Origin of the sequence: Paraburkholderia solitsugae (assembly GCF_013177695.1) — a bacterium.
Classification (GTDB): domain Bacteria; phylum Pseudomonadota; class Gammaproteobacteria; order Burkholderiales; family Burkholderiaceae; genus Paraburkholderia; species Paraburkholderia solitsugae.
This window is the reverse complement of record NZ_WOEY01000044.1, coordinates 1-56,531: the sequence shown is the minus strand read 5'-3', so window position 1 is coordinate 56,531 and position 56,531 is coordinate 1. Positions and strand designations below refer to the sequence as shown.

Below are 56,531 nucleotides of genomic sequence, written 5' to 3'. Positions count from 1 at the left end.
TTCTATTCAGGTCAGGTGCCGCGCGGCTGGACGAGCCGGCCGGCACCGGCTCAAAGCGCGTCCATCATCCGGTGCCAGGTCATCGCGAGCATCAGCATCGGCGTGCGCAGCAATCGCCCGCCCGGGAAGTCGCGGTGGCGGATCTTGCCGAACAGGTCGAAGCGGGCGGCCTGCGCATCGATGGCTTCCGCGATCAGCCGGCCCGCGAGCCCCGTGACGTTCACGCCGTGCCCGGAAAACCCTTGCGCGAAATACACGGTCGGCTCGAGGCGGCCGAAATGCGGGGCGCGATTCATCGTCGCGTCGACGAACCCGCCCCACGCGTAGTCGATCTTTGCATCGGCGAGCTGCGGAAACGTCTTCAGCATATCCCGTCGCATCGCGGCGGCGAGCTCGCGCGGCGTGCGAGTCGAGCAGCTTGCCTTGCCACCCCATAGCATCCGGCGGTCTTTCGTCAACCGGAAATAGTCGAGCGCCGCATTGCAGTCGCTGATCGCCACGTCCGTTGGCATCGTCTCGCTCGCCCTCAGGTCGCCGAGCGGTTCAGTCGCGATCAGGTAAGTCGCCACCGGCATGATCTTGCGCGCAAGCGCGGGCGCGAGCCGGCCGAGATAGGCGTTGCACGCGAGCACCACGTAGCGCGCGTCCACCCGCCCACGCGCGCACGTCACCTGATGGCCTTGCGCGGTCTTCCCGACTGCGTGCGCGCTCGTGTCCTCGTGGATCGACACCCCCGCGTCGCGCGCCGCGCGTGCCAGACCGAGTGTGTAGTTGAGCGGATGCAGGTGACCGCTGCCGGCATAGTGGAGCCCGCCCAGGTAGCGATCCGAAGCAACGATGCCGCGCATCTCGTCACGCTCGACATACCGGTACCCGCGATAGCCAAAGCGCAACTCGGCGGTTTCCCGCCAGGCACGCAGCGCTTCGACGTGGCGCGGCTTGTTTGCCGCGGTCAGGTAGCCGAACGTCAGGTCGCAATCGATCTGGTGCTTCGCGACCCGCTCCTTGACGATCTCGACCGACTCGAGCCCCATCGCCCAGACGCGCTGCACGTCCTCTTCCGGCATGTGGGACGAGAACGTATCGATGTCACACGAATAGCCCGCGATCAGTTGGCCGCCGTTACGGCCGCTCGCGCCCCAGCCGATCTTCGACGCCTCGAGCAGCACGACCGAATAGCCGCGTTCCGCGAGATTGAGCGCGGTGGAAAGGCCAGTGAGTCCGCCGCCGATCACGCAGACGTCAGCGGAGACCGTCGCATCGAGCGGCGGATAGCACGTCCGGTCGTTCGCGGTGGCCGCGTAAAACGAGGGGACGTGTGCTTGATTTTCGAACTTGAGCATGACAAAGCCTTGCGACCGGCGGCGACCCTGTTTCCTCAGGCCGGCGCCGGCATCGCATCAAAAGGAGTAGATGAATTGCGCGGCTAACAGGTCGTTCGACTTCGCATATGAGCCGTCATTGCGCAGGAACACCTGATGGCTCGCCCAATCGTGCCGGTATTCGACCTTCACCGTGATCTGCTGGGTCGGATAGAACAGCAGGTCGAGCGCCGCGTCCTGGCGCGTCGCGCCCTTGCACTCGAAGCCGTGGTTGCTGGATGCCGACAGGCAATTCACGTCGATGCCGAAGCCGTTATACGGATCCATCCCATTGCCGTTCAGGCCGATCCCGCCCCCTCCGCCACCGTTCTTGCTGTCGACCAGCAGGTCGTAGCGGGCGGTCACGCCCATCCGCCCGATCACCGGCAGCCTGAACTTCCGATGCGCGAGCAGCGACAGTCCGTACCACTGCGCCTGGCCGCCGTTCCACGCGCCATTCTGCTGCTGGCCGTAGTCGATTTCGGCGTTGTACTGAATGTCGGCCAGCGCGTACGTCGCATCGGCTTCGGTGAAGAGGAAGGTGCCGTAGCCGTTCGGCGCCTGGCCGCCCCAGCCATAGCTGACCGAGCCTGTTGCCGGGTCGATCGCACTCGGCAGCGTCTGCCGGCCGATGGCGAACGAGCCGCCGACGTCGAGCTGGCTGCCGCGGAAATAGTCGACCCGCGCGGTGAACGTCGGCATGCGGTTGCTGGTCGTGATCGGGTCGCCGAGCGCGTTCGTGCCGGTCTGCGTCACCGAGCCGGCGGTGCGGAACTGCTCGTTGCCGAGCAGGAATTTCCATGCCCACTGGTCGCCGGTGTAGTTGACGCCGGCGCCGATCGAGCTGCCCGGATCCGAGAAGTCATACAGCAGGTTGTGCGTAAGCGTCAGCATCTGGTTCGACTGCTGCATCTCATAGCCGCTCAGCCCCGACATCAGGCCGGCGACGACCGACGTGGTCGTCGTCAGCGGCACTGTCGCGATCGCGGTATTCAGAATGTTGAGCCCGCTGTCGCCGTGTTCGTTCATCAGATACATGCCGGCGCCGCGGTTCGGCATCAAAGTCACCTCGGCGGAGGGCGCCATCGGCCCAACGCCGAACGTCTTCTTGATGTCGAGGTACAGATCGCCAAACGTGCTGTTGTAATACTGGTACGCGTTCTCGTGGTTCGCGAACTGGAACGACGACGTGCTCGCCGCACGGTTATACAGATAGGTGGGATCGATGTAGCCGGTCACCGACAGCCCCGCGATCGGGCCGGTCTGCGCCGCGTCGGTCAACGCATCGACTTTCAGTTGCTGGCTCGCGGCCTGCTGCTTCAACTCGGTGACGTCGTCGTTGGTCAGCACCGCCGGTGCCTGGCCGTAGTCCGCCGACGACGGATCGACCTGGGCCGTGCTCGCCGGCGCCGGCTTGGCGACGGGCTTCGCGGCAAGCTGCGACTGCAGCCCCTTGACCTCCTGCTGCAGCGTGGCGAGCTGCTGTTGCAGCGCCTTGATCTGATCGCCGGTCGGACTCGCTGCGGCCAGCCCCGGCAGCACCCCGGCTACCAGCGCGCTGATTAACCTCTTCTTCATGAAACGTCTCCTTGTTGTTCTTCGCTTCGGACTCCTCAACCGCCGGACTTCAACCGCAGCCACAGACGGTTCTGCAACCGCGTGATATCGGCACTGATCGGCATCGCGAGCGCCATTCTGGCGAGCACGCTGTCAGGCAGATAGACGTCCGGGTCCTGCGAGATCTCCGGCTTTACGAACGGGCGCGCGGCCTGGTTCGCGGTCGGATAGGCGATCTCGTTGGTGATCGCCGCGTTGGTCTTCGGATCCTCGATGTAGTTGATCCACTTCAACGCCGCCTCGGGGTCCGGCGCATCCTTCGGGATCGCCATCGCGTCGAACCACAGCAGGCCGCCTTCCTTCGGATTCACGTAGCGGATCTCGTATCCGTGTTTCGCCTCTACCGAGCGCCGCCGCGCGAGGCTGACGTCGCCAGACCAGCCGAGCACGACGCACACGTCGCCGTTCGCAAGATCGTCCGCATAGCCCACCGAATTGAACTGCGTGATGTACGGACGAATCGTCTTCAGCACGTCGTAGGCCGCCTGATAGTCCGCCGGGTTCCTGCTTTCCGGATCCTTGCCCATGTATTGCAGCACCGCTGCGAATGCCGCGTCCGGCGCGTCGAGCAGCGACACGCCGCAGCCCTTCAGCTTCGACACGTTCGCCGGATCGAACAGCAGCGCCCAGCTGTCGGTCGGCGCGTTGTCGCCAAGCCGTTTCCTGACGGCCTCGACGTTGTAGCCAACCCCCGTCGTGCCCCACGCCCACGGCACGCCGTACTGGTTGCCCGGATCGGCCTTCGCCATCATCTTCATCAGCGCCGGGTCGAGGTTGGCAAGGTTCGGGATCTTCGACTTGTCGAGCTTCTGATAGACGCCCGCCTGGATCTGCCGCGCGAGATAGTTCGACGTCGGCACGACGATGTCGTAGCCGGAACTGCCGGTGAGCAGCTTGGTCTGCAGCGTGTCGTCGCTGTCATAGCTGTCGTAGCGCACCTTGATGCCGGTCTGCTTCTCGAAGATGGGCACCGTGTCCTTCGCGATGTACTCGGACCAGTTGTAAACGTTCAGATTGGTGTCGCCAGCCTGGACTGACTGGCTCGCCGCGAACGCGAGGCCGGCTGATGCGGCGAGCACGATTCTGATGACCGGGCAGCGACGAAAACGGGCACGCATAGGAAATCTCCAGGTAGTGTGAGTCGGCCGCTCCGCTCGATGCAGATGCCGCCGGTAAGCAAAGTCGTTAAAGCGTCGCGAGGCGATCGTCGACGTACGGAGAGAAGGTTGGGCAACGGGTCTTGGTTTCAGCTTGTCGAGCACTGTAAAGATCGCGGCACGCGTCGTCTGTCCCGGGAATAAAGGACAAGCGTCATCCTCGATGACGGTGATTTGGGTGCATTCCCGTGTAGGCAGGGGGAATTTGTCGTGATACGAGTAGCGCCACCCAGAAATCATCGAGAACAGAAGTTATGAACGCCGCGCCTCCCTCCCCGGATCTCCAGCTCAGTCAGGTCACGTTCGTGACCGAGACGTTGGGCGACATCGCGCATGCCGTCGGCGCTCCGCAGTTCATTCAGGTGGTGTATGAAAGTCTTGTGCGCTTCGTCGACTTCGACGCGGTGCATCTGGACTACGAACGGGTGTCTCCGTCCGGACAACGCAGCATCGGCTGGATCGGAAGCTTCGGTCGCGATCGTGAGCTCGTCGAGCAGGTGATGCGGCACTACTACGGGAGCTATGCGAGCGAGGACGCGACCTACGAGGGAATCGCAGACAAGCGCGATGTGCATTTGATCCAGATCTCCGCGCAGAAGGTGGCGAGCGAGCTCCGGCATCTGTTCTTCGACATCGGCAACATCCACGACGAATGCGTGGTCGCAGGCGTGACGAACGGTACGCGATACTCGATATCCATGGCGCGCTCACGGCGCCTGCCGTCGTTCTCGCTGAAGGAACTGAGCCTGCTGAAGCAGTTCGCTCACGTCGTGCTGCCGCTGTCGGCGGTACACAAGCGGTTGATCGGCGCGATCTCGCCGAACGACGGCCGTCAGGATACGTCGGACAACAACTTGCTCGCGCAGTGGCTGCCGCACTTGCACAGCAAGCTGACGGCGCGCGAAACGCACGTGTGCTCGTCGTTCATTCAGGGAATGACGACGCCGGCGATCGCGCAATCGATGGGGCTGAAGCCCTCGACCGTCGAGACCTATGCGAAGCGGGCGTTCGCGAAGCTCGGCGTCGATTCGCGGCGCCAGTTGATGGCGCTCGTTTTGAAGAATGCACCGCTGCGGCATGACAGCGATGGCGTGTAGGGGAGCCGGATGAGGTATGGCATGACCCTGCAGCCGGGCGAAATCATGCTAAGCGGATCGTTGACGCGACCTGTCTATGCGAACCGTGGCGATACATTTCATGCCGACTATGGGACGCTGGGGACAGCCAGTTGCCGATTCGTATAGGTGGCTCGCGGAGCGCACCGTTCCTGCTCATCGTTTCCTACCGCGGCAAAGCGCGCTACTCCGCCCCGAATATCGCCGAGGCCTCCTTCAAGCAATCGATAAAGTGCAGTGCCGCAGGCGTAAGACGTGCGCCGCGCCGCGCGATGATCGCGACGGTTAGATGAGGCAACGGTTCCTGCAATGTCAGCGCCTTGATGCCATGCCGCTTGAATTCGATGTCGACAAGCGGCTTGGCGAACACGCTCAGAACATTGGTGTGAGCGACGAGTCCGAGTGCCACCGAGAAAGAAGGACATCGGACGATGCGTTTGGGTCTCGCCAGGCCATTCGGCTGAAAAATCGAACGCATCAGATCATCGCCACCCGCGCCATACAATGGCATGCACCACTGTTCATCGTGGATCTCTCGCAGCGAGCGGGCACGGACCCGCGGATGCCGATTCCTGGCACCGACCACGAAGACCGAACGGAAGAGTGGAATGCTTGTGAACTCACCATTGGTTTCGTCGGGCTCTTCCAGCAGATGGGTGACGATGAAATCGAGTGTACCGTCACGCAGCCTGGCGAAGCCGAACGTATTGCTTCCCTCGCTGAAATTGACCGTGGCTTCGGGCAGGTTGCGCGTAAATGCATCAAAAGCAGCCGGCAGAATCGTGAACGCGACGGTGGGACTAACGGAGATCGATACTGATCCGGTCGTCCCGTGCTTGATCTGCTCGATCTCGTCGCGCGTGCGGCGCATCTCCTCCACCAACAGCCGGGCGCGGACTTCGAACGCCTTGCCATACTCCGTGAGCTCAATGCCCTTCACGCTTCGCGTGATCAGTGGAACACCGAAATCGAGTTCAAGTTCGCGTACGACTCGGGTGACTGCCGGCTGCGTCAAGCCCAGTGCACGCGCCGCACCACGAATCGTCGTATGTTGGGTCACCGCTAGAAACGCGTTGAGTTGGTTAAGTTTCATGGCCGCGAGAGATGACAACAAAACGTTATCGAGGTGAAATATTTTTTGTCTTTTGTTTATCAATCCCAGTATATACGCTTACCTCCAGAGCCATTCGCAGCGGCATGGATCCGCGCAGTCAATTCAGGTTCTCTCGAAACCCCCTCCGCCCGGTTCTCGACCGAAGCTGTTTAGCGGGCGCAATCAACTTTTTCAAACGTAGGGAAGTGACCAGCATGATCAGCGTGAATCAGGACAGGCTCTGGCGTTCGTTGATGGACATGGCGAGGATCGGAGCGACGGCTAAAGGCGGCAACTGCCGTCTGGCGCTGACAGACGAGGATGGTCAGGCTCGACACCTCTTTATGCAATGGTGTGAAGAGGCCGGATGCGAGCTTCGCATCGACCCAATCGGCAACATTTTTGCGCGCAGGAACGGCACCCAGAAAGACGCCCCGGCCGTAATGTGTGGAAGTCATCTTGACACGCAACCCGCGGGCGGTCGTTTTGACGGGGTGTACGGGGTATTGGCGGGCCTCGAAGTGATCCGGACTTTGAACGAACTTGACGTCAGTACCCGGTATCCCATCGAGGTCGTTGCCTGGACCAACGAAGAGGGCTCGCGCTTCACACCGGGCATGATGGGCTCCGCTGTGTACAGCGGGAAACTCGACATTGACGTCGCGCGCGCACGCCCCTGCATGCAATCCGGCGTACTCCTGGGTGACGAGTTGCAGCGTACCGGATTCGCCGGCACCGCGACTTATGCCCAGGTGCCGAAAGCCTATTTCGAGGCGCATATTGAGCAAGGACCGATACTGGAAAATGCCAATCTTCCGATTGGCGTGGTAACCGGTGCCCAAGGCATCTACGAGCTGGAAGTCACCATTGTGGGGTTCGAATCCCATGCCGGCACGACGCCTATGAATTTGCGCAAGGATGCATTGGAAGCCGCCGCAAATATGATTGCGTCTATCCTTAACCTCGGCCACAGAATTGATCCCGATGCGCGCGTGACGGTGGGACATATCGATTGTTATCCCAATTCGCCAAGCACGATACCCGGCAAAGTCGTCTTCAGCATTGATGTACGGCACCCGCAGCAACCGATGCTCCAAACGCTCGTCGCCGAAATCGAGACTATCTGCGCCCAACGGGCCGTGACCCACGGCACGAGTGTCGACGTGCAAACGGTTGCGGCCTATGAACCCGTCGCCTTCGACGTTCAATGTGTCCAACGCGTACGGCACGCGACGTCATCGCTGGGTTATCCCTCCATGGATATTTGCAGCGGAGCAGGCCACGATGCGGTCAACCTGTCGTATGTCGCGCCCACCGCAATGATTTTTGTGCCCTGCAAAGCCGGACTGAGTCACAACGAGTTGGAAGATGCTGATCCCGTACATCTGGCGCAAGGCGCATCGGTCCTGGCAAATGTGCTTCTAGACGAGGCCATGTAAGCTGAACCCATCCCTCGACGCTCACGCAGGCCGCCGAAGCATTGGCGTCATACAGCGCCGCGCCAACGGCTGCGGCGCGTCCCCGCTGAGCGTCAGGCCGGCGCTCCCGGCAAGCCGGCATAGTAGCTCCCCGCCGCCATACCGCCATCAACGGACAACTCGCTGCCATTGCAATAGGACGCCTCGTCGCTAGCGAGGAACAGCGTCGCCCGGGCAATCTCGTCCGGTTCGCCGACCCGTTGCATCGGCACGTGTTTATAGGCCTTGTTGACCTCCTCGACCGGTGCCCCACCCGGATTCGACATCAGCGTGTTGACCCCACCTGGATGAATCGAGTTCACACGCACACCATGATGACCGAGCTCGAGCGCGGCGACCTTGGTCAGCCCACGCACGCCCCATTTGCTCGACACATAGGCCGCAAGCGCGTTGACACCGCGCAACCCGTCAACCGACGAAATGTTGACGATCGAGCCGGTCCGCTGGGTCTTCATGACAGGCGCGACCGTGCGAATGCCCAGGAAGGTGCCGACGAGGTTGATCGAAACGGCGCGCTCGAAGTCACGTTTGGACAACGCGGCGATCTCGCCGAACACGAGCACGGCTGCGTTGTTGACGAGCACATCGATGCGTTCAAATTTTCTAAGCGTCGCCGCGACGAGGGACTCCCAATTCGCTTCGTCGCTGACATCGAGGCGCATGAAACAGGCTGCGTCCCCCAGTTCGCGTGCGAGTGCCTCGCCCTCCGCCTCCAGCACATCAGCGATGACCACCCGCGCCCCTTCCTGCGCGAAGAGGCGGCACGTCTGTTCGCCCATGCCGCGGGCGCCTCCGGTGACAATAGCGACCTTGTTTGCAAGACGACCCATGATGAAGCTTCTCCTTTTCTGACTGGCTGAGCACGTCGCCGCAAAGGGAGCGCGCAAGCCAGGTTGATGTGGTTATAGAACCGGGGTTTCGGAATCAGTGCACGCATACGCCGGCGAGGCGTCAACCCCAGTAGGCCTGCCCACCGTCGAGGGGAAGTGTCGCGCCGGTCAGGTAGCCGGCGTCGGCTCCAACAAGGAACACGATCGCCCGGCCAATGTCCTGCTCACAATCGCCCACCCGGCCAAGCGGAATGGTCTTGAAGAACGCGGCTGCTTCCTCTGGCCGCTCCGTCATCCAGCCTTTCATGCCTGGCGACATCGCATGCGGCGCGACCGCGTTGACCCGGATGCCGTCCACGCCCCATTCGCAGGCCGCCGCGCGCGTGAGCGCCCGGATGGCTTCCTTCGCCGCCGCATACGGGCCGTAGCCCGACGCGTCCCAGCGCACCGCAGCGGACGAAGCGAAATTCACCACCGCGCCGCCACCTTTCAAGTGCGTATGGCAAGCGCGCATCATGCGCAGCGTCGCCAGCGGCCCCGAATCGAGGCCCGTCACGAAGGCTTCGTCACTGACCTCCAGCAAGCGGCCCAACGGCACGATCTGCGCATTGTTGATGAGGATGTTGAGGCCGCCATAGCGGTTCACCACCTGTTCGACGCAGTGGTCGATCTGTTCCTTGACCATCATGTCGCAGACGAACGCGTCCGCTACACCGCCGCGGCGCCGGATCTCTGCACAGGTGTCTTCCAGCTTGCCCAAGGTCCGCCCCACCACTGCCACCCTCGCACCCTCTGCTGCAAGCGCGTAGGCGATCCCTTGCCCCACGCCCTGGCCCGCTCCCGTGATCAAGGCGATCTTGTCCTGCAGGCTGCCCATGTCTATCCCCGTTGAATGTCGTTCAGAAAAGCCCACATGCCTCATCGCGGGCCTGTGCATTGAATGGAAATCTCGACACCACACCTGAATACCCGTGAAGGCGTGGCGTCCGTTCCCTGAGCGGGTCTACGCCTGATTCTCCGGGTCGTCGACGAGTGCCGGTGCACTTCGACCCGCGAACAGAATTCTTGCCATTCCATCGGCGAGATCCATCGCTAGCGTCGACGTTACGACGCAGCGCGTCACAGCGATCTTCCAAACGCCATCGAGCTTGCGATACTCGTCTTCGTAGTACGCGCCCAGTTGCGTGACCACGCGATCGCGCATGTTGATGAGGTAGTAGAACAATCCCCAAGTGCCGCATGCCGCCGTATCGTCGACGAGCGCAATCTGCGGATTCGCTCCGTGATGCATTTCGACGATATGGTCGTGGCAGCCGAGTCGTTCGAACACGTCGACCAGTTGATCGCGGTCGCTGAACACGCCGATACGCCCGTAGTCGATCAACACCTTGCCCGGCGCGAAGCAGTCGCGCACACCTTGCGGGTCCTTCCGATCACAGCAAAAGAAGTAGCGCGCCTTGAGGCTGCGGATCGCCTCCATGTCTTCGAGCCTGCGCAGCCGCGCCCCCAGCTGGTCCATTGCCGTCATGTAGTCTCCGTGTTCCCAGGGTGATCGAAAGCGATGCCCTTGCGCCAAGTTTCAAGCTCCACTGCAAGGCTCAATCATCCATTCAGACTAACTGGGACGGGGGCTGGGATCAGGGCTAACCCCATGCCGCCCTCTTACTGCTCTGCAACATAGGCGCAGCGGCTGGCGGTCCCAGCCGCGCCACCAGACACCCAAGGTTTCCCCCTAATTCAAACAGACTAAGACCCGGCAAATCGGCGGTGCTAGCCTGAGCCCATACAAAATCATCGCTCTGCCGCGCCCCGGAATGGCCGCGCAAGACGAACCCTGGCTGAACTGGACGGAGACACCATGAAACGCATTTCCCGAAAACTCAGTGTCGTTGGCGGATGTACGGTCGCCTTGTTGGCGCTCGGCGGCTTCGTGCGCACGCATGCAGGCGATGCCAGTTCAGACAATGGCGCGCGCGCGGCAGCCTACGCCAACCTGGACCCGACCGGTTGCGCGCAAAACTGCCCGATCGTCAGCCGGAATCAATTGGGTATCGCCGCGCTCAATACGCTCGCGGCGCATTGATTCGATCGATCGCGGCCTACGCCATGTCGCGCGACAACGATGGGGGGGCGCATCGGCCTGATCGGTCCGATGCGTCGTTCATGGCATCCTAAAAGCCGTTTCGAAGCGCGTGATGAACTGCTCGCACTCTGTCTCCGGCAAATGATTGATTCCCGCCGCCCGCTTTCTGCCGCCGCCGGTGTCGAAGCCGCGGCAGAAATCATCGGCGCCCAGCGCTTTGCCCGCCGGCACCCGCACGCTCACGACGAAGCCGCCATCGGACTTCGGCGATAGGACCGCGAGCGCGCTGTCCGGCCGCGCTTGCATCAGTTCGTTGGCAAGCACCCCGGTCGCGCGCCGCGCCCACGCTTCGTGAGGAAGCCTGACCAGTGTGGCGCCGCTCACCTCCCGTTCGGGACGCAGTGCACGCGCCTTTCCCATATCTTCACGATAACCTTCGCACAGCGCCGCGAAAACGCGGGTCTCCCGCATGAAATCGCTCGGGTCGGCGAACGGCAATATCGCCTCGGCCAATACGGCAGGGTCGAAGTGCAGGTCGTCGACGGTTTCGCCATAGGCGTTGTAGTTCAGGTGACGTCCCAGTTGCGCGAGCGAGACAACGGTTTCGGGTGCGAGTCCATACGCGTGGGCGAGCGCCTGGCCGAGCTGCGGCAGCTCATCGCCGAAGGCCGCGACGATGGCCCAACGGACATGTCGTCCGCCCAGGTAGCCGTTGACGATCGAGCTGGTGCACACATCGGCCGCGGTGTTGATATGAGCATCGAAGCCCGGATGAGCCGGCAGATCGCCCGCAAAATGATGGTCGAAATACCGGACCTGCGCGCCGGTCCGCAACAGACGGCTGACGTCCTCACCGTTCTGTTCGTGCGAGACGTCGAGGACAGTGACCTGATCGCCGCGACCGGCTTCGATACGCCGCAATAACTGAATGTCGCGCTTGACGCCGGTGACCAGAATGGCCTGCGGCGCCTCGGCGAGCCGTAACTGTTGCAGCGCGCAGAGTCCGTCCGCGTCGCCGTTGAAGGCGAAGAAGTGAGTCGCTGTGGCGGCGGCGCGCGAGTCTTCCGAGCCCGCAGCGCCGCTGCGCTGATGCTGATCCGTGACGATAGGCTGGGTCACAGTGTGTCTCCAAATGGGTCGAGTCAAGGCATGAAGTCGCCGCCGTTGGCGTCGAGTGTCGCGCCAGTGATGACCTTCGCGTAGTCGGACACCAGAAATAATGCCGCTTTTGCGCAGTCGTCGTCGGTCGGAATGTGTCCGAGCGCGATATTCGCCGCGATCGGCGCGATAATCTGCTCCTGCGGCACATTGTAGGCAGCCGCCGCCTGCCGGACGTGCTCCTGCACCGGCGCGCCCCACATCCAGCCCATGTGGATGCTGTTGGCCCGGATCCCGTGCGGCCCAAGTTCTCGCGCGAGATACTTGACTGCCACCGCCAGCGCGCCTTTGGACGCCGCATAGCCCGATTCACCCGGAAACGGCTTGCGCGCCGCCTGCGTGTTGATCATGACGATCGCGCCGCTGCCGCGCTTTTTCATGTGCGGCACCACTTCGAGCGTCAGGTTCATGGTGCCGAACACGTTGGTGTCGAACACCGAGCGCCAGCCGTCCAGATCGGCCTCTTCGATCGGCTCGGGGAATTTGCCGTGCACAAATGCGCTGTTCACCAACGCGTCAATCCGGCCGAAGCGCTCGATCGTCTGTTCGACCAGGTTCTTGCATTGCTGCCTGTCGGTAATATCCGCCGTCACCTTCAGCACCTGACAATCGACGCCCAATTCGCGGATCCGCTGTTCCGCCTCATCCAGTTTCGCCGCAGTGCGGGCGGCGACAACAACCGCGTGCGCACCCTCGCGCGCGGCCTCGACGGCAAGCTTGATACCGAGGCCCGGACCGATGCCTGATACCACGACGACCTTGTTTCTCATGAGCATGTCAAAGACTCCCTTGATAGTTATATGAGTAGCAAAATTCCAGGCAGCGGTTTTGGATGCGCCAGCCGTCGCCGGTGCGCACCAGTTCATCCGCGTACCAGATGCCGAAGAACATCACCTTCTCACCGCCATCGGGCTGCCGCATCACCATCGGGTTGTGGCACATCGTGCGGGCAGTCGCCGTCGCGCCTTGCAACGCGATGCTGATATTGCCCATCATGTGCTGGCTGCGCGGAAACTGCGGCAATGCCTTGGCCAGAAACTGCCGGGCCTCTTCGAGCGTGCAAAGCGGGCCGCCGGTCGCGCGGTAGTCGATCACGGCGTCGGCGGTGAAAACGCGATCCAGCGCGGCAAAATCGCGCGCATCGATCGCGGTGCCGTAATCGATCAGTAAATCGGAGATGTCGGCCCGGTCGAGCAGGTACTGCAAATCGCGCGGCATGACTTTCCTGTGTGTGTCGACGATGAGTGGGCGTTATGAATGCGTGCGCACCGCGCTGACTGCACGGGCAATCGCGCGTTAAGGCACCGCGGTTACGCCCGGCAAAATATGACGCTCACGGTACGGTGCAAAGTCGCGTTCAAGCTGCTCCACGCTCAGTCCGAACTCCGCAAGCGTGTAGTCGTGTACGGCGCGCTTGTCGCGGCTGTTGTGCGACAGCCATGCCTTCATCGCTTCGCGGACGTCGTCCGGAAACGGCATGCCGGCAAAGCGATACACCCGCTCGATCACGCCGAACGGATCGGTCACGGTGTCCTCGAAACGGATGTCGAGAAAACACCCGGCCGGCAGCGCGGCGCGCACCGCCATCGCGTGGTGAACCGCGCGCCTCATTTGCGCGGACCACTGCCCGCCGACCACTTTGGCGTCCGGTGCGTCGGCAAACATTTTCCACAGGGTGTGCGCCATGCTGGCCATCGACGGAATCGTCATGGTCGGATCGCGGTGGGTCAGCACCACTTTTGCGCGCGGGAAGACCTTGAACAGGCGTTCGAGGGTATGCAGATGCTGTGGTGTCTTGAGTATCCATCGCTGCGCATCCGGCACGCCGCGTTGCCGCTTTTGCCATTGCAGGAACTGCAGCATCTTTTTCAGGTATTCATAGACGGAGGTCTGATCCTGCTGCGCGAGCCAGGCCGTATACGTTGGGACGTTCGCATACGAGTCCATTGCGCACATGAACGAGTGCTCCATCAGCATGAACTCTTCGTCCGGCTGCATCGCATCGAGCGGATGAATTGCGAGAATCTGCGGGATGGTCTCGATCATCTGCTCGACCTCCGCACAGGCCGAGGCGATGCGCGACGCGGGATGCTCGACCGCTTCACCCGGCAACGGTGCCGGGTAGCGCGTTTCCCACCAGGCCGCTGAGTAGAAGCGCGGGTCGGCGGCCAGCATGCGTTGCAGCAGCGTAGTGCCGGTCCGCGGCAAGCCGACAATGACGAGCGGATCATCGATCGGCTGCGTGAGGATCTCGGGATAACGCCGGCAATAGTCTTCGATGACCAGCCGGTTGACCAGTTGCGCCAGCACCTTGCCGTACAACATCGCCTCGCCTTGCGGCGACAGGTTAGCCTCGCGGGTCAGCGAATGGATCAAGACGTTAAGCGCCTCACGATAGTTGCCGGCGCCGAAATCGGTCAGGCCTCCCGAGCGTTCGATCGCCAGCGCCAACAGGCTGTCTGCGTCGAGGCGGGTTGCCGTGGTTGCGTCGGTCGTCATGCGGCCTCCTCAAGCGTTTCGAGTTTGACGACCCGTGCGACCGGATGAACCGGCTGCGCGGCGCCGACCCAGCGCCAGCACATCGTGCCATTGCGGTGCCCCGCCGTGTCGAGCCAATTGGGCTTGCCCGGATTGCGTGCGCTCAGGATCAGCGTCACGCCGCCATTGGCTTCGTAGCGCGCCGAATGTTTGTTAATGCAGATGGTGTGGTGCCGGTAGTCGAGCGATTCCATCCAGTAGTTGTTGATCTGCAGGTTCCAGAAGTCGCATTCGGGTAGGGACGCCGCCTCGATCACCAGCGCCTCGTCGTCGCCGAGGGTCCAGTACGAGTGGTAGTAGAAGATGTTCGGATCGCCGCCCACGGCCTGGCAGACCGCCTGGTCGGCGGGCGGCAACTGGTTGGCGTGGCGCTGATAACCCTCGGCCCAATCCGCGAAGAGACGTGCGGTGTTCTCGACGAAACCGGCCGCGCGTAGCAGGCCGGTGTGCAGCATCGCGGGATCGAGCGCAGCCGGCTTGTCCGTCGAACCGATGCGCTCGATCTTCAGTTGGGCGGGCTTCTCCGACTTGCGATCGAGAAACGTCTGCCGCGCGATCAGCGCGTTGGTGCCCGGCTCCATACGTACCCAGTTGCCTTCGTGCGGCCGTTGGCTCAGCACGATTTCAAAACTGCCGTCCGCCTCGACCGCCAGATGGTTGGCATCGATAAAGCCGGTCTGGGTCATCTTGCCGTCAGTCTCGTAGCCGCCCTTCTGCGTGCCGAAGCTTAAATACGCCACCGTGCCGCGCTGGCCGGAAACCCGATAGTCGTGTGCGCCGTTCAGGCGTGCATATTGGTAGAGATTGTCCGGGTTATCCGCGCCGATCTTCGCGGTTTCATGCGATGGCGAGAAGAAGCCGGGGAAATCCGCGTCCGCGAATTCCACATGCATTTCAAGCGCAATCCGCAAGAGCCGGCTCAGATAACGAAATCCTTCAGTGCGGGTCAGCGCGTCGTTGGGCGCCTCCGCCCGGAGAATCTGCTGGCCGCTGCGTTTTAGTGTCTCGCAGAAATCAGCCCATGCCTGGCCGGAAAGAAGCTGTTCTTCACTGGAATGTGCTGCCATGCCGGGTCTCCGTCGTGTCCTTGAAAGCACACGATACAAGTGGACGAATCCCGCGCTCTTCGTCCGACCGGACTAACCTGGGTTTACCCGCCAATAGTCCACCTGGACGAAGAGCGCGACGGCACGCCCCTGACAGGATGATCGCGCGCGACAACGCGCGACAACCCGCTTTCCAAGGAGTCTTATATGTCCATTCAGCAAAACCTGGTGACATCGATCAAGGTCGAGATCGATGCGCCTGCGTCGCTTGTGTGGGATGTGCTCACCGATCTCGCGCAGTATCCGCAATGGAATCCGTACACGGTCAAAGTCGAATCGACGCTCAAAATGGGCGAACCGGTCAACCTGTTCCTGCCGAACCCTGCCGCGCCCGGCGAACTGCTCCACGTGATCGAGCACCTGGTGGCGTTCGACCGCCCGACGCTGCTGTCGTGGGAAATGATCCCTTCAGCCGGCAACCCGGATGCGGCGCGCCGCGATCAGGTAATCGAAGCCACGGGCGAGGCAAGCTGTACTTACTATTCGACTGACCTGTTTCTGGGGCCGACGGCGCCGGTCGTGATGGCCACGCACGGCGATTGGGTACGCCTGGGTTTCGACGCGGTCGCGCGCAGCTTGAAAGTACGAGCCGAGTCGCTCTACCAGGCCGCGCGCGCGGCGCAGCCAGGCTAGTCCCGTTCGCACGGACAAATCGCGCCCCATGCGTTTTTTAGTCTGGTCGGACGAAGAATCCATCTGCACCGGACCAGTACTGTCTCCTTCAAGCGCGGCCCCTCATCTTCGTCACGGGGCCCAGCAAACGACAAGGAGACTCACGATGTTGACCCACTTGGAGCGTCTGGAAGCAGAGAGCATCCACATCATGCGCGAGGTGGTGGCCGAATGCGAAAACCCGGTGATGCTGTACTCGATCGGCAAGGACAGCTCGGTCATGCTGCATCTCGCGATGAAGGCGTTCTATCCCGCCAAGCCGCCTTTTGCGCTGTTGCACGTCGATACGACGTGGAAATTCCGCGAGATGATTGCGTTTCGCGACCAGACCGTCGAGCGGCTCGATCTTGAACTGCTGGTCCATATCAACCCTGAGGGTGTCGAGCAGAACATCAATCCGTTCACACACGGCTCGGCGGTGCATACGGACATCTGGAAGACGCAGGGTCTGAAACAGGCGCTCGACCATTATGGATTCGATGCCGCCTTCGGCGGAGCACGCCGCGACGAAGAGAAATCGCGCGCCAAGGAACGCATTTTCTCGATCCGTTCGGAACAGCACCGCTGGGACCCGAAGATGCAGCGCCCCGAACTCTGGCACCTGTACAACGCGCGCAAACGCAAGGGTGAAAACATCCGCGTGTTCCCGATTTCGAACTGGACCGAGCTCGACATCTGGCAGTACATCTACCTGAACGAGATTCCGATCGTGCCGTTGTACTTCGCGAAGGAGCGTCCGGTGGTCAAGCGTGACGGCACGCTCATCATGGTCGACGACGAGCGCATGCCACTTCACAGGAACGAAGTACCGGAGATGAAGAAAGTGCGTTTCCGCACGCTCGGCTGCTACCCGCTCACCGGCGCGATTGAGAGCGAGGCCGATACGTTGACCGGCATCATCCAGGAAATGTTGCTGGCGAAGACGTCGGAGCGACAGGGACGGTTGATCGACAGCGATTCAGCCGGTTCGATGGAAAAGAAGAAACAAGAGGGGTACTTCTGATGGCACATGTTTCCACCATGATTGCCGACGACATAGAGCAGTATCTGTCGACGCATCAAACCAAAGGGTTGCTGCGCTTCATCACCTGCGGCAGTGTCGACGACGGCAAGAGCACATTAATCGGCCGGCTGTTGTACGAGTCGAAGATGCTGTTCGAAGACCAGCTCAGCCAGCTCGAAGCGGATTCGAAAAAAGTCGGCACGCAAGGCGGCGATCTCGACTTCGCGCTGCTGGTCGACGGACTCAGCGCCGAGCGCGAACAGGGCATCACCATCGACGTCGCTTACCGTTTTTTCTCGACCGAGAAGCGCAAATTCATCGTCGCCGATACGCCGGGACATGAACAGTACACGCGCAATATGGTGACCGGCGCCTCCACGGCCGACGTCGCGATCATCCTGATCGATGCGCGCAAAGGCGTATTGACGCAGACGCGCCGCCATAGCTACCTGGTATCGTTGATCGGCACCGGGCGCATCGTGGTGGCGATCAACAAGCTGGATATGGTCGACTACGCGCGAGACGTGTTCGATCGAATCGAGGCCGAGTATCGCGAGTTTGCCAGCCAGATCGGGCTGGAAAATATCGTCTGCATCCCGATGTCCGCGCTGCGCGGCGACAACGTCACCGAGCCCAGCGCCAACACGCCCTGGTATCAGGGACCGGCGCTGATGGAATATCTGGAAGCCGTGCCGATCGAAGACGATGCGCAACGCAACAAAGCGTTCCGCTTGCCGGTGCAATGGGTCAACCGGCCGCACCTGAATTTTCGCGGCTATGCGGGCAACATCGTCTCAGGCAACATCCGTCGCGGTGAACGCGTTCGCGTGCTGCCGTCGGGCAAGGAAAGCCGTATCGCGTCGATCATCACCGCCACGGGCGAGTGTGACGCGGCAACGTGCGGACAATCGGTCACGCTGACGCTGGAAGACGAAATCGATGTCAGCCGCGGTGACGTGATCGCGTGCACCGACGCGCCGCCCGCCGTCGCCGACCAGTTCGAAGCAACCCTCGTCTGGATGAGCGACGAGCCGATGCTGCCAGGCCGTCCTTATCTGCTGAAGATCGGCACCCGTCTGGTGGGCGCCACCAGTGCGCAGCCCAAATACAAGATCAACGTCAACACGCTCGAACACCTGGCGGCCCGCACGCTCGATCTCAACGAAATCGGCGTGTGCAATCTCAGCCTCGACCGGCCGATCGCGTTTGACACCTACGCCGAGAATCGCGATACCGGCGGCTTTATCGTGATCGACCGGCTGACCAACAATACGGTCGGCGCCGGCATGCTGCATTTCGCGTTGCGGCGCTCGCAGAACGTGCATTGGCAGGCGATCGACGTCGATCGCGCGGCGCATGCTGCGCTCAAGGGCCAAACGCCGCGCATCGCGTGGTTCACGGGTTTATCGGGCGCAGGCAAATCGACCATCGCCAACCTGGTGGAGAAGAAACTGCACGCGCTCGGCAAACACACCTATCTGCTCGATGGCGACAACGTGCGTCATGGGTTGAACAAGGATCTCGGCTTCTCCGAGGCCGACCGGGTCGAGAATATCCGGCGTGTCGCCGAGGTCGCGCGTCTGATGACGGACGCAGGCCTGATCACCCTGGTGTCGTTCATTTCGCCCTTCCGTGCCGAGCGCAACATGGCGCGCGCGCTGCCCGGCGCGGGCGTGTTCGTCGAGATATTCGTGGACACGCCGATCGATGTCGCCGAACAACGCGATCCCAAGGGACTGTATAAGAAAGCGCGGCGCGGCGAACTGAAGAACTTCACCGGCATCGACTCGCCGTATGAGCCGCCTGAACAGCCGGAAATCCGCATCGACACCACGACCGACTCGCCCGAGCAGGCAGCGGAGCGCATCGTGGCGTATTTGCTGGGCGACGGCAATCCGCACTAACGTCCTCACGCCGTCAGGCCGCCGTGTTACCGGTGCGCCGCCCCATCGACTAGATCAAACGGACGATGTGGGCGGCGCGCACGTTTGTATGATCGTCTCAAACACAAGAAGAAATCTTGAGTCCATGTTCATCGGAGACACCGAACATGTCGATGGAGATGTCGACGGATTGCGACAGTATCGCTTCCGAATACTTTGACGCTGCTGCGCTTGGCCCTCGGCAATTGAGTGCGCTGCTCGGCCTCGTCTATCAAGGGCCTTTGGAAGCGACACCGTGGTCGCGCCTGCTGGAATGCATCCGGCAGCAGCTCGACGCGAGTTTTGTCACGCTGGTGCTGCGCAATCCGGCGAGCGACCGGCCTGGCCTGATCGTCAATGCGTCCTCCTATGGCACGCTATTGCCGGGCGAGCCGTCCTACAGCGAGCACTACTATGCGATGTGCCCCTTTACCACCCTGCCCGCCGGTCAGGTGCTCACCGCCGACGAACTGTTTGGCGAAGCAGCCTGGTGCGAGCATGAGTTCTATCTGCAATACCTGAAGCCGCTCGATCTGCGTTATATCCTCGCGGCCAACATCCGCACTGACGACGGCGTGGAATGTGCGTTCTTTGTCAGCCGCGCCCATCGCGGTTGCGACTATGGCCAGGCCGACAAGGCATTGATCGCCATTCTCCTGCCACATCTGAAACGTGCCGTCGATCTGCACTCGACGCTCGACGTTCTCGAGTCCGAGCGCACCTTGTACGCGGGCACCATCGACCGCATGCTGGTGGGCACCGTGATCCTGGATGAGCATGGCAAGGTGATGAAGAGCAACGGTGCGGCTGATCGTCTGTTTGCGAAGCAGGATGGCATTTACATCAGCCACGATGCCTTGCATGCGCACTGCCCGCTGGAGAATCGCAAGTTCCAGAAGACAATTCAGTCGGCGATTAACAATCACTTGATCGCCGCTACCGCACGCGTCGAGGCGACAACGCTGTCACGGCCGACAGGTGAAATGCCGCTCAGCGTTCTGATGCGCCCGATTCCGCTCAACTATTGCGCGGAGGACAAGAAACGGCGGCCCGCCGTCGCCGTCTTCATTCGCGATCCCGCCGGTTCGCCGCAGAATGCGCGCGTCATGCTGCGCAAGTTGTTTCGCCTGACGCCGACCGAAACGGAACTCGCCCTTCTTCTGGTTGACGGCCTCACACTGGACGAAGCCGCCGATGCGCTCGGCGTGACGAAGAACACGGCACGAGCGCATTTGCGCGGCGTATTTGCGAAAACGGGGGCGACACGCCAGGCGGTACTCGTGAAGACGCTGCTCAATAGCGTCGTTTCGATGGTGTGAAGCAAGGTGCTGCGGGCGCCCCTCCGCCAGTAGGGAGGCGCCGCAGTCAACTTTGCACGGCTTACTTCAGACGCGCCTGCAACTCGTTGGCAAGCTGCCTGGTTGCGGCTTTGGTTGGCGCGTCGCCAGCGAGCGCATTAAGCAGGCCAAAGTCGTGGATCGTACCGTTGTAGCGGACAGTGGTAACTTCATCGCCCGCAGCGTCGAGTTTGCGACCATAGGCCTCACCTTCATCGCGCAGCACGTCGGACTGCGCTACCTGGATCAGCGCCGGCGGCAGACCCTTCAGCTGATCCGTCGAAGCACGCAGCGGTGAAGCGTAAATCTCGTTACGCTGCTTCGGATCCTTTGTGTAAGCATCCCAGAACCACTTCATCATCGGCCGGGTCAGGAAATGACCTTCCGGATAGGCGTTGTACGAGCCGTCGTTGAAATTGTTGTCCGTCACCGGCCACATCAAGCCTTGAAAGCGAATTGCGGGGCCCTGCCTGTTCTTCGCCATCAGGGAGACGACCGCGGCCATGTTGCCGCCGACGCTGTTGCCCACTACCGCGAGGCGGCTGCCGTCCACGCCGATTTCATTACCATGTTCCGCGACCCACTTTGTGGCCGCATACGCCTGGTTGATCGCCACGGGGTAACGCGCTTCGGGCGACGGCGTGTAATTGACAAACACCGCCACTGCCCCGGATTGCACGACGAGGTCGCGCACCAACCGCTCGTGGGTCTGGAAGTCCCCAAGGATCCAGCCGCCGCCGTGGAAGAACATGAAGACCGGCAACGTGCCCGTTGCGCCTTGCGGCCGCACGATCGTGATCGGCACGGTGATACCGTCCTGCTCGATGGTCTTGTTCGACACATCAATGCCGGACAGATCCACCTTGACGCTGTTCTGCGCGCCGATCAACACCTGGCGCGCCTGGGCCGGTGTCATCGTGTTGATTGCCGGTCCCGTGCCGCTGTTCAGCGCTTTCAGGAACTGACTGGTCACCAGATCGGGCGATGCCGGTGTTGCCGGGCCTGCGGCAATGGCGAGCGTGGAACTGACTGCAAGAACGGTGGCGAGCAGCAACGGTTTGAAGGTCTTCATGGTTTGTTCCTCTGTGAGCCGGTTGGACGCGTGGTTAAACGATCGTGAGCGTGACGTCGATGTTGCCGCGGGTGGCGTTCGAGTACGGGCAGACGATGTGCGCCTTGTCGACCAGTGCCTGGGCCGCTTCGCGTGCCATGCCGGGCAGGGAGATCTTCAGTTCGACTTCGATACCGAAGCCGTTCGGGATCGCGCCGATGCCGACGCTGCCGTCAATCGAGACGTCCGCGGGGATAGCGACCTTGTCACGCGCTGCCACGAACTTCATCGCGCCGAGGAAGCAGGCGCTGTAGCCGGCGGCAAACAGCTGTTCGGGATTAGCGCCTTCGCCGCCCGCACCGCCCAACTCCCTGGGCGTGGTCAGCTTGAAGTCGAGATTGCCAGCGGGGACGACAGCACGGCCGTCGCGGCCGCCGGTAGCGTGAGCATGGGCGCGGTAGAGAACTTTTTCGAGTGACATGGTGAAACTCCTTTAAAAGAGGACAGTAATCAGGCTTGCTATCTACTACTAGATAGATTAAACCGTAAAAAAACAGATGATTCGACATCACATCCACCCCCTCGTCTATCTACTCAGAGATAGACGAGGGGGCCAAACAAAGAGGTGGCTCACCACCTCATATCGACTGCGTTATCGCGCAATCCTCACCGAGGCCTCGACATCTTCCAGTCGAGCCTTGGTGTGAAACAGCCGACTCGCCAGCACACTGCCCTGAAAAGCCGCATAGAGGGCGCGCGCCGCGTTTTCCGGTTTGCCGTTCACCGCCAGCGTATGTTCCTGCGCGCCTTGCGCCAGAACCTTGGCCAGCCAGCTTTCGTTAGCCTTAAAAAAAGCCTGCACTGCTTGCCGGATGTTATCGGGCAGCGACCCGATATCGGCAGCGAGCATGCCGCACAGGCAGATCTGGTCGCCGTTACCCAAGGTCCTGCCAAACAGCTTTCCGTACTTGCTGAGCTTTGCGTCGGCCGGCAACGAAGCGTCGATTGCGTGGATGGCGTTGAGTACTTCCTTGCTGTACTCGTTGACCGCTTCCAGAACCAGATCGTCTTTCGACGGAAAGTAGTAATGGATGCTCGAGGTCTTTACGCCAACCAGACTGGACAGATCACGGTAGCTAAACCCGTTGTAACCACGCAGCATGATGAGCGTGATTGCGTGGTCGAGGATCTGTTCGCGCACTGTTGTTGTCGTTTCCATGGGTCGAACTATATCTACTCATAGATAGATTGTCAAGCGGCTCCGTTTTTTGGTTTTGCGTGAGCTGTCGATCCGTGCGATGTCATCATGCCGGACCTGCAAACTGCCTCACATCAGGATGTATGACAACGCGGAGGTGCTGGTCAACGCACGCGATGCGGCAGATACCACGAGTGAAACCGGCTTCGCGACGCTCGACGCGCACCTTGAAAACGACGCGACTATGAATTTTTTCTGTCACCTAAGACAATTTTGTGGATATTCGCCGGATACACCCAGTCGCGAGCCTGGCGCTCGATGAGATCCATAAATGCGGGGGGGCCACTGCAGTAGATCTGCGTGTTCGCATGAGCCGGGCTCATCGCGTGAGACGTTGTCTGCTCCAATCGGTCCGCATTCAAGCCAAAATGGTGATGGACCCCACCCTCGCTTTTAAGTGCGTCGAGTTCTTCCCGAAAGACTGCACGTTCAGGTGATCGAGCGAAGTTGTGCAGCTCGAATTTTTGACCTGCCGAGGCAAGCCGATTCGCGATTCCCGCGATCGATGCGGCGCCAACGCCTCCAGCAAAAAGTATCGATCGTGTGCGATCGTCTAAAACAACGGTAGGACTCCGTGGCGTTACGATGAACGCCTCATCTCCTTGACTCAATGAGATGTCGGCTGTTGCTGTGTCCGTTCTGCCATCATCCTGTCTCACAGCGATGACATAGGCCCGCGGCTGAGACGTAGAACCGCACAGGGGATATATTCTCTCCTTGCAGATGACGTTGTCGTGAACAAGTGTGACGCAAGCGCCATCGTCAAACGATGGAAGCTCCGATCGAGATCTGGTTTGAAGTTCAACGGCATGGTAACTCTCGGCAAGTTGCCATTTCCGTGTGATGATGACCGGGAGGAGGTTGTCGTGCATGTCTTCTCCAATAGGACCTTCGACTTCCGAAATCGGGAGTTCGTCGATGTATGGATTGCATGAGATGGCCGGTCCAGGAAACTGTTCGAAGGACCGCTGAATGTTAGATTCAGGTTAGGGCGCGAGAAATCCACGAGCAAGCCGTCCAGCGCGCATACCACCTATATAACTGCGCTGATAAAGGGTGGCCGTTGGTTTGGTGTCGCAAGGGGTCTGGCTGGTCGACCGAACGAAAGCTCGTAGTAAGTAAGCGGTCGCCCCATTCTTCAGTTCGAAGATTTGCGCTGTTCAACCGCGCCTCAGGCGCCAAAGTGTGAGTGCATCGTGAACCTCGAACGCCGCCACACCTTCTCGTTCAGCCCTAACGGCGAAGACTTCCTGCTCGACGGCGAGCCGTTCCAGATTCGCAGCGGCGAGATGCACCCGGCCCGCATCCCGCGTGAGTATTGGCAACATCGAATCAGGATGGCCAAGGCGATGGGGATGAACTGCATCGCCCTGTACATCATGTGGAATTACCACGAGACGCGTCCGGGCGTGTTCGATTTCCACAGCGGCAACCGCGATATCGAGGCCTTCATCCGGCTGTGTCAGTCCGAGGGGATGTGGGTGCTGCTGCGCCCCGGGCCTTACGTCTGCGCCGAATGGGATCTTGGCGGCCTCCCCTCCTACCTGTTGAGCGATCCGAACGTCCAGTTGAGGACCGACTCGGCCACCGATGCACGCTACATGGCGGCGGTGGCTCGCTACATCGAGGAACTGGTCCCGCGTATCAAGCCGTTGCTGATCCATCACGGCGGACCGATCCTGATGATCCAGATCGAGAATGAATTCGGTTCGTACGCGAGCAATCCTGCTTACCTCGAAGAGCTCAGGCAGCTTTGGCTCAAAGGAGGCGTAACCGGTCCGTTCTACACCGAAGACGGCCTCCCGCAACTCGAACGCAATCGCACCACGGTAACCGGCGGTGCGATTGCCTTGAGCAATGGCGACGTGGCACAAATCGCGACGGTCCGCCGGAAATTCCCCGCGGTGCCCGCGATCGCCGGTGAGGTGTACCCAGGTTGGCTCACTCACTGGGGCGAACCGGGTTTCGCAGGGGTGAACTACGACCTCTCGCAAATCTTGACCGCGTTCATGCAGTCGAAGCGGTCGTTCAATCTGTATGTCATTCACGGCGGCACGAGCTTTGGTTTTTATGCCGGCGCGAACGTGGATGATTCAGGTAACTATCAGCCCGACATCACAAGCTACGACTATTCGGCGCCAATCAGCGAGCAAGGCGTGGCGACGCCGAAGTACATGAAGTACCGCGACATCATCGGCAGCTACCTGCCTGAGCCGTTGCCCGATATACCTGACGCCATCGCCACGCTCGAATGCACGAGCATTGATGCCTTGATGCCAACGCTCTACGCGTCGATCTGGGACAACCTGCCCACGGCGCTGCCGCGCGAACAGAGCATCGAACCACAGTCCTTTGAAAGTTATGGCCAGGCGTTTGGCTTCGTGCTGTACCGCAAGCAGTTGCAAGAGTATGCGAGCGGTGTGCTGGATATCAGCAGTGTTCATGACTATGCGACCGTTTTCGTCGACGAACACTACGCGGGCGGCGTGTCGAGGACACAAATATCACAGGAGTACGCGCAGCCGCTCCAAGTGATGCATCGCGCGCCGCTCGCCCTTCCTTTGCCGTTGCGGAAGCCCGAGTCGAACCCGGGTGGCCCGGTATCGTTAGAGATCTTCGTGGAGGGCATGGGGCGGGTCAACTTCGGCCCCGCGCTCGTCGACCGCAAAGGACTGCTCGACCCGGTCAGGGTGAAAATCGCCGATGGGTCGTTCTCCATGCTCAAGGGCTGGGAAGTCTTCCTGCTGCCGATGGATGAGACGTTTATCGCCAACCTGAAGGGAAGCTGCACGAACCCGCTAAAGCCAGGGCTGTTTTTCAAGGCCAGCTTGCTGCTGGAAGAAGTCGGTGACACCTGGCTCGACATGAGCAACTGGACCAAGGGCGCCGTCTGGGTCAACGGGCACAATCTCGGACGCTACTGGAATATCGGTCCGCAAAGGCGCTTGTATTGCCCTGCCCCGTGGCTCGCGCAAGGTGACAACGAGGTGCTTATCTTCGACTTGCACCAGACCAAAGCGACGCCGGTTGAACTGGCGGATACGTTGTCTTAGCGCGAACCCCGCGGGCCGATGGCAGGCATGCGGCCACATCCACTTCACTACGCCGTTTCAACGACCGGCAACAATTCCAGCGTGAGCACTTCGAACGGCGCCAGCTGGACTTCCTGCGGCACATCAGCGTCTAGCAAAGCTGGAATATCGGAGGCCCCTTCACGCCAAATGCTACGTGAATCGAATCGCCCCGCCGCCGCAGCCGGCAACTCCAGTTGTCGCCGCAGATCCAGCGTGAAGCGTTGCGCACGGCTGTCCGGATTGCGCAGCGTGACGATCGCCTTGTATTGCGTCCACGCTGCCCAACCGTAGACCGCTTGTCGGTCCGGCGCTCCGCCAATCCAATGGCTGTCGCGCAGTACGTCGCCGTTTTCGCGCGCCCATCTGGCGGCGTCCGCGAGCACATCCCAGTCGTACTCGGTGAGCAGCGCTGGCGTAATGTACAGCTCCTGCAATTGCGTGCCGCTTCCAAAGTAGGAACGCACCTCGCTGGGGAAATCATCGCCTGCCGCCGTGTTGAGGCGCGGATTGCACTGCGCGTAGAGGATGCCGTGCAGCATCAGCGAGTTGAGCGGGAAGAGCGGACTGCGCACCACGACGTTGTGATACGTCTGCGCGTCGCGGTACGTGATCCAGCGCTCGCGGTTGGTGCCGGTTCCCGCCAGATCGTCGTCCCTGCCACCGCGCCAGATGGAGTCTGCGTAGCGTAGCCAGAACGGCGACGGATGCGTCCCTGTAGTGAGATTGATGAAGGTATCGGGTTTGACCGCGCGGATGTGCTCGATGAGATGGATCGCCGCGTCCCAATCGCTATCGATGATGCTGCCTGGAAACACCCTGTCGGCGTTGCATGTCCCGTCGAACTTGAACTGGTTGACGCCGTCCTCATCAAGCAAGGCCATCACGACTTCATGAAAGCGTCGATAGTAACTCGGTCCCGAGAGCGCGAGTCCGTCATCGATGACCTCATATCCGGCAGCGCGGCCGCGCGTCACGCGCTCCTGCTTTGGCGCTCCGTAGCCACCCCACGGGGACAGCCATACGCCGGGCGCGGCGCCGTATCGTGCTGCAGCGTCGCGCAGCGGAACGAAGCCATGCGGAAAATCCTTGCTGAAATGCCAGCCGCCGCTAAGGTCGTCCCAGCCATCGTCGAACAGAAACGAATCGATCTGCACGCCGCGCGCTTCATGCAACTCGCGGCCGATTGCTTCGATGCGCTCCAGCGCCTGCTCCTGCGTGTACGGCGTGAGGTAGCCGATGTCGCCCCAACTGTTGTAGTGGAGAAACGGGCGATACGGGTGCGCCCGCTCCCGTTCCAGATAGGTGGCGAAGTCACGCCGCAATTGACCGTCGCGCGCTACGCCGGCCACGGCGGAGTAGACCAGCGTCCTGTTCTTTTCTAGCGGCAGCGCGCGTTGCAGGGTAAAGCTGACGCTGTCGCCGTCCACATGACTTTCCGCCAGGGGTAGCTCGAAGCCCAGATAGAAGTTGCCCGCGATGACGGGCATGCCCTTCAGTTCACTGCTGGCATGCGCGTCAGCAGCACGCGCCTCCAGCAATGAAACGACGGCGATATCTTCGTCCTGAAGAAGCGCCGTAATCGCTAGCTGTTCGCGTAGGTATCGTGAGCCTTCGCGCTGCTCCACACTCCATTCCACCTTTAGACGGCCTTGAGCGTCGACGAGGGTGGCACTCACGCGTCGGCCGGCAATTCGTTCGGCCAGGCGGGACGCGTGGGGGTTGGGTGCGAGTGTGGTTTCGTTCAGCGGAGCAAGGAGCCTCAACTCGGCCACGCCCACGGTACTTCCGTCAGCGAGCCATAGCGCGAACGGCGCGACGATGGGCAGCGTGCGCGCCCCCGCGAAATCGATCAGTGAGAAATCGGCGACACGTTCGTCCTTGACCGTCCAGCGCAACGCGAGCGCGTCGTTACCGAATGAGTAGGCATCGCCCCTCGTCTGGAAGATGGGCATGCCGGCTTGCGTGGGCAAAGTATCGTTGGCGCGCATTGAGAGGCCTGTCTCGAGCAGGAGCAACTTCCATAGAGTACCGGCAATGGCGTGGCGCGTCCAAGCCGCCCGCTGGGATATTCGGACCTGCTAAGACCCAGCGGACGCCCGTGGTTCGATCTTTACTGCGACCCGCAGCTTCCGGATCAGCACCTCGAGCTGCGTCAAGCCGATCGAGCAATCCGGCAAACGCTCTTCGAGGTGTCCGTCAGAAGAGTTGAGCGCCGAGCTCGCGCAGGCTGTTCCACTTGACGGTGCTGATAAATGACCGGCCCGTGGTGTCGAGCGATTCGATCATCGCCCGTTGTCCGCGCGCTTCGGCGACGACGCGCACGATACGCGCGCGGTAGCGCAGCAGCGCCCCGATCGGCGGGCACAACGGTTCCCGGCGAATCCGCAATCGTTTCTTTTCCATACCGTTATCTAGTTACAAATCCAGCCAGTGTCTGAGCCGCTGTACGGTACGGCGTCCCTGGGACAGATGCTACCAGGTCGGCCGACCGTCGTCCAGGTAGCTTGAAACATGAGGCATGTTTTTGCATCAAGAGCAGGGATAGGCTTTACCTACAAAGTGCAACCCTATGCTTTACAACAGAGCCGACGTCAAGTCGGCTCTGTTGCATCCGGATCCAACTTTGAAGGTCCCTGTTCGACCCGTTTCCGCCTTACGCACTTCCCGAAACCGCCGTTCCAACGCGCAGAAACCGACGCTCACTGTCGGCTATTCCCGCTTCCAGAAGCCGCAACAAGCCGGAGTTTGTGCAGCGGCACTCGCGGTGACCCCGACCGCCGCAGCACACGGTAGACGCATCGGAGCGACTCGAATCCCATCATTTTTATCCGGGTGTTATTGACAACATTTTTACCCGGGTATAAATTGGCGCCCGTTCCCGATCCGAGGTCCGCGCGGTGTCACACGATTTCCCCTGTCTATATACATCCTTCGACGGTCATCGGCGTATTGCGTCGGGTCCATTGGAAATGGTCGCCCGAGCGGTTAAACAGGCAGTCGAGACCGGGGCCGTGGGCCCCGTCCTGATTTTCGATGACACAACCGGGCGTTCGATCGACATCGATACGAGAGGCTCGGATCACGAGATGTTGGCGCGTCTCGCCACGCACCCGGCTAAAGCCGATGATCGTGCCGGGTCGGCGCAGCCTGGCAACCCATTCGACGCCGCTATCAACTCGCCCGAAACTGGGGAGCCGGTAGATCAACGTCGCGGGCGGGGGCGTCCCAAGCTAGGGGTAGTAGCTCGCGAAGTTACTCTGCTGCCGCGTCACCGGGAATGGCTGACTGCACAGCCCGGCGGTGCTTCCGTAGTTTTGCGAAAACTGGTCGATGAAGCCAAGCGAACGCACGGCGAGAAAGACAGACGTCGCAGAGCGCAGGAGCGTACCTACAATTTCATGTCTGCGATGGCCGGAGACATGCCCTTTTTCGAAGAGGCTGCGCGCGTGCTTTTTGCGAACGATCAGCAACGCTTCCGCGATCTTGTTGCTGCGTGGCCCGGGGACGTGCGCGATCACGCCACCGCGCTCGCTTTCGGTACTAACCATGATCGTGCCGTTTAACGCCTAGATAGAAAGACAAAAAATGACCACAATCGACTTAAATTCAGGCGCAACAGCGGCCGTCCTTAACGAAGTCCATCTTGTCGATCTTCCCGTTACGGGAACAATCCCGCAAGATCTCAATGGCGTACTGGTACGCAATGGGCCCAATCCACTGCGTGGGCATTTCAACGGAAACGACGTGTTGGATTGGTGGCCGGAAGATGCGATGCTGCATGGCATCTCTCTGCAGGGCGGCCGTGCAACGAGCTACAGAAATCGCTGGGCTCGCACAAAGAGATGGGCACACGTACACGACCCGGATGCCTCACTGATGCTGCTTGATACGAATCCGAACGTGAATGTGCTTTACCACGCAGGCGAAATTTTGGCATTGGCTGAAGGCGGTGCCCCGCTCGCCATAACAACCGAGCTCGAGACACTCGGCGCGACACTTTCTCATCCGGGACTCGCAAACGGCATGACCGCCCATCCGAAAGTTGACCCCAAGACGGGCGAACTGATGAGCTTTCGCTCGGATTGGAAAAAGCCGTATTTGCGCTATGCCGTGACGGACGCGAACGGCATGCCAAGCGTTGAGCTCGACATTGAGATGTCATCGCCCTCAATGATGCACGATATGGCAATCACCGCCACCCGCAGTATCTTTCTAGATCTTAATGTCGGATATGACTTTTCGATGCTATCCCGTGGCCATCGGATGCCACTACGTTGGCGCGACGACCATAAGGCGAAGCTGGGGATCATTCCTCGCAATGGCGGCGACGTGCGCTGGTTTGAAATAGCGCCGTGCTTTATCCAGCACGTGGTGAATGCATACGACGCAGACGAGGCTACAGTTGTTCTAGACGCGGTTCGATATCCACGATATTTTCGTCTCGAGGTGGATGGTTTGACCTTCGAGGACCCCCCACTGGGAGTTCTGTGGCGCTACGTCATCGACCTCGACAGAGGAACGGTGATTGAAAAACAAATGGCGGATATTTGTATCGAGCTGCCTCGTATCAACGAAGGACGAACCGGCCGCCCGTATCGATTTCTCTACGCCGCAGAGCAACCTACAAACACTGAAATTCGAGGTGTCGTTCGCTACGATCTCGAGTCCGGTTCAATACAACGATATAGGGTCCCGGAAGGCGATTCAAACAGTGAACCAGTGTTCGTAGCGCGTCCTACGTCCTCGTTCGAAGACGATGGTTGGCTGCTCGTCTGCGTCTATCGTCACGCAACGGACACCAGTGATCTAGTAATTCTCGACGGCAAGAATATAGAAAGCACACCTATCGCGACAGTACCGCTGCCTAGACGAATTCCCGCTGGATTTCACGGGGCATGGTTGTCAAAAGACTGCTAGGTTGCCGCGACAGTCTCCCTCGCTGCGATGTATGCTGGCCGGCAGCAGCGAGTCCTTGAATGGCTGTTCATGAGAAAAATGGGAGGGCAACCTAAAGGCCCGCTGTTGGCCGAACCCAGTCCGATGGCGTAGTGCGCGGCTTCAAGAGCCTTCCTCGGGCGCCACTGCTATGACGCCCGGAGTAGGAATACATCAGAGCATCTCTGGTGTCTCAGTGCACCGGTTCGATCTTGAAATCATCGACCGCTACACCAAGGTCTATGCCTTCACCGCTGCCGCTCAACGCCATCGACGTCGTTCCCTTGGTCAGCACCTGGGCAGTACCGCTACTCCCCGCGCCGGCCGAAGCACCGGCCTGCGCGTAACTGCCGTACACATCCTTGATGCTGTAGACGTGGGTGATATCGCCGTGGCCGGTGACGTGAAACTTGCCGGCCGTCAGGCCGCCGCCGTGCACGCTGATCTTGACTGCGGACTTTTGCCCATTGTCGCAAGTCACTCTGCCGTGTCCTTCGGCGTGCTGATAAATCGCCGACCATCCGGACATGCTGAAGGTCAGATGGCATTTCACCGGCGCGCCGCCTGCCTGAGCCGAGGTGGCGGTCAAGCCCGCCAGGGCACCCACGCACAGCAACGTGGCGGCGGTCGATACAAGGGTATGCTTGCTCATAGAAGTCTCCTGGGACCTGAACATAGGTTAACCAGTGTAACCGTCATTCGCGGTGGGTCGGCGGACGGCCACCCAAATGTCGATGCGGCAGTGCGGGCGAACGCCGGTTCATGGCCAACCCGCTCCCGTGCCGAATTTCCGTGATCTTTAAGGCTGCCGTCTTCCCAGCGCACTCCGTAACGTGTCCTCGCCAAGACCAAAGACAGAAACCACGATAAGCGTCGGCCACACTTGCTGGTTGGGCGAAGCGACCAATGCGCAAGAAATACAGGTCGTTTGGACAATCTCCAGCCTATTGCCTGCAGGCAACAGGCTAGAGAGTACAGTTTGTTACCTCAGGATGGAGGTCGACGTCGCGCTTGACGTATCAGTTCACTGGTTCTGGATCAGCCGACCAAGTGGGGCAAGCGGACCGACCGGCATCAACTCGTAGGTCATGAGCCCGTCAGCCACGAGCGGCAGCGCGTCCAGCGTTGCCCTGGCTTGCTCGACCGACTCGACGTTCATCAGAAAGATCGGGCCAGCCTTTTCACGAAACCAGAACTGCTCGACCTTGCCCTCGAGATAGAGCTTGAGCGTGGCCGGGACCTCATTAGGCATGTGTTGCTGGAGCTTGTCGGGTGTGAGGGTTGGTTGTGCGGATGCGATGGCAAAAACTTTCATGAGTGACCTCCTTAGTCAATCGTCATTGCGATGTGCAACGGGGATCAATCTAGCCCTCGAACGCAAAAAACTGTATCGTCGTAAATGCCAACTTTATGGTCATTTACGCCATGCGCATTTCCATACTCGTCCTTGAAGGATTGTTCGACACGGGGCTCACCGTCCTGCTCGACGCGTTCACGCTTGCAAACAAATTCTCGGCCGGACAAATGGGCGGAATGCCTCATTTCGACGTGTCGATCGTTGGCGTGCGGAAGAAGGTCCGGACCGGACAAGGACTGGCAATCCCCGTGCAAGCCGTCACGGCAGGCCTGAAGCCGGACTGGGTGATCGTTCCGGCGCTCAATACCGGGTCACCGGAGCAGTTGGTCCCCGCTCTCGAACGAGCGGATGTGCGTCAGGCTAGGGCGCAACTGCTCAAATGGCATGCTGAAGGCGCGCTTATCGCCGCGTCCTGTATCGGGACGTTCCTTGTGGCGGAAACAGGACTTCTCGATGGTCGGGAGGCGACTACGACCTGGTGGCTCGGTCCGTTGTTCCGGCAACGCTACCCCAATGTTTTGCTCGACGAATCTCGCATGCTGGTGCCGTCCGACGTGGGTGTGACGGCTGGCGCAGCGATGGGGCATCTCGATCTCGCTCTCTGGTTGATACGCAGAGCCAGCCCGGAGTTGGCTGCGCTCGTCTCACGCTATTTGCTCGCCGACATACGGTCCTCGCAAGCGCCTTACATTATCCCCAATCATCTGGCTCAGGCAGATCCACTCATTCAGCGCTTCGAACTGTGGGCGCGAGACCATCTCAAGGCAGGGTTCTCGCTGAAGGAAGCCGCCAACGCACTGGCGACGAGCGCACGCACGCTGCAACGGCGTTGCCAGGACGTGCTTGGCAAATCGCCGCTTGCCTACTTTCAGGACCTGCGTGTCGAGCGTGCGCAGTCTCTCCTCCATGGCAGCGGCCTGGGCCTCGATGCCATCGCAGCCGAGGTGGGTTACGTCGACGGAGCAACGTTGCGCACGCTCCTGCGCCAACGCCTGGGACGAGGCGTGCGCGATCTTCGTGCCGACCTGCGCTGATGGCTTGTGAGACGCCGAGTGCACTGATTCAGGCCGGGATTGGCAGCGTTATACTTTGCGAACGTCCGCCACCCTGCGTCATCGCGCAGCGCCTGACCCAGGGACTTGAGGGGTTGAACGGCGTCGAAGTGCTCGGCGCGACTGAGGCCAACATCGTCTTTTGTCGATTGCCCTCCGCGATAATCGAATCACTACTTCAGGCGGGGTTCGAGTTTTATCACGATCGCTGGGGACCGAACGTCGTCCGGTTCGTGACCTCCTTCTCTACCACGGTTGAGGATGTCGACAACCTGCTGGCGCATGTGACGCGCGCCGCCGTCGCCCGTTAATCCGGGACCCGCCGGGACCCGCCTGGATCCCGAGGTTCAGAACGCGTGCCGCACGCCTAGCATCACGCCAAGCTGTTCCGCGCCTGGCTCGACCGTACCGCCGGCCGCCACCGACGTGCTGCCGTTTCGGCCGTTGATCATGCAAGCCACGGACGAATAGACCGACGTACTCTTGCTCAGAAAGTAGCTGGCACGCGCAACCAGTTCAGTCGAACTCGTCACGCCCGACTGGATGTATTTGTCGACCTGCGTGTCGAGTGCCAGCGACGCTATCGGCGTATAAGTGAGTCCGAGAAAGTACAGGTTATAGACCATGCTCCCAGCGCCAGCCGACAGGTTACGGTGAATCCAGCCACCGCCTACTTTCACGCTCGGAAGCTTGAAATAGCCATCGACCACAGAGCGAGAGTCGGTGTAGGCGCTATGGGTCAGCGGCGCAGACGCCCCCTCGTTGCCCCGCATCCGGTCATACGACACCGCTGCCCCGAAACGGGACGAATCGTAGGCAATCAAGCCAGTGTATTGCTTGCAGGCGAGGAAATTGCCGGCCACCTGCCCCGGGCAATTCGTCGCGGAGGGGCCGGCGGGCCCAGCTGCGTCACGCCCGAAACTGTACGTGGCGCCGATGGTTACGCCCGCAAATTTTCCCATATAGCCAATGGCGTTGTCGCTGCGCGCATTGGGAAGATAGTTGTCGAAGACGTACAGCGAATGAATCGACGGTCCGATAACGTCGGCGCTCAGGAGCGCGTAAGTCGTCATGTTGACCTGCCGCCCAAGCGTCACCGAGCCGTAGGCGGTCTGCAGCCCCACGTTCGCCTGTCGCCCGAACTCCCGGCCTCCGTAATTGAAGCCGCCAGTGCCCGGCGCAAAGCCGCTCTCGAGCTTGAAAAACGCCTTGTTGCCGCCCCCGAGATCCTCCACGCCCGTCAAGCCCCACTCCGAAGGCACTTCGCCAGTCAATGTGGGCACACCGGTAAAACTACCGCCACCGGCAGCGTGGTTATAGTATTCGACTCCCGTATCGATGATGCCGTATAGCATGACACTGCTCTGGCTGTAGGCCATGCATGACACCAGCATGAGTGAAGATAACGCGACGCTCCTCAACACACTACGCACCTCCATTGACGTCTCCTTTGTTTTTACAACTGGCGTTCTTAATATATGGCCTACTAATCAAATAAATGAGAGGTTGCGTATTTTTGTGTGACCTGTGTTTGTGACCGCAAGACGCAGCGCGTCTGCCGTCTACTCTATTTACAGTGGCGGCCTCAAGGCAAAACCGCTAGCGTCGGATGGAGAGTGCGATGCCCCCTGCCACGCTTACCTCACCGACGGCTCCTGTCCAGCCCATGCTGCTTGCAGCAACTTGAGCACGGCTGCCTCGTCAACAGGCAGGGGGTTGTGATCGATGTGGCGGAAAGATTCATCGGCGATGGCGGCGATGCTGTCTGCCGGAACGTCTAGTTCACGCAGCGAGACCGGCGCCCCCAGATCGCGTACGAGTCGCTGCAGCGCCACCGCGGGATGCGCGCCCATCACCGATTCCATCGTCGCGCATGCCTCCGGTATCGCCGGCGCGTTATAAGCCAGCACGTGCGGCAGCACGACACAGTTGGACTCGCCGTGGGGCACCTTGAAGCGCCCACCCAGTATGTGACAGATCCGGTGATGCATGCCGATGCCGACCGAATTGATCATCAAGCCGCCAATCGTTGCGCCATAAGCGGCCTGGGTCCGTGCTTCCAGGTCGGTGGGTTCGTCCGCCAGTTTCTTCAACGCACGGTAGAGCATGTCGATGCCGGTCAGCGCGAGCTGGCTTGTCAACGGATTGCTCTTCGGGACATACAGCGCCTCGATGCAATGCGCGAGCGCGTTCATGCCGGTGGTCGCTGTCTCCCGGATCGGCAAAGATTGCGCGAGTGCCGGATCGACAATGACGGTGTTGGCGAGCGCATTGGGCTCACGCCGGCTGCGCTTTTCTCCATCGACGAGAACGCCAAAGAGTGGCGTCATTTCCGACCCCGAGAGTGTGGTCGGCAGCGTGATGTGAGGCGCGCCAGTTTCGACGGCAATATATTTGCCGAGCCCGATCGTCGAGCCCCCGCCGACGGTGACGACGACATCACATTCACGCGTGCGGAATGTCTTGAGTGCGGCGTGTGCGATCTCGATAGGGCAATGCGCTACGGCACCATCGAACGAGGCGGCAAGCTGCGACGCGAGGACATCGGCGACCGCCCGATAACGGCGGGCGCCCCCCGTCGTCGTGATGAGCAGGACGCGCGATTTTCCCAGCTGCTCCAGTCGGACGGGGAGATCAGCGAAACGGCCAGCCCCGAACAGGACTGTCGGGGAGTGGCAGAAGAAATCAAAAACGGTCTTCATTGAAACGCCCTTCTGTACGTTGTGGTGGCGCGCCTGGTCAATCGAAGTCGACGTAGACGCGTCCACCCTCGATCTTGACGGGATAGATCCGGATGGCCTGGGTTACCGGGGCACAGGTCGGCTCGCCTGAGCGAACGTCGAATTTCCCCTGGTGCAACGGACATTCGATTTCGTGACCTTCAAGAAACCCGTCACAAAGCCGGGCATGGCCGTGGGTACACAGGTTGTCGGAGGCGAAGACGTCGCCATCCACGCTGTAGATGGCGAGGTCCTTTCCGGCAACGATTACCCCCACCACGTCATCGGCGGGCACGTCATCGACCGCGATGGCGTCCTGCCACGAAGAAGTCGTATCGGTATTCATAATCAGATTGGGTAGATGATGGAGTTCGGAATCATTTCGCTGTCGTAGATCGCCAGACGCGAGGCAAACTTCAGGCCATCGGGCGTCGCAACGATTTCGTCGATGTAACGACCCGCATTGAACAAGGTCGACAGCTGGTTCAGCTTCGTGCGGATCACGACGTAGTTGGCTTCGCTGTAGATGCGACCGTCCTCGACCTTGTGCACCAGCGGCGCGCCCACAATGTGCCGCTGATAGTACGGGTCGTGGAACAGCGTCTCCTCTACGCCATAGATGCGATCCTCGAGCATCCCCTTGCTTTCGAACGAAAGCGTTGCCAGTGGAAATCCGCGCTCGAAGTTTTCCCGGGGCTGCAGGCGGTAGACGCACTGCTCCGTGAAAAACTCCGGCCACAGGCTCCAGTTGCCGGAGTCCACCGCACTCGCGTAGTCCGCGTACAACTGCGTCAGCGCCATCCAGTCTTTCAGGTTCTCCATCATTCCGGGGCCTCCATGACTTCGCGCCAGTAGCGGTACATGCCCCGGATGAGCGTATCGCTCACCATGTGATCGGTATCGCCCACCTCATGCCCACCCAGCTCGGCCAGTGCCCGATGAAACGGCCGGCTTTCGAACGACGACTGGGAGAATTCGATCACCTCGCCATCGTCGGCCGAGACGAAGCCCGCCGGGCCGAACAGGTTGGCCTGTCTCAACCGTCGCTGGATCATCTCCTCGGAATCGTCCTCAAACGCGAAGTGCGTCCAGAAGAAATCGAAGGAGCCGTGTCCGTTGGGCTGAATTTGCCGCGTCGAGACGCTGTTGACCGACTGCTGGAGGATGACACTCGGGAAGATCGTCGTCATGACCGCGGTCGGGCCGCCCCACCAGGGCTCCGTCACGATATCGAGAAAACGCGGGTCATTGAGGTGCATGTCCTCCTTGAAGCGAGCGACCTGCGATACCTCCGACGCCTTCAGCGAGTTGCCCCGCGTCGAGATCATGGCTGCATGCCGGTTGTGTACGTCCATCTTCAGCGCGGACCGGTTGTCGGCACGCCAGAGTCCGAAGGTCACGAACCACGTATGCAGAAGACCAGGGTGGTAGGAGTCCTTGATGTTCTCCTGCATCAGCTTCCAGTTGCCTGGAATGCGCTGCCGGTTGTAGCCGAGAATCTTCAGCTTCCGGCCGTCGAACGTCCTGTCGAAACACTGCAAGATCGTCGGGCCGAGAAAATTCTCGAACGACTCGATCCCATGGTCAAACGAGGCAAAAACGACGCCGCCCCGCGTTGCGACCTTCAGCTTCGTCAAGCCGTTGTCCTGCAACTTGAAGTCAGGTGGCATGCCGCCGTGCACCTTACCGTCCTGCTTTACACCCCGGCGAAACGGAACGCCCTGCAGATCACCCTCCAACGTGTAATTCCATTGGTGATACGGACAGGTGAACCCCTCCTTCTTGTTCCCGTGACGCTCTCTGCAAAACGCCATACCGCGATGAGCACACGCATTCTCGATGACGTTGACATTGCCATCGGCGCCGCGGACCATGATGACGGACCGCTCACCAATTACGGTGCGGGTGAAGTCACCAGGGTTCGGAATCTCGGCTTCAAGCCCGACGTAGCACCAATGGTTGCGATAGAAGAACCGCTCCAGCTCTTTCTTGTAGATCAACTCATCGGTGTACGCCATGAACGGGATACGACTGGTACCCTCGTCTGCCCACTTGATGGTCTGGGGGAATACGGTGGATGTCATGGCGTTACCTCCATCGTCTGCTGGATCACGGTCACGGTTACTTCCGAGAGTCCATCGATGCGGCCGCGCATCACATCTCCAGCCACCACGGGACCGACGCCTTCCGGTGTTCCCGTCATGATCACATCGCCAGGGCGCAGCGTTTCGTAGAGCGACAGGTGCGCGATGCACTCTGCGGTCGACCAGATGAGCTTTGCCACATCGGATGCCTGCTTGGTCGCACCGTTGACCGTCAACTCAATCGCCGCCGATTTCACATGCCCGGTTTCCTCGACGCGGTGCAAAGCCCCAATCGGAGCCGACTCACTGAAGCTCTTTCCAAACTCCCATGGCCGGCCTGCGTCGCGAGCCGCAAGCTGCAGGTCACGACGCGTCATGTCCAGTCCAACGGCGTAACCGAACACGTGATCGAGCGCGTCGCTCGCCGGAATTTCAAAGCCGCCCTTGCCAATCGCAACCACAAGTTCGATCTCGTACTGGTAGTTCGAGGTCATCGACGGATAGGGAACCGACACGGGAGCCGAGGCGTCCACGATGGCGCTGGCCGGCTTCATGAAGAAGAACGGCGGATCCCGGTCCGGATCCTTGCCCATCTCGCGCGCGTGGGCCGCATAGTTACGTCCGACGCAAAAGATGCGATTGACCGGAAAACGCTTCTCGCTTCCCTGTACGGTCAGCAAGTAAACGGGTGAAGGTGAAACTGCGAATTCAATGTGGTTTGTCATTTCTTTACTCCCGCGACTCGCGCCAAAGGCCGAGCGCTTGATGGACCGGACGATCGCTGAAACTGAACAGGTGCGTGTCTGTTGTTGCATGGATGCGCAGCTCATTCCAGGAAGGAACGATAAAGATGTCATTGGGGCCAAAGCTGTGCGTGGTCCCGTTAATTTCCGCGTGACCGGAACCTTCCAGACAGACGTAGACGGCACCGTCCGTGCATCGGTAAGCCCGGGTCTCGAAACCGCGGGGGAGCCTCTGCGCATAGGCCCCGATCGTCGGCATCGGTGATCCGCCGGTGGCAGGGTTCACATAACGCAGCTTGAAGCCGAGATGTTTGTCCGGTTCCCCTTGAGCAATCCCTAGCAGCGATTCCCTGGTACGTTCGTAGGGATAGACGAACACAGGGCTCGGTGAGACGCCGGTGACTTTGTGGTCGACAGGCAGCATGTTCGCGCCGTATCGCTTCAAGCTGTCCCCTTCCGGCCTGACGGGCAGTTGGGTAGCCACGCTCGACCGCTCCGAAAAGCTGGCATCAAGGAATTGCACCAGGGGCACGTCGAGCCCATCGAGCCAAATGGCCGGTTGAGTGCCAGGATTTCCGTGGTCGTGCCATGTCCAGGAAGGGGTAAGGATGAAGTCCCCTCGGCGCATCGTGGTGCGCTCTCCATCGACCGCCGTATAAGCGGCATCGCCCTCAAGCAGAAGCCTCAGCGCCGACTGCGTGTGGCGGTGCGCGGCCGCCACCTCGCCGGGCAAGACCAGTTGCAGGCCCGCATACAGGGTTTGCGTGATGGCCGAACGCCCACGCAGCGCCGGGTTCTCCAGGACCAGTACGCGGCGTTCAGCCTCGGCTGCCGTGATGAGGCGCCCTGCTTCCATGAGGGGCTCGCGAATCTCCGCGTAGCGCCACAGGGCCGCTACGGCGGGAGAGGCCGGCGTCGGCGTGACCAGCCGGCCAAGCACTTCCCACAACGGAGTCAGGTTCTGTTGACTGATGCGGTCGTAGTACTCGCGCCTCGCCTGCGCTTGCTCTGGTTCAACGGTGTGACTTTGCATAGTGGTTGTCTCCTATTTACCGGCCGCTCGCGTAAAAGGCGTCGGCGTAGATATGCTCAAGCGGTATCCCGCGCTGTTTAAGAAGAGATGAGGCCGCCTCAACCATCGGAGGCGAGCCGCAGAGGTAGGCGCGAAAGTCTTTCAGGCTGTCGCCCCAATCACTGGCTATGACATCGGTGACGAGGCCGGTACGCGCGGACCGTCCCGTCGTATCCGAGGCCGGGATCACCTGAACCGACAGGTTCGGATGCTCACGCGCCAGGTCCTCCAGCCAGTTCTCCCCATAGACATCAAGTGGGGACCTCACGCCGAAGTACAGATGAACGGGATTGGCCATGCCAGCCCGCACGGCGCCGCGAACGATTGACAAGATCGGTGCGAGACCGGTCCCGCCCGCGACGCACAGCATCGGCCCGGTATGTTTTTCGCGTAGATATGCCGTGCCGAGCGGTCCGCTCACGCGCACCGAATGACCGACGGCGAGCTCAGCGCTGATGTAGCCCGATACTCGGCCACCAGGAACCAGACGCACGTGGAATTCCAGTTCTTCGTCTGACGTAAGACCTGCCATCGAGTACGGTCGGATGTGGTTCGGCGTGAACTGGACTTGCGCGTATTGCCCGGGTGAGAACGACAACGGCTTGGCGGGTCGAAGCACGATCCGCTTGATGTCGTGCGTCATGTCCTCGATCGCCACGACAGTGGCTTTCAGCACCCTCGCTGGATGAATGACGACTTCATCCGGTTCCGGCACCTCGATCTCGCAGCTTTCCGTCAATGCGCTCATGCAGGCCAGCGCGTATTGGCCCTCTTTTACGCGGGTGGTCTGTCTCTCTGAGCGCGACTCGAGAAGGTGGCCGCGGGTGACCTTACAGCGGCACGTGCCACATCGGCCAGCCGTGCAGCTATACGAAATCGGCACGTTGTGCTCGCGCAGCACCTCCAGCAGATTGGCGCCCGGCGATACAGCCAGCGTGCGATTGAGCGGACGGACAACTAGATTCATGAGATTTGCTCTACTCGAAAATCTTTCATGGACCAATTCTATGAACGGCTCTAACATTCGTAAATGCAATATCGTGAATTATCAACATTTACCGCGTGAATGAGATCATGGAACTGAACGACATTGACCTGAACCTGCTGGTCGTTTTCAACGAACTGCTCATCGAACGTCGTGTAGCCAAGGTGGCTGACAAGCTTGGTTTGACGCAGCCGTCCGTGAGCAACGCGCTTAGCCGGTTACGCAAACTTCTTCAGGATGAGCTTTTCATTCGCACATCGAAGGGGATGGAACCGACCCTCTACGCAAGTCAGCTTGCAGAGCCAATCAGCTCCGCGTTAAGCATGATTCGAAGCTCGTTGAACCAGCAAACCGAGTTCTCCCCCGCTACGAGCACACGAAGATTCACCATCGGCATGGTCGATGTGGGGGAAATCTATTTTTTACCCAAGCTAATGGACAAGCTGGCGCACGTTGCCCCCCATGTCTCCGTGAGCACGCTGCGCAACACCGCGGTGAATCTAAGGGACGCGATGGAAGCAGGACAGATCGATCTTGCAATGGGTTTGCTGCCGCAACTGAAGGCTGGATTCTTGCAGCGCAGCCTGTTCCAGCAGGCTTATGTATGCATGTTTCGCCAGGGTCATCCGCTTCAGGGGAAAAAGATTTCCCTCAAACAATTCACCGAAGCCGACCACGTCGTTGTCGTTTCCCCGGGAACCGGGCATGCGAAAGCGGACGAAATAATCGAGCGAAAAGGCATTCGCAGAAACGTCCGGCTTACCGTGCCACATTTTGTCGCTGTCGGGCATATCCTTTCGAATACGGATATGATCGCCACGGTTCCGGAGCGTTACGCAATGGAGTGTCTCGTGCCATTCAAGCTCGCGTACGTCAAGCATCCAGTCGAATTGCCAAAGATCGGCATCAACATCTTCTGGCATGCGAAAGTCCACAAGGAGCCGGGCAACCAATGGTTTCGCAATCTGATTGCCGATACGTTCTCGGATGCCGGGCGTGGGTGAGGAAGCAGCAGAATGGTGCCGCGCGGCGCATCGCTCTCGCCTTGGGCGAGACCCACGCAAAACGCTTCGATGTTTTCTTGCTGAGAAACCGTCTGCCAACCGGACGGGAATTGTGCTGAGGTCATGCTGCCTCCAATTCAAAAATGGTTCCGTCGTCGTTACGCGCCTGTTTGCGCATAAAGCCGAGTTTCTTGAGGGCGGGCTCGTCAGTCACCGAATAGAGCACCGCCTCGCCGCCGGTCGACTCAAGCTGATACCACGACCACGGGGGCGCGCAGAAGACATCGTTGGGTTTCCACTCGAATGTTTTCCCGTTGATTTCTATTTTTCCGGTGCCTTCCAACACGACGAACACTGAGGACGAGGTGCGCCTTTGTGGCAACGTCCGTTCGCCTGCGCGCAGTAACGTGCTTTTATAAGACATGGTTTGCATCACAGGCCCGCCGCTAACCGGGTTTGTGTATTCGACCGTAATCGCGTCATATGGACTGCCAGGCAGACTGGACATGGCGTCAAGCGCTGCCCGCGTGTCCTTCCATCGATAGACGAACATCGGGGAGTGATCGACGCGGCCCCTGCGGTGATCAACGAAGGTCGGTGTAAGCCCCCCGCGCGAGTACAGATTCGTGGAATGCCCCGACGGTGCGGCGATAGACTGGATCGTCCTGCGCTGCTCATCTTCGACGTAGTCGAACTCGAACATCGTTGCATTGAGCGACTCGGCTAGCGGAACATCGAGAACGTCAACCCAGATAACCGGTTCCGTCCCTTCGTTTCCGTGATCGTGCCAGCAGCCGTTGGGCGTCAGCACGAGATCTCCGCGCGACATCTGGATCTTCTCGCCATTCACCACGGTAAACCCGCCATTGCCTTCCAGCACGAAGCGGCTCGCATTCGGCGTGTGACGATGGACCGGCGCCTGTTCCCCCGGGTTGTACAGCGAATAGGCCGCAAATATCGTCTGCGTGATGTAGGGCTTGCCAGACAGCCCGGGATTGGAGAACACCAGCGCCCGCCGCTCGCACTCCTCGATTGGCACAGTCTTGGCGGCCATCGCGAGCCGCGGCTGGATGTCGGACCACTTCCAGTGATATGGCACCGCTCTCAGCCGCGGTTCCTCAATTTCGATCTCCATACGCTGTTCCCAGAACTCCACCAGATTGAGCGCGGATGCATCGCTCGAGAGTTGGGCGCGCGCGCCAGCGTGATCAAGTTCCATGGTCATCTCCGTCTCTTTTTTGGGTTCGTTTCCTATCGCACAGCACACGCTTTCGGTTTCCGGGAAAAAAATAACGCCGGCCCAGCTACGCGAACTCTACGGTGAAGGATGCGCAAAAGGTTGCACTGCAATCGCCGGGCTGAGCGTACCCGGCGTCAATGCGGTCCGTGGGGTTCGTCAGCAGTCTGATGGCACCTCCAAAGAGGTGCCATCACGTCACGGCTGATGCGGGCGATTTCCCTCCACCGCGTGGAAGACGTGGCCCATCGGCTCTTCCCAGATCAGGTTCCGTTCCATTGCGCGTGCGGGCATGTCCTGGATCACGTATTGGATCGCGGGCTCAGTGCCGGTGTTGATGTGCTCGTGGCTGGCCATCGGCGGGCAGGCGAACGTGTCGCCGCGCTTCCAGTCAAAACGCTTACCGTCCAGGACAGAGTAACCTTCGCCCTGCATGATGTGGTACAGCGCGTACGAGTTGTGACGGTGCGCGACGATGTGCTCGCCCGGGTTGATCGCCTGAATGCCTAGAAAGATGGACGGGAACACGCCACCCGCTTCGCCGGTATCGCCATGGACCAGCGCAATGAAGCGGCGATCCGCGTTGCGCAGCGGGTCTTTCATCACCACCTCTAGCCGCCCCACCACATCCTGCCAGCGCCAGATGGCGGGACGCAGGTTCTTCTTGATGAGGAACGGATAGTACTCGTCGTCCGTCATCATCTGGGCCCACTCGGTCCGGTCGACGACTTCCGTCACCGGCGACGTTTCGTGTTTGACTGCGTTGTCCTCGCTCATACTTGTCTCCTTAAATAGAATGAACGTTATTGGTTAGTGCGCGCCGACGTGTCCGCGCAGATGCCAATTCAGGAAAGTTCGCGTGCGCTGCCAGGCCGCGTTCGACGCAGCCGGCCGAAAAACCGCTGGCCGGAACCACTCGTCGAACGCGTGTGGCGCGCCGCCGTAGATGAAAAGCTCGTATGGCTTCTGCGCCGTGCGCAGCCGGCTAGTAAATCCGTCAATTTCCTCACGGCTGACCAGGCGGTCCCAGTCGCCGTAGTGGCACAGCAACGGCGCCTTCAGGGACTCGGCGACATCAACCGGTGCCATGGGCTTGCGCTCGGTACGCGATGCATAGTTAAGCTGACCGTAGTAGTCGACCGCGCAACCGACCGCATGTTGCGCACTCGCCAGCGCGGCATAAGTTCCGCCGATGCAAAAACCGAGCAGGCCCACTTTCGAAAGCGGGAAGCCCGCGTTACGCGCCCACGCCAGGATTTCTTCCAGATCCGCGAGCACACGCCGATCGTCCAGCGCGGCAACAGCCTCGCCAATCAGCTTCGGCGTGGAAATGTCCGGGACCGCGCCTTCCCGTCCAAAGTAGTCGAGCACCGCGACGGTGTAGCCGTCTGCGCACAGATTTCTCGCCCGGGTGATGACGTAGTCGTTGACGCCGGCGATTGCCGCTAGCATCACAACGAGCGCCGGTATAGCCTGCGTGCCATGGACTGGCCGCAGAAGGCGGCACGATGCGCCACCTGGAAACGAGAGCTGCTCAATATCGCTGCTGTTCATGGAGATACCTATCCTTATTTCGTTAACCTGAAGTGTCATCGCAGCAGTCTGGTGGCGCAATGCCGATAGTTTTGTTCTCACTATTTGCAAGCCGAATAATCGTTCGACGTCTTTAGAACCGATACTGCGGCGTTCATCATTTCACTGCGGCAGGTACACACCACAAGGATCCGATAGGATTGGAAAAACGATCCGGTACGACGATCGCACGGCCCGCCCTGTGCGTATTCATGTTGTCGTATATGCCGCGGCGTGGAACATCGCCTCACGCGCTGAACGCGTGGTGATGCGCATCGAACAGCATTTCGTGGGTTTTCAGCAGGCAGGCACGGAGGCCGCAGTTGCGAAGCCTTTCAACATTCGGCATGCATAGTTTGGCCAATGCAATACTTCGCAATACTTAGTATTTAAGCGAAAAAATGTAGAGTCGTCCGGATACCATATCCCTATCGTTCAATCGCCGTGGCGCACACCGGAGCGCGCACTCGGGAACTGCGTACGATCAGTCGGACTGCCAGCTAGTCGGCCTCGCGACGAAAGCCTGGCGGTCCACTCGCAAACACCTGTTGCATGGCGCGGGGAAGAAGATTTCTCAGCCAGCGAGACGCGGCGTCGTCGTGATAACGTTCGTGCCAGAACTGCTCGATCAAGAGTTTGGGCAATCGAATGGGAACCGAATAAATTCTCACCGGGGCAACGGGCAGCATCAGTTCTGCCAATGGTTGCGGGATGGTCGCAATCATGTCACTTGCTGCCACGATGGTCGGCAGCGACATGAAGTGGGGGACACGAGCGCCAATGGAGTCGAGCAAGCCCATCCGCTGCAACGCCGCTTCCACCGCGTGATGTCCGGTTCCCTGGGATTGCGCGACTGCATGGCGCTCATTCATGAAGTCTTCGGAACGGAGCACATTCTTGATTCGTGGATGAGTCGAACTTGCGATGCAGACGTACTCGCTTCGGAAGAGGGATTTGCGAAGAAGGCTGGCGCGCAGTGCAGGATTGAAACCAATCGCGATGTCCGCGCCCCCATCGCGCAATGCGGCCACGACCGATTCCGTGGGCAACTGTATCGCGCGAAACGAAACGGCGGGCGCGCTCTCCCGGCAAACACCGATGATGCGCGGCAGGATGATGGCTTCTGCAACGTCGGTCATGATGATTGTAAATTCTCGACGACTTGACGAAGGGTCAAAATCGCCGCGGATGTCTAGCCCCTGTTCGAGTAGCGCAAGCGCCTGACTGATGCGACGCGCGATGATTTCCGCCAGCGGAGTCGGCATAACCCCGCCAGGTACTCGTACAAAGATGCGATCGTTGAAATGCTCACGAATTTCTCGCAGAGCATGGCTCACCGTCGGCTGGGATACGCCCAGGTCCTCTGCGGCACGTGAGACATTACGCCGCTCCCATACTGCGCGAAAGACACGAAGTAGATTCAAATCAAGCGACTGCTTATTCATGATCTGAATGGGGCAGTTATCATCATAATAGTATGCCACTTCCAACAGAACGCGAAAAGCTGCAACGACTGCGGGGGCCGCGCTTCGATGCCAGGCAAGCGTCGCCCGCTTCGCCAGCACGCAGGGAAAATTGACTTTGCATTCCCTTCCAGATATGCACCAGACCTCAATCGCTGACCCGCGCTGCGCAGGCCAGTCACTGATCACAGGCGGACGCAGCGCTTACTCCGCATCGGGTTGCCGGTCCGGATGCGCCGCCTGGAACGCATCAAGCCTTTGACATTCAGCGTCAATCGCCCGTAACGCAGGATAGGCATCAACGTCGACGCCGAAGCGTCGTGCGCTATACAACTGCGGTACCAGGCAGCAGTCTGCCATTGTGGGCGTACTGCCGAAGCAGAATTTTCCACGCGTAGCGCTACCATCGAGTTCGCGCTCGAGCGCTTCGAGCCCTGTCCTGAGCCAATGGACAGTCCATGCCTGCTTCTGCTCGATGGACAGTTGAAGCGGCCCCGTCAGGTACTTCAGGACACGAAGATTGTTCAGCGGATGCATTTCGCAAGCGATGTATTGCGAAAGTTGTCGCACCCGGACCCTGTCAATGCTCGCCGCGGGTAACAACGCAACATCCGGATAGCACTCCTCCAGGTATTCGATGATCGCCAGTGATTGTGAGATCAGCGATGTGCCATCGATTAGCAGGGGTACCAGTTGCTGCGGATTGAGCGACGAAAAATCTGCCGCAAACTGTTCGCCGCCATTCCGGTTGAGATGGACCGGCATATATTCATAGGGCAATCCCTTCAGGTTGCACGCGATTCGCACGCGATATGAGGATGTGCTGCGGAAGTAGTTGTATAGCTTCATCTGTTTCTATGGGATGCACTGAATAGGTTGGCCGCCGTGTTCGATCACCGTTGTCAGATCTCAGAACGTCAGTATGTTTTCACAGGCGTCAGCACGCAATGCGAATTACTTAGTCGCTACTATTCGAAAAATGAATATCGAATTGGGGCATCGAACGCGTTGCCACGCTCGTGCCGCAAGCTCGGTAAAATGCCAGTTCGTCTCGTTGCAAGGATCGTCATGCCCCCTCTGGATTGGCTAAGTCGCCTGCTTGTCATGATGCCCGTGAGCGGCCAGCTTGAAATCCGCTGCTCCTATGGCGCGCCGTGGCGTATTGCGTATGATCGGTCCAATGCCGGAGAGATGCCCTATCACGTCGTGCTCGGCGGGTCAGCTATACTGGAAATTCCGGGCAGCGGTGCGCCACAGCACCTGGCGGCGGGTGATATCGTGCTGTTGTCTCACGGCTCGGAGCATGTCCTTCACGACGGAAGCGGTGCAATGCCCCTGCCGGTCCGCACTCGAGAAAGCTTGAACGTGGAACTCAGTGAAAACGCCGGAACCGGCGAACGCCTCGATATGCTCTGCGGCCGCTTCGTGCTCACGCCCCCACACGATCGCTTGATGCGTGACTATTTCCCTGCCACGCTCGTGGTGCGAACATCTGCGCAAGACGATGCGTCAAAGCGGCATGCGACTAGTGTCCAGTTGGCAACCCTGGTCGGATTGATTCGCGCAGAATCGACTACGTCCAACCTGGGCGGCCATGCGATGTTCAACGCCTTGTCGGCGGCGCTTTTTGCACTGACGTTGCGCATGGCCAGCGAGTCGAACGCGGCGCCTTCCGGCCTGTTAGCGCTCGCCGCACATCCACGCCTCGCACCCGCACTGACGGCCATGTTCAATGAGCCGGCGCACCCGTGGACCCTCCCCGAATTGGCGCAGCTTTGCAATATGTCGCGTGCGACGCTGGTTCGTCAATTTCAGGACAAGATGGGGCGTTCAGCCAGTGATTTGCTGACCGATATCCGAATGACCCTGGCGGCCAACGAATTGAAGAAACCATCGGCATCCACCGAGGCCGTAGCCGAGATCGTGGGCTATCAATCCCTTGCGGCCTTCAGGCGTGCCTTCACGCAGCGCATGGGCATGACGCCGGGGGATTGGCGCCGTTCGGCGCGTGTATTGCAATGAGAGAAGCCGAAGAACCTTCGGCCTCGTCCGACGCGCGGGAACAGGCCAACCCTTTGATTTGACGCGGCTACTGACAAGCCCCTCACGAAGCCATGGAACGCGGCGTCAACGAGGCGAGAAGCAGCGTTAAGCATGCCGCCAGCAACACGACGTCCTTCAACAGAAACTGTTCCAGCAACGTCGAGATGATGGGGAAGCCTGTCGGGCTGATCTGCGTGATACCCGGTGTGCTGAGAACGAATGACGTCGTCAGCAGGAAGGTGGCGCTGGCCATCGCCGCTCCTAACGCCGATACCGCCGGAATTGCCGATCCGATGATCAGAGCGGCGGCCGTCGCCAGTTCTATCGTCCCCACTACACGGGCTTCGCCTCTCACGCCAAACACGCCCAACCAGCTCATGAACGGGCTGTGCTGGATCAATGGCGCGATCGCGTCGGCTGCATAAGGCGTGAATTTCTGGATCCCAAACCAGATGAAGATGGCCACCATCGACCACCTCAACGGTGCCAGATGCAAATAAGAGCCGCTGCTCTTTTCAGCCACTCGGAAATACGCTTTCATGATCTCTTGTCCTCGGTCTGTAGCGTGTGCGATCGATTCGTCCGGGCGCCTCGCCACACATCTCATACATTGGTTAATCAGGCATGCAAACTGTTTCAAGGAAAAGGTGCGGGCGCCGGAGAAGCGCGCCTGCACCTTTGCGCTTTACTTGACCGGCGGGAAGTCCACGTCGGTGTCGTTGATGCGGTTGAAGGTGTTCGTGAACACCGTCAATGCAATGGCAAACGCAATTTCTGCTAGTTGCCCATCGGTATAGCCGGCTGCCTTGATCGCCGCAAACTCCTCTGCGCCGATCGTGCCGCTGGTTTGCTGCAGGTTCGTCACGAAGTGCACCAGCGCGTCGCGCTTCGCGTCGCCCGTTGGCTGACCTGCCCGGATCTGCTTGAGCGTTTCCGGCGACAGGCCCGCCATCTTGCCCAGCATCGTATGCGCGGCCACGCAGTAGTCGCAGCCGGTGAGTTCGCTGACCAGCAGCTTGATTGTTTCCAGGTCCTGCTTGCTCAGCGTGCCCGAAGCCAGCACGCCTTCGGCGCTCAGGTACGTCTTGAGCACTTCAGGAGACAGCGCGCCCACTGCGGCGAACAGGTTGGGGATGCTGCCGGCGGCTTTCTTGACCTGGGCATAGACTTCGGCGGTGGCGCCAGTGGCAGAGGCGACATTGGGTACGGTGATACGGCTCATGGTGTTGCTCCTTCATCAGGTGGGTAGGAGTCTCCACTTTAAGTCGCGAGGATGATTCTTATAAGCTCTTAAATGCTCGATAAAATGCTCATTAGTATCATTTCCATCCCACCGCGTCGGTACGCCTCAACAGACCCCGGGGTCCGATAGTCCGAGTTGGCGCCGTCGCGCACGGTTCCTGTCTGCCAGTCCAACTGACGGTCATTCCTGTTTGAAATAAGTCTTATGCGCTGGAGCGGGGAATGCCGATCCGCGCGACGAAGATAGACTTTGTCTCACTACATTTGATCTATCTGACAGGATTCGATATGAGCATTCTGGTTACCAGTGCCTCTGGCGCGAATGGGGATGGCTACGGGGCGCTCCTGTCATTCCGCCTCGACGGCACCCTCATTGGTTCGTTCAGCGACGATCCTCGAATCGTCGACCCTCGCGGCATGAGCGTGAGTCCGGATCGGCGGTATCTCTATGTCAATAGCGGAAACGACCGCATCCTCGCGCTCGACACCAACGGAACGGTGATGCGCGACACGGGCCCCGTTTCAGGACTTAATGCCGGAGGTGGCAACCTTGGGCCCGATGGGCGCTATTACATCGGGTTGCGTAGCGCACGGACGATTGCTGCGCTCCCTCCATCTCTTGACGGTGCCCCGAAGTCCGTACTACCCACCGGTGTGGTTCCGTATCCTCGCGGATTCGCCTTCGGTGCGGACGGAAAGCTATTCCTCGCTTCCGGCATCGGGCCGGGGGGTGAGGGAGAGAACAACCTCGTCGTTTTCAATCCGGACGGTGAGCTGCTTGCTTCACGATTCATTACGGATAACGCAGTAAGTCCACTTGATCTCACGATTGGGCCGAACGGAAATGTGCTTGTGTCGAGCGAGTTCCCCTTCGGCGAGCCGGACGCGGTATGCACAGTCCGCGAATACGATAGTTCAAACGGTAGCCTTGTCCGTGTGTTCCGGGCGGATCCGAATATCAGCTTTCATCGTCCTCGGGGCCTGCGCTTCGGCCCTGAAGGACATCTGTTTTGCGTCGCTCGGGATACGGTCATTGCGTTCGACTTCGTCGACGGACGCTGCCTGGGTCCAATTGTTGATTTGCCGAAGTTGAACGGTCAGGCAATTGCTTTCTTTGCCTGACGCGTCCATTCGACACGGGCGTCAACAGGCCGCGCCGCGAAGGGAATAACGGTTCAGATCGATCGCCTAGTTCGGCGTGACAAGTGGCGGCTACGCCGCGCCCGCCCCGCGCCCTGCGTGTGCCAACGCCAGCGCCAGCCTTGCCCCCACCTCGGCATTGTGTTTCACGAGCGCAATGTTTGTCGCCAGGCTGCGTCCACTCGTCAGTGCCTTGATGCGAGCTAGCAGGAAGGGTGTCACGGCCTTGCCGGTGATTCCTTTCGCAGTGGCCTCGGCGAGCGCCTGCTGAGTCAGCGCGTCGATCTCTTCGAAGCTCATCGCTGCCGCTTCCGGCACCGGCGTGCTCAACACCACACCGCCCACGAGGCCCAAGTCCCACTTGGTGCGGATGAAGCGTGCCTGCTGCGCCGCGTCGTCCAGCCTGAAGTCCGCGCGAAAGCCGCTGTCGCGCGTGTAAAACGCAGCGAAATTGTCTTGCTCGCAACTGAGCACCGGCACGCCATGTGTTTCCAGGTATTCCAACGTGAGCCCGATGTCCAGAATGGACTTCGCACCGGCACAGACCACCGCCACGGAGGTCTTTGCCAGTTCCTGCAGGTCGGCCGAAATGTCGAAGGTTTCCGGCGCGCCCCGGTGCACGCCGCCAATGCCTCCGGTAACGAAGACCTCGATGCCGGCCAGGGCGGCACATATCATCGTGCCAGCCACTGTCGTGGCGCCAAGCCCGCCGGCGGCCAGCACGGCCGGCAAGTCGCGGCGGCTGACCTTGTGTACCTGGTCCGAGCGGCCGAGCAGTTCCAGCTCGTCGTCCGAAAGGCCGATGCGGATTCGCCCGCCGATCAGTGCGATAGTCGCGGGCTCGGCGCCCAGGTCACGGATCAAGGCCTCCACTTCGCGCGCAGTGCGAACGTTCTCTGGATAGGGCATGCCGTGAGCGATGATGGTCGATTCCAGCGCCACAAGCGGGCGGCCGGCGGCCTGTGCAGCGGCCACGGGTGCGCTGCGGGTCAACCACGAGTGTGCAAGGTCCGCAACCATGTCGATGTATCCGGTGATGTGATTCGCTTAAGTATGCAACACAAAGCGGGGCCACAGGTCGTGCGCTGCAGCGCGATGGCGCTTATCATTAAGGTAGCGTCGAGAGGATGTTGAGCGCCTGATGTGCATCGCGCACACGGCGCTCGTGATGGAAAGGGAACGACATTCACGCACTGAGCGCGTTGGATGGTCGATTTCGGGTCGGGAGGTTCCATGCCACCGCTACGCGCAATCAATCTGCTCCAGTCGAAGGAAGGTGCCCGTCTCCATGGTCCGGATCTCGACCGCTGGCGCCGCTGGGGGCCTTATCTAAGCGAGCGGCAATGGGGCACTGTTCGCGAAGACTACAGCGAATACGGCACCGCATGGGACTACTTTCCGCACGATCATGCGCGCAGCCGCATGTACCGCTGGGGTGAGGACGGCATTGCTGGGTTCGGCAACGACCCGCTCGACTGGTGCGTATCGCTCGCGCTCTGGAACGGGCACGATCCGATCATCAAGGAACGGCTCTTCGGGTTGACGAATGCGCAAGGCAATCACGGCGAGGACGTGAAGGAGCTTTACTTCTATCTCGACGGCACGCCTACGCATTCGTACATGAAGATGCTGTACAAGTATCCTCACGACGCGTACCCGTACCAGGATCTGATCGATGAAAACCTGCGGCGCGGCGCCGATCAGCCGGAATATGAAATCCTCGATACGGGCGTGTTCGACGATAACCGCTACTTCGACGTCTGCGTCGAGTATGCGAAGCATACGCCCGACGATATCGTGATGCGCGTTAGTGTCGAAAACCGCGCGGATCAGCGCGCGGCGCTTCATGTGTTGCCGCAATTCTGGGCGCGCAACAGATGGGCGTGGTCGGGCAAGCCCGGCAAGCCGTCGCTCACGTTGGAACCGATTGCACAGGAAGGCGCGCGCGTGGTCGCGCGCAATCCCGAGCTCGGCACGATGATCGTGACGGCGTCGGCGCAACAGCCGATCGAGTGGCTCTTCTGCGAAAACGAAACAAATGTACGCCGCATTTTCGGCTTCGAAGGAACGGGGCCGTTCAAGGACGGCTTCAATGACTACCTCGTTGACGGCGACGAGCAGGCAATCCGGCGCGACAAGGGCACCCGCGCCGCCGCGCATGTGGTCCTGCAGTTCGCGCCTCATGAGCGCTCGGTGCTGTATCTGCGCTGGCGTCCAGAATCGTCTCCGGCTGCGGCTTCGGATGCCGTGCCGCTCGACATGGAAGCGCTCTTCGCTCGCCGGCAAGCGGAGGCCGACGAATTCTATGCGGCGCTTCAGCACGACATCCCTGACGCCGATGCCAGGCTCGTGCAGCGTCAGGCGCTCGCCGGCATGCTGTGGTCGAAGCAGTACTATCAGTTCGACGTGACGCGCTGGCACGACGGTGACCCTGGCCAACCGAAGCCACCGAGAGCACGGAGGCGCGGCCGCAACGCGGACTGGCGGCACATGTGCAATGGCGACATCGTGTCGATGCCCGACAAGTGGGAGTACCCATGGTACGCGTCGTGGGACCTCGCGTTTCACGCGGTCGCGTTCGCCATGATCGATCCCGACTTCGCGAAGAAGCAATTGCTGCTGCTCGTGAAGGAGCGCTACATGCATCCCAACGGGCAATTGCCCGCCTACGAGTGGGCGTTCGGCGATGCGAATCCGCCTGTTCATGCGTGGGCAACATGGCGTGTGTATGAACTCGACCGCGAGGTGACGGGCATTGGCGATCATGAGTTTCTTGAAGTCATGTTCCACAAGCTGCTGCTCAATTTCTCGTGGTGGGTCAACCGCAAGGACGCCGATGACCGCAACATCTTTCAGGGCGGCTTTCTTGGGCTCGACAATGTCGGCATCTTCGACCGGTCCTCGCCGCTGCCGACCGGCGGCCGCATCGATCAGGCCGATGGCACCGCATGGATGGCTTCGTACGCGCTTGACCTGATGCAAATCGGCCTCGAACTGGCGATGACGAACAACGCGTACGTCGAAATCGCGGTGAAGTTCTTCGAGCACTTTCTGTATATCGCGGAAGCGGTCAGTTGCAGCGAAGGCTGCAGAACAGGGTTATGGGACGGACAAGACGAATTCTTCTACGACGTACTGCACCTTCCGGACGGTACCCGTGTGCCAATGCGCATTCGTTCAATCGTCGGACTGATTCCGCTGTTCGCCGTTCACGTGCTCGAGGATCGGGTGTACGGTCATCTGCCGGGATTGCGCGAACGGCTGGCGTGGTTTCTCGATCATCGGCCCAATCTAGCAAAGCTAGTGTCGCGCTGGACCGAACCCGGCACGGGTAACACCACGCTGCTGTCGCTGTTGCGCGGACAGCGGATGACAGCGCTGTTGCGCCGCGCGCTCGATGAAAACGAATTTCTCTCCGAGCACGGCGTGCGGGCGCTTTCCCGTGTGCATCGCGATGCACCGTACGCCTTCGACCATGATGGCGTGAGCCTCCGCGTTCAATACCAGCCAGCCGAATCGGACTCGCGTGTTTTCGGCGGCAATTCGAACTGGCGCGGGCCGATCTGGATACCGGTCAACTACCTGCTGATCGAATCGCTGTATGAGTTCTATCGCTACTACGGCGATGAGTTTCGCGTCGAATATCCGACGGGATCGGGCAACCGTGTTTCGCTGAGCGAGATTGCCGACGACCTTGCACGGCGAATCACCACGCTCTTTCTCAAAGATGCGCAAGGCATGCGGCCCGTGATGGCCGCTTATCCGATGCTGCAAGCCGACCCGCGTTCGCAGGGTCTCGTCCTGTTCCATGAGTATTTTCACGGCGACAATGGACGCGGGGTCGGCGCTTCGCATCAGACCGGCTGGAGCGGGCTCGTCGCGCTGCTGCTCCAGCCGCGCATGATGAAGCTGTCCCATGTAGCGCCTGATGTTGCGTCGGTGGCTGAAGACACCGCACCAGCCATGGCGCGATAGCGTTTCGGCTGCTGAAAGGCTATTGACGCACAAGGCACGATGAATTGTTCGACACCGTGATTCAAGGAGCAATCGATGGCTACCGAATCTCCCGCAGGCGAACTCGGCCTTGCCGCGCCCGCGGCTTAGCGGCAGTTGCTTTTCCCGTATCTGCATGGCGAGACGCAGCAGGTGGCGCGGGGATACGGTGCGGGGTGCACGCCGGAGTTCTACGGCTTCAACGCCAACTTGCTGTTGCGATACCGCGGCGGGCGGGATCCTTCACGCAAGGATCCGGTTCCCCACGCGCGCCGGGAACTGTTCGAAGCGATGCAGCAGATCGGCGCGACGTGAACGGCGGCTTGCGAGGTCCAGCGGTCATTGTGTCCGCCCGCGATCGCATTCGCTATTCTGCGCGGCCATATTTTCCGAATTCGCCAGCGTTGGATTTCAAAGCTTGCAGCACAAAAATGGTGCATAAGCGCCAACGATGGGCTAAGTGTAAGAGGAAGTTACCCATCACATCCGGCGCCATTTTTTGTTCCAGCCTCTGCGTCCGCGTTGCAATCGCGCGCAACCTCGCCATTCATTGCCGGACGTAACCAAACCTCGCGAACGTCTGACGATTTTTCCGTCCCCGTTTATCGCCGGCGAATGCCATTTGCATTTCGTAACAAACGGCGTGAGTTCGTCACAGCGACTTGCTCTAGATTTGGGGTGTCCCAGACGGACACCCATGTTTGACGCACGTTCTTCAATCTCCGAGACAACCACACGTTCTAGCGCGTTGAATCGCAACAGCTAGCCAATTTACGGATCTGCCGCTACGAGGACTTGAGCGCGCGAGCAGGCCGCAATGGGTATCGATTCAGTCACAAACAGGCCGAGGGGATCGCGACGATCCATAAGGCTCGCGCTGTCCCGCTGGCATCCAGCCAGCGGGCGGGGTGGGGCGTATTCCCGTTTATCGTCCGTAATCAAGTCGCACTCCTTAATGTGAAAAAAGGTGAGTTTATGGCTAACAAGGTGCAAACATCTGATCTGCGCGCCCCCAACGCAGGTGCGCCGCCGGGGCTATCACGATTGTTTGGCGGACAGTCGCTCGCGCGGCTTGCCGGTTTCGGCGTCGTCATCTTCATCGCGTGGACGCTGCTGTCGATGGTGATGCCGCCCATATTTTTCCGTTCCTCGCAGCGGGCCGTGGTCGACGTACCCACAACCCTCGTGACCACGCCGATCGAAGGCGTGGTCATATCCCAGCGGCTGCACGTCGGCGACCGGTTTCGTACCGGCGATGTGCTGGCGGATATTCAGAACCAGAATGCCGACCGGTCGACGCTCGTCGAACTGACCAGCAAGAAGGTGGAACTCGCCCAGCAATACGATGCGGTCAGTACACAGCTTGACGCATCGCGCACACGCCTTGCCACCGCCGATCAGCAGATGACCAAGTACCAGGCCGCGACGCAGAAGATGAATGACGCCAACGTTTCAGCTATCCGCTCGAGACTGGCCATCGCGAAAACGCAGATCGACGCACAAACCGACATCGCCAACCGGGACTCGACACTGGCTGCAGCAGGTGCAATTAGCGGGTCAGTCAGCGACACCTCGAAATATCAGCTGGCAGAACTGCAGAACTCGAAAGCCGAGATACAGGCAGAGCTGCAAGCCGCCGAAACGGATAGCCAGGCGTCGAAGAACAAGGTTTTCTTCGACGGCAAGGATAGCGGTGTGTCGACGCTCGCCCACGAGCGCGAGGATCTCAGCAACACGGTGGACCAGTTGACAGCACAGGCAAGCGCGCTCCAGCAATCGGAGAGCACGATCGATCAGCTCATCGCGAAGGAGCGCGACCGGGTCGATCGGATGTCGAATTTTGAAATCAAGGCTTACGCCAACGGTGTCGTGAAGGACGTGCTCGCCCCACCGGGCACGCAACTCAGCGCCGGATCAACGCTGATTCGCGCCGTCGATTGCTCGCGTGCCCAGGTCGTTGCGGTCTTTCCGCGCAGTCTCAGCGACAGCCTGTTGCCGGGTACGCGTCTGAAGGTGCGCGTCGATGGCATTGACCA

General features: G+C 60.3%; 54 protein-coding genes. 18 read left to right on the top strand and 36 right to left on the bottom strand.

What is annotated here, in order from left to right; genetic code table 11:
• Positions 1 to 50 precede the first annotated feature (50 nt).
• From GNZ12_RS11555 to GNZ12_RS11545, 3 genes are read right to left on the bottom strand one after another with little or no spacing between them, the layout of a single operon-like run.
• Positions 51 to 1,343 carry an NAD(P)/FAD-dependent oxidoreductase gene (locus tag GNZ12_RS11555; protein WP_172310461.1) on the bottom strand — a complete coding sequence of 431 codons (1,293 nt, stop codon included), beginning with the start codon at positions 1,341 to 1,343 and terminating at the stop codon, positions 51 to 53.
• Positions 1,344 to 1,400: 57 nt separating this feature from the next.
• Complete coding sequence (locus tag GNZ12_RS11550; protein ID WP_172310460.1) at positions 1,401 to 2,939, bottom strand: DUF3138 family protein; 1,539 nt, start codon at positions 2,937 to 2,939, stop codon at positions 1,401 to 1,403.
• A 35-nt stretch (positions 2,940 to 2,974) separates the two neighbouring features.
• Positions 2,975 to 4,096, bottom strand: a complete 1,122-nt coding sequence (locus tag GNZ12_RS11545) for a polyamine ABC transporter substrate-binding protein (protein ID WP_172310459.1) — start codon at positions 4,094 to 4,096, stop codon at positions 2,975 to 2,977.
• A 293-nt stretch (positions 4,097 to 4,389) separates the two neighbouring features.
• On the opposite strand from GNZ12_RS11545, the gene GNZ12_RS11540 reads away from it, so the two are divergent.
• Complete coding sequence (locus tag GNZ12_RS11540; protein WP_172310458.1) at positions 4,390 to 5,232, top strand: helix-turn-helix transcriptional regulator; 843 nt, start codon at positions 4,390 to 4,392, stop codon at positions 5,230 to 5,232.
• Positions 5,233 to 5,434: 202 nt separating this feature from the next.
• Here the strand turns inward: GNZ12_RS11540 and GNZ12_RS11535 are convergent, their stop codons facing one another.
• The gene (locus GNZ12_RS11535) at positions 5,435 to 6,343 is read right to left on the bottom strand and encodes a LysR substrate-binding domain-containing protein (protein WP_172310457.1); all 909 of its coding nucleotides are present in this window, start codon (positions 6,341 to 6,343) and stop codon (positions 5,435 to 5,437) included.
• Between the two features lie 215 nt (positions 6,344 to 6,558).
• Here GNZ12_RS11535 and GNZ12_RS11530 point away from each other — a divergent pair, with 215 nt between their 5' ends.
• Positions 6,559 to 7,782 (top strand): Zn-dependent hydrolase, encoded by a 1,224-nt coding sequence (locus GNZ12_RS11530; RefSeq protein ID WP_172310456.1) that lies wholly within the window; start codon positions 6,559 to 6,561, stop codon positions 7,780 to 7,782.
• A 92-nt stretch (positions 7,783 to 7,874) separates the two neighbouring features.
• On the opposite strand, the gene GNZ12_RS11525 is transcribed toward GNZ12_RS11530, so the two are convergent.
• The 3 genes from GNZ12_RS11525 to GNZ12_RS11515 all read right to left on the bottom strand — a co-directional run bounded on the left by GNZ12_RS11525 (position 7,875) and on the right by GNZ12_RS11515 (position 10,179).
• On the bottom strand, positions 7,875 to 8,651 hold the full coding sequence (locus tag GNZ12_RS11525) for a glucose 1-dehydrogenase (protein WP_172310455.1): 777 nt from the start codon (positions 8,649 to 8,651) through the stop codon (positions 7,875 to 7,877).
• 121 nt (positions 8,652 to 8,772) lie between these two features.
• The gene (locus GNZ12_RS11520) at positions 8,773 to 9,528 is read right to left on the bottom strand and encodes an SDR family NAD(P)-dependent oxidoreductase (protein WP_172310454.1); all 756 of its coding nucleotides are present in this window, start codon (positions 9,526 to 9,528) and stop codon (positions 8,773 to 8,775) included.
• 126 nt (positions 9,529 to 9,654) lie between these two features.
• On the bottom strand, positions 9,655 to 10,179 hold the full coding sequence (locus GNZ12_RS11515; protein ID WP_172310453.1) for a nuclear transport factor 2 family protein: 525 nt from the start codon (positions 10,177 to 10,179) through the stop codon (positions 9,655 to 9,657).
• Between the two features lie 330 nt (positions 10,180 to 10,509).
• Here GNZ12_RS11515 and GNZ12_RS11510 point away from each other — a divergent pair, with 330 nt between their 5' ends.
• Positions 10,510 to 10,734 (top strand): hypothetical protein, encoded by a 225-nt coding sequence (locus GNZ12_RS11510; RefSeq protein WP_172310452.1) that lies wholly within the window; start codon positions 10,510 to 10,512, stop codon positions 10,732 to 10,734.
• Positions 10,735 to 10,812: 78 nt separating this feature from the next.
• On the opposite strand, the gene GNZ12_RS11505 is transcribed toward GNZ12_RS11510, so the two are convergent.
• The 5 genes from GNZ12_RS11505 to GNZ12_RS11485 form a co-directional block, all read right to left on the bottom strand.
• The gene (locus GNZ12_RS11505) at positions 10,813 to 11,853 is read right to left on the bottom strand and encodes an acetyltransferase (RefSeq protein WP_328805985.1); all 1,041 of its coding nucleotides are present in this window, start codon (positions 11,851 to 11,853) and stop codon (positions 10,813 to 10,815) included.
• Between the two features lie 23 nt (positions 11,854 to 11,876).
• Positions 11,877 to 12,668: an SDR family oxidoreductase gene (locus tag GNZ12_RS11500; protein WP_172310451.1), complete on the bottom strand. Its 792-nt coding sequence runs from the start codon at positions 12,666 to 12,668 to the stop codon at positions 11,877 to 11,879.
• A gap of 1 nt (position 12,669) precedes the next feature.
• Complete coding sequence (locus tag GNZ12_RS11495) at positions 12,670 to 13,098, bottom strand: nuclear transport factor 2 family protein (RefSeq protein ID WP_235993690.1); 429 nt, start codon at positions 13,096 to 13,098, stop codon at positions 12,670 to 12,672.
• Between the two features lie 90 nt (positions 13,099 to 13,188).
• The gene (locus GNZ12_RS11490) at positions 13,189 to 14,391 is read right to left on the bottom strand and encodes a sulfotransferase family protein (RefSeq protein WP_172310449.1); all 1,203 of its coding nucleotides are present in this window, start codon (positions 14,389 to 14,391) and stop codon (positions 13,189 to 13,191) included.
• On the bottom strand, positions 14,388 to 15,497 hold the full coding sequence (locus GNZ12_RS11485; protein ID WP_172310448.1) for a DUF1214 domain-containing protein: 1,110 nt from the start codon (positions 15,495 to 15,497) through the stop codon (positions 14,388 to 14,390). The genes GNZ12_RS11490 and GNZ12_RS11485 overlap by 4 nt, the downstream gene beginning before the upstream one ends.
• Before the next feature lie 186 nt (positions 15,498 to 15,683).
• Here GNZ12_RS11485 and GNZ12_RS11480 point away from each other — a divergent pair, with 186 nt between their 5' ends.
• From GNZ12_RS11480 to GNZ12_RS11465, 4 genes are all read left to right on the top strand, one after another.
• Positions 15,684 to 16,169, top strand: a complete 486-nt coding sequence (locus tag GNZ12_RS11480; RefSeq protein ID WP_172310447.1) for an SRPBCC domain-containing protein — start codon at positions 15,684 to 15,686, stop codon at positions 16,167 to 16,169.
• A gap of 28 nt (positions 16,170 to 16,197) precedes the next feature.
• Entirely contained in the window at positions 16,198 to 17,211 is a 1,014-nt protein-coding gene (gene cysD / locus GNZ12_RS11475; protein ID WP_172310446.1) for a sulfate adenylyltransferase subunit CysD, read from the top strand.
• Positions 17,211 to 19,115: a sulfate adenylyltransferase subunit CysN gene (gene cysN / locus GNZ12_RS11470; protein ID WP_172310445.1), complete on the top strand. Its 1,905-nt coding sequence runs from the start codon at positions 17,211 to 17,213 to the stop codon at positions 19,113 to 19,115. Before cysD ends, cysN begins: the two co-directional genes overlap by 1 nt.
• Before the next feature lie 152 nt (positions 19,116 to 19,267).
• A complete protein-coding gene (locus GNZ12_RS11465; RefSeq protein ID WP_407947692.1) occupies positions 19,268 to 20,452 on the top strand; it encodes a helix-turn-helix transcriptional regulator in 1,185 nt (394 codons plus the stop codon).
• 61 nt (positions 20,453 to 20,513) lie between these two features.
• On the opposite strand, the gene GNZ12_RS11460 is transcribed toward GNZ12_RS11465, so the two are convergent.
• The 4 genes from GNZ12_RS11460 to GNZ12_RS11445 all read right to left on the bottom strand — a co-directional run bounded on the left by GNZ12_RS11460 (position 20,514) and on the right by GNZ12_RS11445 (position 23,651).
• Complete coding sequence (locus tag GNZ12_RS11460; RefSeq protein ID WP_172310443.1) at positions 20,514 to 21,542, bottom strand: alpha/beta hydrolase; 1,029 nt, start codon at positions 21,540 to 21,542, stop codon at positions 20,514 to 20,516.
• Positions 21,543 to 21,576: 34 nt separating this feature from the next.
• A complete protein-coding gene (locus GNZ12_RS11455) occupies positions 21,577 to 22,002 on the bottom strand; it encodes an organic hydroperoxide resistance protein (RefSeq protein ID WP_115106322.1) in 426 nt (141 codons plus the stop codon).
• Between the two features lie 171 nt (positions 22,003 to 22,173).
• A complete protein-coding gene (locus tag GNZ12_RS11450; RefSeq protein WP_172310442.1) occupies positions 22,174 to 22,740 on the bottom strand; it encodes a TetR/AcrR family transcriptional regulator in 567 nt (188 codons plus the stop codon).
• A 221-nt stretch (positions 22,741 to 22,961) separates the two neighbouring features.
• The gene (locus GNZ12_RS11445) at positions 22,962 to 23,651 is read right to left on the bottom strand and encodes a ferredoxin reductase domain-containing protein (RefSeq protein ID WP_172310441.1); all 690 of its coding nucleotides are present in this window, start codon (positions 23,649 to 23,651) and stop codon (positions 22,962 to 22,964) included.
• A gap of 324 nt (positions 23,652 to 23,975) precedes the next feature.
• Between GNZ12_RS11445 and GNZ12_RS11440 the strand changes: the two genes are divergently transcribed.
• Positions 23,976 to 25,832 carry a beta-galactosidase gene (locus GNZ12_RS11440; protein WP_172310440.1) on the top strand — a complete coding sequence of 619 codons (1,857 nt, stop codon included), beginning with the start codon at positions 23,976 to 23,978 and terminating at the stop codon, positions 25,830 to 25,832.
• Between the two features lie 47 nt (positions 25,833 to 25,879).
• Here GNZ12_RS11440 and GNZ12_RS11435 read toward each other — a convergent pair whose 3' ends face one another.
• Entirely contained in the window at positions 25,880 to 27,841 is a 1,962-nt protein-coding gene (locus GNZ12_RS11435; RefSeq protein WP_172310439.1) for an alpha-galactosidase, read from the bottom strand.
• A 208-nt stretch (positions 27,842 to 28,049) separates the two neighbouring features.
• Positions 28,050 to 28,256 carry a hypothetical protein gene (locus GNZ12_RS11430; RefSeq protein WP_172310438.1) on the bottom strand — a complete coding sequence of 69 codons (207 nt, stop codon included), beginning with the start codon at positions 28,254 to 28,256 and terminating at the stop codon, positions 28,050 to 28,052.
• 494 nt (positions 28,257 to 28,750) lie between these two features.
• On the opposite strand from GNZ12_RS11430, the gene GNZ12_RS11425 reads away from it, so the two are divergent.
• Both GNZ12_RS11425 and GNZ12_RS11420 read left to right on the top strand, forming a co-directional pair.
• Positions 28,751 to 29,416 carry a DUF2239 family protein gene (locus tag GNZ12_RS11425; protein WP_172310437.1) on the top strand — a complete coding sequence of 222 codons (666 nt, stop codon included), beginning with the start codon at positions 28,751 to 28,753 and terminating at the stop codon, positions 29,414 to 29,416.
• Between the two features lie 22 nt (positions 29,417 to 29,438).
• The gene (locus tag GNZ12_RS11420) at positions 29,439 to 30,770 is read left to right on the top strand and encodes a carotenoid oxygenase family protein (protein WP_172310436.1); all 1,332 of its coding nucleotides are present in this window, start codon (positions 29,439 to 29,441) and stop codon (positions 30,768 to 30,770) included.
• Between the two features lie 211 nt (positions 30,771 to 30,981).
• On the opposite strand, the gene GNZ12_RS11415 is transcribed toward GNZ12_RS11420, so the two are convergent.
• Both GNZ12_RS11415 and GNZ12_RS11410 read right to left on the bottom strand, forming a co-directional pair.
• The gene (locus GNZ12_RS11415) at positions 30,982 to 31,440 is read right to left on the bottom strand and encodes a hypothetical protein (RefSeq protein ID WP_172310435.1); all 459 of its coding nucleotides are present in this window, start codon (positions 31,438 to 31,440) and stop codon (positions 30,982 to 30,984) included.
• A gap of 372 nt (positions 31,441 to 31,812) precedes the next feature.
• On the bottom strand, positions 31,813 to 32,103 hold the full coding sequence (locus tag GNZ12_RS11410; RefSeq protein WP_172310434.1) for a hypothetical protein: 291 nt from the start codon (positions 32,101 to 32,103) through the stop codon (positions 31,813 to 31,815).
• 110 nt (positions 32,104 to 32,213) lie between these two features.
• On the opposite strand from GNZ12_RS11410, the gene GNZ12_RS11405 reads away from it, so the two are divergent.
• A complete protein-coding gene (locus GNZ12_RS11405) occupies positions 32,214 to 33,179 on the top strand; it encodes a GlxA family transcriptional regulator (RefSeq protein ID WP_172310433.1) in 966 nt (321 codons plus the stop codon).
• Positions 33,180 to 33,292: 113 nt separating this feature from the next.
• Positions 33,293 to 33,508, top strand: coding sequence for a hypothetical protein (locus GNZ12_RS11400; protein ID WP_235993688.1), 216 nt, complete (start codon positions 33,293 to 33,295; stop codon positions 33,506 to 33,508).
• A gap of 36 nt (positions 33,509 to 33,544) precedes the next feature.
• Here the strand turns inward: GNZ12_RS11400 and GNZ12_RS11395 are convergent, their stop codons facing one another.
• From GNZ12_RS11395 to GNZ12_RS11360, 8 genes are all read right to left on the bottom strand, one after another.
• The gene (locus GNZ12_RS11395; RefSeq protein ID WP_172310432.1) at positions 33,545 to 34,636 is read right to left on the bottom strand and encodes a porin; all 1,092 of its coding nucleotides are present in this window, start codon (positions 34,634 to 34,636) and stop codon (positions 33,545 to 33,547) included.
• A 198-nt stretch (positions 34,637 to 34,834) separates the two neighbouring features.
• The gene (locus tag GNZ12_RS11390) at positions 34,835 to 35,899 is read right to left on the bottom strand and encodes a maleylacetate reductase (RefSeq protein ID WP_172310431.1); all 1,065 of its coding nucleotides are present in this window, start codon (positions 35,897 to 35,899) and stop codon (positions 34,835 to 34,837) included.
• Positions 35,900 to 35,936: 37 nt separating this feature from the next.
• Positions 35,937 to 36,263, bottom strand: a complete 327-nt coding sequence (locus GNZ12_RS11385; RefSeq protein WP_172310430.1) for a non-heme iron oxygenase ferredoxin subunit — start codon at positions 36,261 to 36,263, stop codon at positions 35,937 to 35,939.
• A gap of 2 nt (positions 36,264 to 36,265) precedes the next feature.
• Entirely contained in the window at positions 36,266 to 36,742 is a 477-nt protein-coding gene (locus tag GNZ12_RS11380) for an aromatic-ring-hydroxylating dioxygenase subunit beta (protein ID WP_172310429.1), read from the bottom strand.
• Positions 36,739 to 38,001, bottom strand: a complete 1,263-nt coding sequence (locus GNZ12_RS11375; RefSeq protein ID WP_172310428.1) for an aromatic ring-hydroxylating dioxygenase subunit alpha — start codon at positions 37,999 to 38,001, stop codon at positions 36,739 to 36,741. The genes GNZ12_RS11380 and GNZ12_RS11375 overlap by 4 nt, the downstream gene beginning before the upstream one ends.
• Positions 37,998 to 38,714 (bottom strand): fumarylacetoacetate hydrolase family protein, encoded by a 717-nt coding sequence (locus GNZ12_RS11370; protein WP_172310476.1) that lies wholly within the window; start codon positions 38,712 to 38,714, stop codon positions 37,998 to 38,000. Before GNZ12_RS11370 ends, GNZ12_RS11375 begins: the two co-directional genes overlap by 4 nt.
• A gap of 16 nt (positions 38,715 to 38,730) precedes the next feature.
• The gene (gtdA, locus tag GNZ12_RS11365) at positions 38,731 to 39,777 is read right to left on the bottom strand and encodes a gentisate 1,2-dioxygenase (protein ID WP_172310427.1); all 1,047 of its coding nucleotides are present in this window, start codon (positions 39,775 to 39,777) and stop codon (positions 38,731 to 38,733) included.
• A gap of 16 nt (positions 39,778 to 39,793) precedes the next feature.
• Positions 39,794 to 40,783, bottom strand: a complete 990-nt coding sequence (locus tag GNZ12_RS11360; RefSeq protein ID WP_172310426.1) for a 2Fe-2S iron-sulfur cluster-binding protein — start codon at positions 40,781 to 40,783, stop codon at positions 39,794 to 39,796.
• A gap of 107 nt (positions 40,784 to 40,890) precedes the next feature.
• Here GNZ12_RS11360 and GNZ12_RS11355 point away from each other — a divergent pair, with 107 nt between their 5' ends.
• Entirely contained in the window at positions 40,891 to 41,805 is a 915-nt protein-coding gene (locus GNZ12_RS11355; protein WP_172310425.1) for a LysR family transcriptional regulator, read from the top strand.
• A gap of 121 nt (positions 41,806 to 41,926) precedes the next feature.
• Here GNZ12_RS11355 and GNZ12_RS11350 read toward each other — a convergent pair whose 3' ends face one another.
• The 5 genes from GNZ12_RS11350 to maiA all read right to left on the bottom strand — a co-directional run bounded on the left by GNZ12_RS11350 (position 41,927) and on the right by maiA (position 46,926).
• Complete coding sequence (locus GNZ12_RS11350; protein ID WP_172310424.1) at positions 41,927 to 42,940, bottom strand: cupin domain-containing protein; 1,014 nt, start codon at positions 42,938 to 42,940, stop codon at positions 41,927 to 41,929.
• 300 nt (positions 42,941 to 43,240) lie between these two features.
• Positions 43,241 to 43,819, bottom strand: a complete 579-nt coding sequence (locus tag GNZ12_RS11345; RefSeq protein WP_172310423.1) for a cupin domain-containing protein — start codon at positions 43,817 to 43,819, stop codon at positions 43,241 to 43,243.
• Positions 43,820 to 43,852: 33 nt separating this feature from the next.
• Positions 43,853 to 44,596 carry a dienelactone hydrolase family protein gene (locus GNZ12_RS11340; protein WP_172310422.1) on the bottom strand — a complete coding sequence of 248 codons (744 nt, stop codon included), beginning with the start codon at positions 44,594 to 44,596 and terminating at the stop codon, positions 43,853 to 43,855.
• A 518-nt stretch (positions 44,597 to 45,114) separates the two neighbouring features.
• Positions 45,115 to 46,266, bottom strand: coding sequence for a LysR family transcriptional regulator (locus GNZ12_RS11335; RefSeq protein WP_172310421.1), 1,152 nt, complete (start codon positions 46,264 to 46,266; stop codon positions 45,115 to 45,117).
• Between the two features lie 15 nt (positions 46,267 to 46,281).
• Positions 46,282 to 46,926, bottom strand: coding sequence for a maleylacetoacetate isomerase (gene maiA, locus GNZ12_RS11330; RefSeq protein ID WP_172310420.1), 645 nt, complete (start codon positions 46,924 to 46,926; stop codon positions 46,282 to 46,284).
• 219 nt (positions 46,927 to 47,145) lie between these two features.
• Here maiA and GNZ12_RS11325 point away from each other — a divergent pair, with 219 nt between their 5' ends.
• Positions 47,146 to 48,099, top strand: a complete 954-nt coding sequence (locus GNZ12_RS11325; RefSeq protein ID WP_172310475.1) for a cupin domain-containing protein — start codon at positions 47,146 to 47,148, stop codon at positions 48,097 to 48,099.
• An 82-nt stretch (positions 48,100 to 48,181) separates the two neighbouring features.
• Here GNZ12_RS11325 and GNZ12_RS11320 read toward each other — a convergent pair whose 3' ends face one another.
• Both GNZ12_RS11320 and GNZ12_RS11315 read right to left on the bottom strand, forming a co-directional pair.
• Positions 48,182 to 48,661, bottom strand: coding sequence for a DUF417 family protein (locus GNZ12_RS11320; RefSeq protein ID WP_172310419.1), 480 nt, complete (start codon positions 48,659 to 48,661; stop codon positions 48,182 to 48,184).
• Positions 48,662 to 48,805: 144 nt separating this feature from the next.
• Positions 48,806 to 49,342 (bottom strand): carboxymuconolactone decarboxylase family protein, encoded by a 537-nt coding sequence (locus GNZ12_RS11315; protein ID WP_172310418.1) that lies wholly within the window; start codon positions 49,340 to 49,342, stop codon positions 48,806 to 48,808.
• 242 nt (positions 49,343 to 49,584) lie between these two features.
• Here GNZ12_RS11315 and GNZ12_RS11310 point away from each other — a divergent pair, with 242 nt between their 5' ends.
• Positions 49,585 to 50,484, top strand: a complete 900-nt coding sequence (locus GNZ12_RS11310) for an NHL repeat-containing protein (protein WP_172310417.1) — start codon at positions 49,585 to 49,587, stop codon at positions 50,482 to 50,484.
• 90 nt (positions 50,485 to 50,574) lie between these two features.
• On the opposite strand, the gene GNZ12_RS11305 is transcribed toward GNZ12_RS11310, so the two are convergent.
• On the bottom strand, positions 50,575 to 51,522 hold the full coding sequence (locus GNZ12_RS11305; protein WP_172310416.1) for a pseudouridine-5'-phosphate glycosidase: 948 nt from the start codon (positions 51,520 to 51,522) through the stop codon (positions 50,575 to 50,577).
• A gap of 213 nt (positions 51,523 to 51,735) precedes the next feature.
• Between GNZ12_RS11305 and GNZ12_RS11300 the strand changes: the two genes are divergently transcribed.
• The 3 genes from GNZ12_RS11300 to GNZ12_RS11290 form a co-directional block, all read left to right on the top strand.
• The gene (locus GNZ12_RS11300) at positions 51,736 to 54,477 is read left to right on the top strand and encodes an MGH1-like glycoside hydrolase domain-containing protein (protein ID WP_172310415.1); all 2,742 of its coding nucleotides are present in this window, start codon (positions 51,736 to 51,738) and stop codon (positions 54,475 to 54,477) included.
• A 135-nt stretch (positions 54,478 to 54,612) separates the two neighbouring features.
• Positions 54,613 to 54,810: a thioredoxin domain-containing protein gene (locus GNZ12_RS11295; RefSeq protein WP_235993687.1), complete on the top strand. Its 198-nt coding sequence runs from the start codon at positions 54,613 to 54,615 to the stop codon at positions 54,808 to 54,810.
• Between the two features lie 660 nt (positions 54,811 to 55,470).
• Positions 55,471 to 56,531, top strand: a 1,061-nt coding sequence (locus tag GNZ12_RS11290) for an HlyD family secretion protein (RefSeq protein ID WP_172310414.1), incomplete at its 3' end; no start/stop codon positions are given.

Bases quoted from the DNA above. Each gene is read 5' to 3' on its own strand.
- GNZ12_RS11500 (WP_172310451.1), bottom strand. From the start codon at position 12,668: ATGCTCATGAGAAACAAGGTCGTCGTGGTATCAGGCATCGGTCCGGGC.
- GNZ12_RS11430 (WP_172310438.1), bottom strand. From the start codon at position 28,256: ATGGAAAAGAAACGATTGCGGATTCGCCGGGAACCGTTGTGCCCGCCG.
- GNZ12_RS11450 (WP_172310442.1), bottom strand. From the start codon at position 22,740: ATGGAAACGACAACAACAGTGCGCGAACAGATCCTCGACCACGCAATC.
- cysN (WP_172310445.1), top strand. From the start codon at position 17,211: ATGGCACATGTTTCCACCATGATTGCCGACGACATAGAGCAGTATCTG.
- GNZ12_RS11345 (WP_172310423.1), bottom strand. From the start codon at position 43,819: ATGAGCGAGGACAACGCAGTCAAACACGAAACGTCGCCGGTGACGGAA.
- GNZ12_RS11550 (WP_172310460.1), bottom strand. From the start codon at position 2,939: ATGAAGAAGAGGTTAATCAGCGCGCTGGTAGCCGGGGTGCTGCCGGGG.
- GNZ12_RS11530 (WP_172310456.1), top strand. From the start codon at position 6,559: ATGATCAGCGTGAATCAGGACAGGCTCTGGCGTTCGTTGATGGACATG.
- cysD (WP_172310446.1), top strand. From the start codon at position 16,198: ATGCGTTTTTTAGTCTGGTCGGACGAAGAATCCATCTGCACCGGACCA.
- GNZ12_RS11525 (WP_172310455.1), bottom strand. From the start codon at position 8,651: ATGGGTCGTCTTGCAAACAAGGTCGCTATTGTCACCGGAGGCGCCCGC.
- GNZ12_RS11325 (WP_172310475.1), top strand. From the start codon at position 47,146: ATGCCCCCTCTGGATTGGCTAAGTCGCCTGCTTGTCATGATGCCCGTG.
- maiA (WP_172310420.1), bottom strand. From the start codon at position 46,926: ATGAAGCTATACAACTACTTCCGCAGCACATCCTCATATCGCGTGCGA.
- GNZ12_RS11515 (WP_172310453.1), bottom strand. From the start codon at position 10,179: ATGACGGCAATGGACCAGCTGGGGGCGCGGCTGCGCAGGCTCGAAGAC.
- GNZ12_RS11375 (WP_172310428.1), bottom strand. From the start codon at position 38,001: ATGACATCCACCGTATTCCCCCAGACCATCAAGTGGGCAGACGAGGGT.
- GNZ12_RS11420 (WP_172310436.1), top strand. From the start codon at position 29,439: ATGACCACAATCGACTTAAATTCAGGCGCAACAGCGGCCGTCCTTAAC.
- GNZ12_RS11340 (WP_172310422.1), bottom strand. From the start codon at position 44,596: ATGAACAGCAGCGATATTGAGCAGCTCTCGTTTCCAGGTGGCGCATCG.
- GNZ12_RS11320 (WP_172310419.1), bottom strand. From the start codon at position 48,661: ATGAAAGCGTATTTCCGAGTGGCTGAAAAGAGCAGCGGCTCTTATTTG.
- GNZ12_RS11380 (WP_172310429.1), bottom strand. From the start codon at position 36,742: ATGATGGAGAACCTGAAAGACTGGATGGCGCTGACGCAGTTGTACGCG.
- GNZ12_RS11460 (WP_172310443.1), bottom strand. From the start codon at position 21,542: ATGAAGACCTTCAAACCGTTGCTGCTCGCCACCGTTCTTGCAGTCAGT.
- GNZ12_RS11310 (WP_172310417.1), top strand. From the start codon at position 49,585: ATGCCGATCCGCGCGACGAAGATAGACTTTGTCTCACTACATTTGATC.
- GNZ12_RS11305 (WP_172310416.1), bottom strand. From the start codon at position 51,522: ATGGTTGCGGACCTTGCACACTCGTGGTTGACCCGCAGCGCACCCGTG.
- GNZ12_RS11390 (WP_172310431.1), bottom strand. From the start codon at position 35,899: ATGAAGACCGTTTTTGATTTCTTCTGCCACTCCCCGACAGTCCTGTTC.
- GNZ12_RS11360 (WP_172310426.1), bottom strand. From the start codon at position 40,783: ATGAATCTAGTTGTCCGTCCGCTCAATCGCACGCTGGCTGTATCGCCG.
- GNZ12_RS11465 (WP_407947692.1), top strand. From the start codon at position 19,268: ATGGAGATGTCGACGGATTGCGACAGTATCGCTTCCGAATACTTTGAC.
- GNZ12_RS11490 (WP_172310449.1), bottom strand. From the start codon at position 14,391: ATGACGACCGACGCAACCACGGCAACCCGCCTCGACGCAGACAGCCTG.
- GNZ12_RS11405 (WP_172310433.1), top strand. From the start codon at position 32,214: ATGCGCATTTCCATACTCGTCCTTGAAGGATTGTTCGACACGGGGCTC.
- GNZ12_RS11355 (WP_172310425.1), top strand. From the start codon at position 40,891: ATGGAACTGAACGACATTGACCTGAACCTGCTGGTCGTTTTCAACGAA.
- GNZ12_RS11485 (WP_172310448.1), bottom strand. From the start codon at position 15,497: ATGGCAGCACATTCCAGTGAAGAACAGCTTCTTTCCGGCCAGGCATGG.
- GNZ12_RS11445 (WP_172310441.1), bottom strand. From the start codon at position 23,651: ATGCACGACAACCTCCTCCCGGTCATCATCACACGGAAATGGCAACTT.
- GNZ12_RS11300 (WP_172310415.1), top strand. From the start codon at position 51,736: ATGCCACCGCTACGCGCAATCAATCTGCTCCAGTCGAAGGAAGGTGCC.
- GNZ12_RS11480 (WP_172310447.1), top strand. From the start codon at position 15,684: ATGTCCATTCAGCAAAACCTGGTGACATCGATCAAGGTCGAGATCGAT.
- GNZ12_RS11410 (WP_172310434.1), bottom strand. From the start codon at position 32,103: ATGAAAGTTTTTGCCATCGCATCCGCACAACCAACCCTCACACCCGAC.
- GNZ12_RS11415 (WP_172310435.1), bottom strand. From the start codon at position 31,440: ATGAGCAAGCATACCCTTGTATCGACCGCCGCCACGTTGCTGTGCGTG.
- GNZ12_RS11385 (WP_172310430.1), bottom strand. From the start codon at position 36,263: ATGAATACCGATACGACTTCTTCGTGGCAGGACGCCATCGCGGTCGAT.
- GNZ12_RS11435 (WP_172310439.1), bottom strand. From the start codon at position 27,841: ATGCGCGCCAACGATACTTTGCCCACGCAAGCCGGCATGCCCATCTTC.
- gtdA (WP_172310427.1), bottom strand. From the start codon at position 39,777: ATGCAAAGTCACACCGTTGAACCAGAGCAAGCGCAGGCGAGGCGCGAG.
- GNZ12_RS11315 (WP_172310418.1), bottom strand. From the start codon at position 49,342: ATGAGCCGTATCACCGTACCCAATGTCGCCTCTGCCACTGGCGCCACC.
- GNZ12_RS11350 (WP_172310424.1), bottom strand. From the start codon at position 42,940: ATGGAGATCGAAATTGAGGAACCGCGGCTGAGAGCGGTGCCATATCAC.
- GNZ12_RS11510 (WP_172310452.1), top strand. From the start codon at position 10,510: ATGAAACGCATTTCCCGAAAACTCAGTGTCGTTGGCGGATGTACGGTC.
- GNZ12_RS11520 (WP_172310454.1), bottom strand. From the start codon at position 9,528: ATGGGCAGCCTGCAGGACAAGATCGCCTTGATCACGGGAGCGGGCCAG.
- GNZ12_RS11535 (WP_172310457.1), bottom strand. From the start codon at position 6,343: ATGAAACTTAACCAACTCAACGCGTTTCTAGCGGTGACCCAACATACG.
- GNZ12_RS11545 (WP_172310459.1), bottom strand. From the start codon at position 4,096: ATGCGTGCCCGTTTTCGTCGCTGCCCGGTCATCAGAATCGTGCTCGCC.
- GNZ12_RS11540 (WP_172310458.1), top strand. From the start codon at position 4,390: ATGAACGCCGCGCCTCCCTCCCCGGATCTCCAGCTCAGTCAGGTCACG.
- GNZ12_RS11555 (WP_172310461.1), bottom strand. From the start codon at position 1,343: ATGCTCAAGTTCGAAAATCAAGCACACGTCCCCTCGTTTTACGCGGCC.
- GNZ12_RS11455 (WP_115106322.1), bottom strand. From the start codon at position 22,002: ATGTCACTCGAAAAAGTTCTCTACCGCGCCCATGCTCACGCTACCGGC.
- GNZ12_RS11395 (WP_172310432.1), bottom strand. From the start codon at position 34,636: ATGGAGGTGCGTAGTGTGTTGAGGAGCGTCGCGTTATCTTCACTCATG.